The sequence below is a fragment of the Flavobacterium reichenbachii genome (assembly GCF_002217435.1).
Classification (GTDB): Bacteria; Bacteroidota; Bacteroidia; order Flavobacteriales; family Flavobacteriaceae; genus Flavobacterium; species Flavobacterium reichenbachii.
Genome location: NZ_MUHF01000009.1, coordinates 1 through 57,671, shown reverse-complemented (window position 1 = coordinate 57,671; position 57,671 = coordinate 1). Strand labels below are relative to the sequence as shown.

The following is a 57,671-nucleotide window of genomic DNA, read 5'->3' as shown; positions in this document are numbered from 1 at the left end:
GAACTTTTATCTGGACTGGATTTGATTATATCGGAGAACCAGATCCATATCCTTATCCGGCAAGAAGTTCGTATTTCGGAATTATAGATTTGGCTGGACTTCCAAAAGATGTGTATTATATGTACCAAAGCGAATGGTCGAAGAAAACAGTTTTGCATATTTTCCCGCATTGGAACTGGAAAAAAGATCAGGAAGTCGACGTTTGGGCGTATTACAATAATGCCGATGAAGTAGAATTATTCTTAAACGGAAAATCTCTCGGAAAAAAATCAAAACAAAATGATGAGCTGCATATTTCATGGAAAGTAAAGTTTGAACCAGGAACTTTAACAGCAGTTTCCAGAAAGAACGGAAAAGTAGTTTTAGAATCAGCAATTCATACGGCTGGCGAAGCGTCTAAAATAGCTTTAAAAGCAGATAAAACTACCGTCAAAAATGATACTTATGATTTGGTTTATATAACGGTTTCAATTGTTGATGCAGCCGGAAACTTATTGCCAAACGCCACAGATTTAATCAATTTTGAAGTTTCTGGCGGCGGAAAATTGGTTGGAGTTGATAATGGTTATCAGGCTAATTTAGATTCTTTTAAAGCGAATTCCTGTAAACTTTTCAGCGGAAAATGTGTTGCGATTATTCAGTCGAACGGGAACAAAGAAAATATTCAGTTTAAGGCTTCGACCGGAACTGGAATTTCGGCTGAAACTCTTACTATAAAAGTAAATTAATGGAATGAAATAGTTAACAATTTCAGGAATCTCGTTTATAACTGCTTTTGTTTTAGACAGAAAGAAAAATAATGTTATTTTAGCTGTGATAAAAAAATATATCCTCAGTTTCATAACTTAAAATAATAGATGAGAAAAATAATATATTGTCTGATCTGTATTACGGTTCTTATCAGCTGTAAAAAAGAAGAGAATAAAACGGTTGCACAAAATCCAAGAACTGAATTAATTCCAGAACCTGATCAAACAGAAAGGTTAAAATATGAAGCAATACTGAAACTGAAAAAATCGAATTGCCTTTTAGATGAGCCTGATATTTCTGTAAACGGAATAGAGATTCGAAATTTTGAAAGTGCAAAAAAAGTTATTGAAGATAAAGACAAAATAGATGAGTTGGGTCAGTATCATTTTTATTCAAATAGAGAAGATGAAACTTTAACTTTAATACAGCATCCGGGTGATTCGAAATATCAAATCTCAATTTTTAAAATAGAAAATTCCACTAAGGAAAGTCTTAATTATCGAAAAATTAAAGCGGATGCTTTTAAAACTGGTAAAGGGATCAAGCTGGGGATGAGCAAAAACGATATTGTCAAAATACTTGGAAAATGTTATGCGCCAATAGACAGTACTAAAGGTTATATCGAACTTTATTATACAATTGAATTACCCAATGATAGTAAATCAAAACTATTAGAAAAAAACAATATGCCATCTTATTATGCAAGTTATAAATTGTGGAATAATAAACTTCAAAAGTTCGAATTTGGATTTGAATATCCATAGATAAAGAATTAAAAATGCAAATTCCTCTTTCTATATTATTTATATATTTACGATATAAAAAAAGAGTAAAAAGATGACACTAACTTTTTTTGAAACACCGGCTGAATTTAGAAAATGGCTTGAGAAACACCATAAAGACCAGAAAGAACTTTTGGTAGGTTTTTACAAGGTCAACAGCGGAAAAGCTTCTATAAGCTGGCCGGAATCTGTAGATCAGGCACTTTGTTTTGGCTGGATCGATGGTGTCAGGAAATCGATAGACAAGGACAGTTATACAATTCGTTTTACTCCCAGAAAACCTTCCAGCATTTGGAGTGCCATCAATATCAAAAAAATGGAGGAGCTTACCAAAGCGGGAATTATGAAAGATGAAGGTCTAAAAGCGTTTAGTTTTAGAACCGAAAGCAAATCAAAAATTTATTCGCACGAGAAAGAGCCTGTTCCGCTGGATCCTGATTACGAAAAGCAGTTTAAGAACAATAAAACTGCCTGGGAATTTTTTGAAAAACAGGCACCTTCATACAAAAAAGTAATGATTCACTGGATAATGAGCGCGAAGCAGGAAAAAACGCAGCAGTCCAGATTGGAGAAGACAATTACTGAAAGCGAAAAATTGAAACGGGTTTTGTAATGCATTTATTTTCAACATAATTTGGAAGATTAATCCCAGCCAACTATTTTTGAACGAATTTCAATAATAACAATGTTTTTATGGATAAAACACTTTGGGAAAAAGTCCTGAATTTTGACTTTGATAATGCTGCTGATCAATACGGATTTTCAACACGTTTAGCACTTGAAAATCATTGGACGTTATATTTTACTCAAAGCGCTTTGTTAGAATATAAAAAATTTATGTTTTTGGCGGCAACCCATAATGAAATGGTTTCACCATCGGAAATTGTAGATATTGTCTGGCACCAGCATTTAATTTTTACCAATTCGTATTCTGATTTCTGTACTCTGCTGGAAAAGAGAATCGAGCATATTCCATCTACACATAACCGATCTGAGTTTGATAAATTTCAAATTGCAAAAGAGCGGACAAAAGAATTGTATGAAATTAATTTCGGAATACAGCCTTCTGAGGTTTGGAATTGTAAAAATGAATTAGATTCTTTGAATCTTAACAAAAGCAAATATGATGTTTCTAAGCTCAGTAAATATTTTTTGAGAAACTCTATACTGCTGTCTTTCCCTGTTTGTCTTCTTATTTTTTCTTTTTTAATAAAAATTAAAAATCCCCATTTCTTAATTGGCTATTTACTGTTATTTGTAGCTGCTTTTCTTTTTTTAGAATACTATTCCAGACGCAGCTTTATTGCTTTGTTTGAGAGCATCAAATCCAATCCAATTATACAAAACCTGAGTGCTCTCGAATTGGTTTATTTTAAGGAAAATAAACTGGAAGTAGTTGTTCACGGTGCTGTCAATAATTTAATTATGGATCACAAAATCAAGGTTCTAACAAACGAGAGATTACAATTGGTCGATGAGAATTTTGGACATAATCAATATGAAAATTGTATCATTGAGATCATGAAAGACTTTGAACCAATGCCTTACAGACAATTGTGCAGAACAGCGATGCAAAAACCAATTTTTGAACAATTGCAAAAAGGTACGTACAGAATCAGGCAGCGAATTATCGACTCAAAAGAATTTACTTTTGTTATACTCTTAACAATGATTGTTTTAGGAGTATTATTAAGTGTTATTTTTAGTCGTTTTATTACAGGGATTTGGAGAGGTAAACCGGTAACATTATTGTTATTTACGATTGTTCCTTTGGTTATCATTTCTAGTTATTATGTAAAGCGTATTATAGATTTAATGTTTACCCAAATTATACCTTCTTCTTTCCAAGAAAAAATCAACAGCAGTAATAAAAGCGAAACAAATTGGGAATGGAATTATTTTTTATACGGGAACATAGTCCTGGCGAGTTCATTTATTCCGTTAACAAATTATCATAACAATAATTCATTTTCGTCTAACAATTCTGGTTCTTCCTGTACTTCATCTGACTCTTCGTGCAGCAGTTCATGCGGTTCTTCCTGCGGAAGCTCTTGCGGTGGATGCGGAGGAGATTAAGAAAAGTATTGAAAGACGAAATAAACCTAATAATTAATTTTTCTAAATATAGTAATGAAAAATACCCTTTTGCTTGTAATGATGCTAATTTCAAATTGGAATTATGCTCAGACAAAGAGTAAGTACGAGAATCTCGATTTAAAAATAAAAGAGATCGAAATTTTATTCAACCAAAAAAATAACAACTTATTGGCAGATTATTTTTGTCCAAAAATGGTTAATTACGTTGGCGGTAAGGATAGTGTTGCAGTTGTTTTAAATGAGATTTCTGCAGTGATAGAAACCAATAAAATTACAAGATATAAATTTAGTTTTGGGAAGCATTCAAAAATTGTTCAGTCAGATGATGAACTCCAATGTACAATTCCATTAATTACAGAGCTGGAAAATAATGAATTTGTGGTTGTTACAGAAGCTGCATTATTATTGTTTTCTAATGATGATGGAAAAAGCTGGTGTTTGGCTTTTCCTCCAGACGATGAGGATTTGGAATATAATGAACTTTTAAATCTCAGTAAGAAAATTGTAATTCCGGAAATAAAGCAAAAAGTAACGGATAAGAAATAACATTTATTAAGTTAAGAGCAAGTTTGCTTTGACTTTTTCATTTCTTTAATATCACATTCCCGGCCAGTACAAAACATTAAATTTATGACCATCAGGATCTGAGAAGCAAAAAGTATATCCTTCTCCGTAATTTTGAGGTTCAGAAAAGATCTGACCGCCGCATTCCAGAACTTTATCACGCCATTTATCGACTTCTGCTCTAGTATTGGCAGAAAGCGAGAACAACACTTCACTTTGTTTCTCCCAATTTCCTATCGATCCGTTGGTATCATCTTTTAATTTGTTCTTTTTGAAGAAGTTGATGATAAATTTATTACCGCCAAACAGAAAACTTGCTGCATCATCTGAACTGTGTTTTCCATTAAATTCAAAACCTAGTTTGGTATAAAAATTACGTGTAGCGTCTAGATTATTCGAAGATAAATTCCCCCAGATCATTTTAGTTTCCATTTTTGCAGGTTTTTTAAATTGGGAAATAAAATTATGTATTTCAAATTCTGAACTTTTATATTTATTTGGTTAAATGTTACATTTTTATAATGTTAGCAAATCTTTAAAGATCATTTAAGAAATGGAAGTAAGTTTCTTTATTCCTTAATTATTGTATGATGACCTTTTATCTTAAAAAAAATAAATTCTTTTACAGAAACTCGTTCAAAATAGTTGTTGGTCGAAATTCTATTGATGAAATAATGATTTATTCTAAATTTATATCTTAGAGTCGAAAGAGCGGCTAACTAAATTCAAAACCGATGAAAAATATTTTTCTATACTTATGTCTTTTTGGTATAATTTCCAACAGCTTCAGTCAGGAATTTGCAAATGCTCCAAAACCTTTTGGACCGCTTCCTTCGCAAAAACAAATCGACTGGCAGGAAATGGAATTTTATGCTTTTGTACATTTTTCATTAAACACCTTTACCAATAAGGAGTGGGGTTACGGAGACGAATCACCAGCACTTTTTAATCCGTCGCAATTAGACGTTCGTCAGTGGGCACGCGTGGTTAAAAATGCCGGAATGAAAGGAATAATTCTGGTTGCCAAACATCATGATGGTTTTTGTTTATGGCCTTCTGCCTATACAGAACGCTCGGTAAAAAATTCGCCGTGGCAAAACGGAAAAGGCGATTTAGTAAAAGAATTAGCGGCAGCCTGTAAAGAATACAATTTAAAATTAGGATTGTATCTTTCGCCTTGGGACAGAAATCACCCTGAATATGGAAAACCTGAATATGTAACCTATTTTAGAAATCAGTTAAAAGAATTATTGACCAATTATGGCGATGTTTTCGAAATGTGGTTTGATGGTGCCAATGGCGGTGACGGGTATTATGGCGGTGCTGACGAAACCAGAAAAATCAATTCGCTTACGTATTACAATTGGGATGAAACGTATAAATTAATTTACAATATCGCTCCAAAAACATTGGTTTGGGGTGTTGGTCCGTCTGAAGCAAGATGGATTGGAAATGAAGAAGGACGTGCAGGAAAAACCAATTGGTCTTTGCTGCGCCAGAAAGATGAATTGGCTGGAAAAGTACATTACAGCGAATTTATGTCGGGACACGAAGATGGAGAAAAATGGGTGCCGGGAGAAGCCGATGTTTCGATTAGACCGGGATGGTTTTATCATTCGGTTGAAGATGACAAAGTTCGTCCGCTTGACGAAATGGTTGATATTTATTATGAATCGATTGGACGAAATGCAACTTTATTATTGAATCTTCCTGTAGACAGACGCGGATTGGTTCATGAAAATGACGAAGCGCGATTAAAAGAACTGGTAGCAACTATAAAAGCAGATTTTAAAAAGGAATTGCTGGCAGGTACAAAAGTCAACGCAGATAATGTTAGAGGAAATAATATTGAATTTAATGCTAAAAATGTAATCGACGGAAATAAAAATACCTATTGGGCAACCGATGATAATGTAAACAAGGCATCGATCTCTTTTGTTTTTAATAAACCTACAGCATTAAACAGAATCCTTCTTCAGGAGGATATTAAATTAGGGCAGCGCGTAAAGGCATTTACGGTTGAAGCTAAAGTAGAGGGTAAATGGCAGACTATTGCAAACGAAACTACAATTGGTTACAAAAGAATTTTGAGGCTGGAGAGAGTAAAGGCTTCAGAACTTCGCATTACGATTACAGATGCTAAATCGAGTATTGTAATTTCTAACATTCAGGCTTATAACGCACCAACATTTGTTCGTGCACCCGAAATTAAGCGTGATAAAAATGGTTTGGTTACGATAAAATCTGAAAATGGAGACAGTATTTATTATACGGTTGACGGAAGCAATCCATCAGCAAAAAGTTTGTTGTACAAAAATCCGTTTAAGTACGACAAAGCGGTACAGATAAAAGCGATTTCAAGAAATACTGCAGAAAAAATAAACAGTGCGGTAAAAATGGCAAAGTATGGAATTTCAAAAGAAAATTGGAAAATAACTGCCGTTTCAAGCGGTGATCTAAAAACTGCAGACCGAATAATAGACGGTAATCCCGATACAGATTGGGGTTTTGGAAGCGAAACCAATAAACTACCGCAGACCGTAACTATTGATATGGGAACTTCTCTAAAAATAAAGGGATTTACTTATACACCACAGCAGGTTGGTAATAATCTAAATCTGATTTCGAATTATGAATTCTATACCAGTATTGATAATGTAAATTGGACAAAACAGTCAGAAGGAGAATTCTCTAATATCAAACATAATCCGATAGAGCAGGTTAAGGTTTTTGTAGGAGTGCAAACCCGATATTTGCGTTTTACTGCGACGGCGGCAGTAAGTAAAGGCCAATCGGTTTCTATTGGTGAAATTGATGTAGTCGAAGAGTAAAAAAATAAAGATTTTAAAAATAGCTTTAAGTTTAGAATTATGTCTTTTGGCGATGATAATTTGTTATTAGTCGAAATTATAATAGCAGCTATTTAACAAAAACATAAATTTATCCTAAATTAATTAATCGAATAACCGAAACATGATTAAAGAAGATATAGGTTTTAGAGAAGCAGGTAAGTTTGAAGAAACACGTTTTGAAAAAATTCATAACGTTATTTTTGACTCCTCTCAAGAAGCTTCTTTATTAGTGGCGCAAGAAATTGCAAATTTAATTCAGAGAAAAAATGAGTTAAATGAGCCATGTGTTTTGGGTTTGGCAACAGGTTCTTCACCAATAAAAGTATATGAAGAACTTGTAAGAATGCATAAAGAAGAAGGACTGAGTTTTGCAAACGTAGTTACTTTTAATTTAGATGAATATTATCCAATGGATAAGAATAATATCCAGAGTTATTTTCATTTTATGCATGAACATCTTTTTAATCATGTAAACATTCCTGCTTCCAATATTAATATTCCTGACGGAAAGGTAAGCGCTGAGGAATTACAGCAGTATTGCATTGATTATGAAATGAAAATTAAGTCTTATGGAGGATTAGATTTTCAGCTCTTAGGAATAGGACGAACTGGGCATATTGGTTTTAATGAGCCGGGATCTCACGTAAATTCTGGTACAAGAAGCATTACATTAGATCACTTAACACGTATTGATGCAGCTTCTTCTTTTTTAGGAATCGATAATGTTCCCAGAAAAGCGATTACAATGGGAATTGGTACAGTACGTCATGCAAAAAGAATTGTACTTCTTGGATGGGGAATCAGCAAGGCTGGAATCATTCAGGAAACTATAGAGGGACAGATTTCGTCTAGAGTTCCAGCAACTTATCTGCAGGAACATAGTAATACAACTTTTGTTTTAGATACAGAAGCTTCGTCTGAGTTAACGCGTGTAAAAACGCCATGGTTAGTAAAATCGGTTGTTTGGACAGAAGAATTAAAATTAAAGGCGGTAGCGTGGTTGAGTGAATTGACCGGAAAGCCTTTCCTTAAATTAACAGATAAAGACTATAACGATAATGGCATGTCAAGCCTTCTGACTGAAGAAGGTACTGCATACAATTTAAATATTCAGATGTTTAATAAGATGCAGCAGACGATCACTGGATGGCCGGGCGGAAAGCCGAATGCTGATGATACTTACAGACCGGAGCGTTCCACACCGGAGAAAAAAAGAATTATTATTTTCAGCCCGCACCCAGATGATGATGTAATTTCTATGGGAGGTACTTTTGACCGCTTAGTAGAGCAGGGGCACGACGTGCATATTGCATATCAAACTTCTGGAAACATTGCAGTTTCAAACGAAGAGGCATTAAAATTTGCCGAAATTTCGAAAGCATTAAATGTGAATTCTACTGAATCTGAAGCTATTATTAACTTTTTGAAAAATAAAAAGAGTAATGATATAGATTCATTAGAAGTTAGAAAATTAAAAGGATTAATTAGAAGAAGCGAGTCTTTGGCAGCAACCCGATATTTAGGTCTGCCGGATTCTAATGTAAATTTCCTTGATCTTCCTTTTTATGAAACAGGAACCGTAAAGAAAAATAATCTTTCTGATGCAGATATAGAAATTATGTGTGATATCATCGAAAGAATAAAACCACATCAAATTTATGCAGCCGGAGATCTTGCAGATCCTCACGGTACGCACAAAGTTTGTCTGGATAGTTTGTTTGAAGCTTTGAAAAGGCTGAAACACAAAAGTTTTATGGACGAATGCTGGGTTTGGCTTTACAGAGGCGCTTGGCATGAGTGGGAATCGTACCAAATTGAAATGGCTGTACCAATGAGTCCGGATCAGGTTCTTAAGAAACGTCATGCTATTTTTTATCACCAGTCTCAAAAAGACGGAGTTATGTTTCAGGGTGATGACAGCAGAGAGTTTTGGGTTCGAGTTGAAGACAGAAATAGATTGACAGCAAAAAAATACCACGATTTAGGATTAGCAGATTACTCTGCAATTGAAGCTTTTAAACGTTATCATTTCTAAATTAGTTTTTGTTGTTCAATAAAGATAATAAGCTATTCATGGTTTATTTGGTTAGTTACCTATATTGAAGAAAATGCAGCTGTGGTGGCTGCATTTTCGTTTTTTATGCTTTTTTTTACTTCAAAGCAACAAAGGTTTACGCAAAGTCTGCTAAGTTTTTTTTTGATTGGATAAAGTAGAAATAAAAAAATTCGCAAAGCTTATTGGTTAAGCTTTGCGAATTTTTTTTATTGATTTCAGCGGTAAAATCTAAATAGAAGAATTTAAAATTTTCTGTTTTACTTCGTCAATGTAAGATCTTCCAATTACGTAGCGAAGTCCTTCAATTTCAATACTGTTTCCTTCTACGGCGTCAATTTTATCAATTGCAATTGTGTATGATCTGTGTATTCTTATAAAATCTCTTTCGGGCAGTAAATTGGTAAAGTCAGAAAGTGTGCTGTGTATAATAAATTTACCAGAAGTGGTGCTTATTTTTAAATAATCCTTTAGACTTTCTATCACTAAGATTTCATTGAGAAGAATTTTTTTCATTTTTTTCTTATCAATCTTAACAAAGATAAAAGGGTTCTCTTTGTTGCTTTCTACAGCTGCCTTTGGCGAATTACTCAGTCGTTTATTGATCTTGTTTACCGCTTTCATCAAACGCGGAAACTCGATTGGTTTTACGAGATAGTCTAAAACATCAAGCTCGTAGGTTTCTATTGCAAACTGGTCATAAGCACTTGTAATTATTAATAAAGGAGGATTTTCCAGACTTTTAATAAAATTAATACCATCCAGAACAGGCATGTTAATGTCTAGAAAAATTACATCGATAGTATTGTTTTTTAGGAAATTCAAACCTTCAATAGAATTACTAAAGGTGTTTATTAATTCTAAATCTTCAATCTGTTCAATATAATTTTTAATAACGTTAATAGCCAATGGCTCGTCGTCAATAATCAAACATTTTATTTTCATTTCTGTATACTTTTTTGGCCGGTAAGGTTTTGTAGGTATAGTTTTAAAAAAGCCAAAATTGGGGCTAAGTGACTTTTATGACTAGCTTTACGACAAAAATATTCTTTTTATTTTTAAATGAAAGCTTATAGTCGTTTTTATTATATCCTAATTCGAGTCTTTTTTTTACGTTCTCCAGACCTATACCACTTGACTTGTTAAAATTATCTTTATGTACGGTAATTTCTGGCGTAGGGTTTGAAAGTGTGAAGTGAAGATAGTCTCCTTTGACGTCAAAATCAATATCTATCGTAACATTTCCGGAATTTTTATTTACGCCGTGTTTAAAAGCATTTTCGATAAAAGTAAGCAGTAAAACCGGAGATATTTCTTTATCGTGAATATCTCCCGAGATAGACATATTTACTTCTAGACGTTCTCCGTTTCTTATGCGTTCCAGATCAAGATAATTTTGGATGCATAAAATTTCATTTTCTAAACTCTGTTTTTTGCCTTTGGTTTCATAAAGCATATAACGCATTAATTCAGAAAGTTTTAAAACAACCTTTGGAGTTTTATTTGATTTTTCTACAGATAAAGAATAAATATTATTAAGTGTATTGAAGAAAAAATGCGGAGAAATCTGCGATTTTAAAAACAGCAGTTCAGTTTCCAGTTGTGATTTTTCAAGATCTGTAACCCTTCTTTGTTCTTTCAGGAAATTCAATGTAATTTTTATAGCAGTTACAAAAGTGATTACATAGAGTTCTCCCATCATCATATCAATGGTGTAATTGAGTGTCAGTTTGTCGATAGTCTGAGGTCCTTCCGGCCACACGTCATGTGTAATCAATAAATAGGTAAGGTTAAATTTGATGATGACCATTACAAAAATTGCCGACAAGATCGCGATTACATACAGAAAGTATTTTTTGTGATAAACTAAATACGGCATTAAAACCAAAATGTTAAGATAACACAACGCCATGTGAATCGGAAAGCCTAATAAATTTGTTTTTAAAGAATAGAGATAATCATTAAAATAGCTTCCCCAGCGGAAAGTATTAAACAAAAAATAAGTCAGCCAAAAGTAAATATGAAAGCGTACTGGGAGTCTGTAAAGTTTGTCTGAGTTGATAATCATAATAAAATTTTAGGAGATCGTTTGTTACTGTTTTTTGGTGTTTAGAGCTGTTTAAATGTCATCCGTCTAAATTTATTTTAATAAAAGTCAAGTTTATCTAAATTTAAAGTTAAATTAATATTGTTTTGATATGAGGAAAATTACACTGCTTCTTCTCATTGTGATTTTTATTGCAAGTTGTAAAATAAATATAGACAAAAATACAACACAGCAAAGTTTTGTCGCAAATTATGTGGACCCATTTATCGGGACCGGTGGTCATGGGCATACTTATCCTGGTGCAACAGTTCCTTTTGGCATGCTGCAGGTGAGTCCGGACAATGGTGTTTCGAGCTGGGACTGGTGTTCTGGATATCATTATTCAGATTCAATCGTTGCCGGTTTTAGTCATTTACACTTAAGCGGCACCGGAATTGGAGATTTGGCAGACATCTTATTTATGCCAATTAATAAAAAAGTAGATTTAACTGTCAAAGCTGCATCAAGAGATTTACTTCCTTACAAATCAAAATACAGTCATGCTAACGAAAAAACAATACCGGGTTATTACCAGGTTTTTCTTGAAGATCCTAAAATCAATGTAGAGTTAACCTCTTCGCAGCGTACTGCTCTGCACAAATATACCTTTAATAATAAAGACATACAATCTGTAGTGGTAGATCTTGGTTTTGCCATAAATTGGGATAAAGCCTTAAAAACAGCTGTTACTATAGAAGACGACCACACTATTTCTGGTTATAGATACAGCACAGGCTGGGCAAAAAATCAGAAAGTATATTTTGTGGCTAAATTTTCTAAAGCTATTACAGAATCTGTGATAACGGCAGATAAAAAAACAGTTTCTGGGAATAAAGCCGAAGGAGAAAATACAGCGGTGCAATTGTTTTTTAATCCTGAAAACACAAACGAATTGTTTGTAAAAGTAGCTTTATCGTCTGTAAGTATTGCAAATGCAAAAGATAATTTTGATATCGGAAATAAAGATTTTGAAACTGTAAAATCTGATGCATCAGTAACTTGGAATTCGGTTTTAAGTAAAATTAAAGTAGAAACTCCGATAGATTCTCTTAAAACAATTTTTTATACCTCTTTGTATCATGCTCAGGTTGCACCTGTAACGTACAGTGATAAAAACGGACAATTTAGAAGAGAAGACGATCAGATTATTACAGCAAAAAATTACACAGCTTACTCTACTTTATCACTTTGGGATACGTTTAGAGCAGAAAATCCTTTGCTGACAATTTTAGATACAAAACGAGTTTCAGATATGGTAAATTCGATGCTGGCGTATTATGATACAAAAAAAATACTTCCGGTTTGGACTTTATATGCCAACGAAACCAATACGATGACAGGGTATCATTCGATTCCGGTAATTGCAGATGCTTATCTAAAAGGCATCAAAGGTTTTGACGGAGAAAAAGCGTTCGAAGCCATGAAAGCAACCATGATGCAAGACGAGCGCGGGTTAAATTTCTACAAAAAATACGGTTACATTCCATATAATTTATTAGACGAGTCGGTTACGATTACACTAGAATATGCTTACGATGACTGGTGCGTTGCGCAAATGGCAAAAGCATTGGGAAAACAAGCAGATTATGAATTTTTCTTCAACAGATCTAAAGCGTATCAGCATTTATTTGATCCGAAATCAGGATTTATGAGAGGAAAATCTGAAGACGGAAAATCATGGAACGAACCTTTTGATGCTAAGCATTCTAACCACAGAGAACACACAGATTATACAGAAGGAAATGCGTGGCAGCACAGTTGGTTTGTGCCTCAGAATGTAGAAGATTTTATTAGACTTCACGGAGGAAATCAAACCTTTACAAGTCGCTTAGAGCAGTTGTTTACAGAGAGTTCTGAGATTACAGGTAATAATGTTTCTGCCGATATTTCTGGTTTAATCGGGCAGTACGCACACGGAAATGAGCCAAGTCATCATATTTCGTATTTGTTCAATCATGCAGGACAGCCTTGGCGCACACAATATTGGGTTCGTCATATTTTAGACACACAATACAATACAACGGCAAACGGATTGAGCGGCAACGAAGACTGCGGCCAAATGTCGGCTTGGTATGTTTTCAGTTCGATGGGATTATACCCAATGAATCCGGCTTCTGGAGAATACGAAATTGGAAGTCCGATTTTTGAGAAATCAACTATAAATCTTGACGGAGGAAAAAGTTTTGTGATCGAAGCAGAAAATGTTTCAGATAAAAACTTCTATATACAATCGGCGACCTTAAACGGTGCTGAGTTCAATCAAACAACTATTACACATCAACAGCTCCTAAAAGGAGGAACGCTGCATTTTGTAATGGGAGCACAGCCAAATAAGAACTGGGGAATTAAAAAATAAACTAGCGTAACTAACTAACAAATAAATAAATTAATGGACATTATTGACGTATCAATTATCGTAGCTTATATTCTGCTCTCTGTAGGTATAGGAATATGGATTTCAAGAAAAGCATCAAAAGGATTAGATGATTATTTCCTGGGTGGAAAAACTATTAAATGGTATTTTCTGGGATTAAGCAACGGATCAGGAATGTTTGATGTTTCAGGGACGTCCTGGATGATTGGAGTATTATTTTTATACGGAGTAAAAAGTTTCATGTTTATGTGGCTTTGGCCGATCTGGAATCAGATTTTCGTGATGATGTTCCTCGCGGTGTGGATTAGAAGATCAAAAGTAATGACAGGATCTGAATGGATTTTGACTCGTTTTGGGAGTGACAGAGCCGGAAAAGCATCACATATTATTGTAGCGATTTTTGCAATCATTTCGACAATAGGTTTTATTGCTTACTTTTTTGAAGGAATTGGAAAATTTGTAACCATTATTCTTCCTTGGGATTTAACGCTTCATTATGGCGATTTAATTTTATTAACATCTGAGCGCTCTTATGCTTTGATCATTATATTGTTAACTACAATTTATACAGTAAAAGGCGGTATGTTTTCTGTAGTTGCGACAGAGGTTGTACAGTATTTAATTATGATTGTTGCTGGTGTTTTAATTGCAGGTTATGCCTTTATAAATTACACCGATATTCAGATTAATTCGGTTATTACAGAAGAATGGAAAAATGTTTTCTTTGGCTGGCAGTTTGAAACCCAGTGGAGTGATAAGTTTCAGACTTTTAATAATTTGATAGATTCTGAAGGTTACAAAATGTTTGGCGCTTTTATCGGAATGACTTTATTCAAAGGTTTTTTTGCGAGTATTGCAGGACCAACACCAAGTTATGATTTACAAAGAGTTCTTTCTACAAAATCTGTAAAAGAAGCGGCTTATATGAGTGGTTTTACAAACCTGATTTTATTTATTCCGAGATACTTATTAATTACCGGAATTGTGGTTATTGCTTTAGTAAATTTAGCACCAGAATTGAACGCAAATACAGGATTAACGGGAGCTGACTTAGAATTATTAATGCCAAAAGTGGTTAATTTATATATCCCGGTCGGAATCAAAGGAATTTTATTGGCTGGTTTATTAGCTGCTTTCATGTCTGGATTCTCTGCATTCGTAAACGCAGGTCCAGCCTATATTGTAAATGATATTTATAAAAAATACTTCAAACCAGTTGCCTCAAACGCTCATTATATTAAAGTAAGCCAGATTTCGTCTTTCTTAGTAGTGGGTTTAGGAGTTTTTATGGGATTCTTTGCAGACTCTATCAATTCGCTGACTTTATGGATCACAAGTGCTTTATACGGAGGTTATGTAGCAGCCAACTTTCTTAAATGGATTTGGTGGCGTTTTAATGGTTGGGGTTATTTCTGGGGAATGTTCGCCGGATTAATCGTAGCTTCTTTACAATTTGCTTTAGGTCAGGCCAAAGGAAGCTTAACCGAAGGATCATTTTTATATGAATTATCACAAGTACAGGCAATTTACCTTTTCCCATTAATATTTGGTTTCTCGATTTTAGGCTGTCTTTTAGGTACTTTCTTAAGTAAACCAACAGATATGGAAGTTTTAAAATCTTTCTATTCTAATGTGAGACCTTGGGGATTCTGGCATCCGGTTTATAAATTGTTAAAAAAAGAAGATCAGACTTTTGAAAAAAATAAAGATTTTGGACTGGATATGATGAATTGTGCTATCGGTATTGTATGGCAGTCAAGTATGATTCTGCTTCCGATATTCTTTATCATCAGAGATTATCCAAAAGCAATTGTTGCACTAATCGTGTTTTTGGTAACGACAACGATACTAAAATTCACCTGGTTGGATAAAGTTAGAAAAATAGAAGATTAATTTTAAAATAAAAATAAACAAGCAGAGGCATAGATTTTATGTTTAGAAAAGTAAAAAATACAAAAGAAACAAGTTCCACACATAGCTAATATCTTTTGAGCTAACTACAACCTTTTTTTCTTAAGTTTTAAAACTATGCCTCTATTTGTTTAAATATAAAGTCCGCTTTCAACAAAGCTTAAATAGAATAACAATAAACAAAAAACAAAAAAAATGAGCAGTATTCCTTGGCAAGACAGACCCGAAAACAGTAAAGATGTAATGTGGAGATATTCTGAGAATCCTATTATCGACAGATATGCGATTCCATCATCAAACAGTATTTTTAATAGTGCTGTTGTACCTTTTGGTGACGGATATGCGGGGGTTTTTAGATGTGATAACAAAGCAGTTCAAATGAATATTTTTGCTGGTTTCAGTAAAAACGGAATCGACTGGGATATTAACCACGAACCAATTGTAATGCAGTCTGGTAATACAGAAATGATCGAATCTGCTTATAAATATGATCCTCGTGTGGTTTGGATTGAAGATCGTTACTGGATTACATGGTGTAACGGTTACAACGGACCAACCATCGGAATTGGATATACTTTTGATTTTAAAGAATTTTTTCAATGTGAAAATGCGTTCCTTCCTTTCAACAGAAACGGAGTTTTATTTCCACAAAAAATAAATGGTAAATACGCTATGTTAAGCCGTCCAAGTGATAACGGACATACCCCTTTTGGTGATATCTGGATCAGCTACAGCCCTGACATGAAATATTGGGGAGAACACAGACTGGTAATGAAACCAAGTCCGTTTGAGCAAAGTGCCTGGCAGTGTACCAAAGTAGGAGCAGGACCAATCCCAATTTTAACAGAAGACGGATGGCTGATGATCTACCATGGTGTTATCAATACCTGCAACGGTTTCCGTTATGCAATGGGATCTGCATTATTAGAAACAGATGCGCCGGATCAGGTAAAATACAGAACACAGCCTTATTTATTAGGACCTGCAGAAATTTATGAAATGGTTGGAGATGTGCCAAATGTGGTTTTTCCATGTGCAGCTTTACACAATATTGAAGAAGATAAATTAGCCGTTTATTATGGTGCCGCAGATACTGCAGTAGCTATAGCATTTGGTAAACTGAGTGAAGTAATACAATTTACAAAAGATAATAGTTTATAAAAAATGATGCGAATTAAAAGTCAGTTTTTATCTGTAATTATAGGGTGTGTCTCTGTTGCTGGTTTTGCTCAATCAGTAAAAGAGATTACACCCAAAAATTACATTGCGTACAAAACTTCAAAAGAAATAATAATTGATGGAGATGAAGCCGATCCTTCTTGGGAAAAAGCAGAATGGACTACCTCATTTATTGATATAGAAGGCGTTGCAAAACCAAAGTACAATACACAAGTCAAAATGCTTTGGGACGATAAATACTATTATATACTCGCAAAAATGGAAGAACCTCACGTTTGGGCAAACCTAAAACAACGTGATACCATTATTTTTTATAATAATGATTTTGAAGTGTTCATTGATCCAGACGGAGATACTCAAAATTATTACGAATTAGAAATTAACGCGCTTAATACCGCTTGGGATTTATTTATAAATAAACCTTATCGCGAAAAAAATACTGTTTTAAACGATTGGAATATTTCAGGATTAAGATCTGCTGTAAAAGTAAACGGAACTTTGAATAATGCATCAGACACCGATAAAGGCTGGACATTAGAAATTGCAATTCCGTGGTCGGTTTACAAAACATCTTATTTTGATGATATTGTTCCAAAAGATAAATTCTGGAAAGTAAATTTTTCCAGAGTCAACTGGCAGCACGATATTGTAGACGGTAAATACGAGCGTAAAAAAGATAAAGAAGGAAAGTTTCTCCCAGAATACAATTGGGTTTGGTCGCCTATGGGAGTTATCAATATGCATGAGCCCGAAAAATGGGCTTATGTATACTTTTCTTCAAAAGAAATCGGCGGTAAAGATTCCTTTACGATTCCAGAAGATGATAAGGTAAAATGGGAATTATATGCCTTATACCGTGCTCAAAAGAAATATTTTGAAGAGCATAAAACCTGGGCAAAATCTCTTGAAAATCTAGCTAAAAAGAATATCAGTATTGATAATAAAGTTTTGAAACCAGTATTAGAAAACCATTTATCAGGATTTAATATTGCGATAAAAAGTCCTTTTTCAAACAAAACCTTAATAATAAAAGAAGATGGTGAAATTATTACAAAATAAAAGCTTTTTTAAGCTTTCAGCAATAGCTTTTCTAGCCTTAACATTAAGTTTTTTTTCCTGCGATCATAAAACTCAAATGGATGGTAAATTTGATTTTGGCGTTTGGATTACTGCAGATGCTAAAAGATCAAATGAGGACTACTCCAAAGAATTCAAAAAATACAAAGACGGCGGCATTGACGAAGTTTTAATAAACACACAAACAGATCCAAAACTTTTAGCAAGATTAGTGCCTTTGGCTAAAAAAGAAGGATTAAAAGTACATGCGTGGATTATGGCCATGAACCGCCCAAATGATTCAGTTGCATTAAAACATCCGGATTGGTATCAGGTAAGTAAAGAAGGTAAATCTTGTTTTGACAACCGACCTTATGTTGATTACTATCAATGGCTTTGCCCAACCAAAAAAGAATCGAGAGAACATGTTTTAGGTCTGGTTGAAGGATTAGCAAAAGTCGACGGAATAGAAAGTGTGCATTTAGATTACATTCGTTTTCCGGATATCTTTTTGCCAATCAGTTTATTACCAAAGTATAATTTAGTTCAGGATAAAGAATTACCACAATTTGACTTTTGTTATTGTGATGCGTGCGTAAGCAAATTCGAAAAAGAACATCATAAAAACCCAAAAACAAGCCACAACACTTCAATAGATATGGAGTGGAAAAACTTTAGATTAAATGCAGTAAAAGCTGTTGTTGATGATGCATATAAAATTGCTCACAAACACCACGTAAAACTTACCGCAGCGGTATTTCCTTATCCGGAAATGGCAGATCATATGGTGCGCCAGCGTTGGGATAAATGGAATATTGACGAAGTTTACCCAATGATTTATCATAGTTTTTATGATGAAGAAATTGACTGGGTTGGTTATGCAACAAAACAAGGTGCTGCAGATTTAGAAGGAAAAGATACTAAAATCAATACAGGAATTTATATTCCGGGATTAAAATCAGATGCAGAATTGAAAGAAGCGATTTTGCTGGCAAAGAAAAATGGTGCAAAAGGAGTTTCATTTTTTGACGGAAATGCTTTATCAGATAGTAATTTAAAGACCATAAAAGAAGTAAAAGCATCTTTATAGTCGATTTTACTTAGGTAAAAAAAATTATCTGATTAAATTAGCAAAGCCAATGGCTAATTATTTTAGGAAATGTTAAAACAAAAAAAGCAGCACATGTCAAACAGAAGAGATTTTATAAAAAAAACAACTTTAGGAACACTTGCCATAAGTTCAGTTGTGGGCGTTAGCAGTTTTGCTAATACCAAAGACGAGGAACAAGTTGTATTAACTGAAAAAAAGCAAAAAAAGCCTGTCATAATTTCAACATGGAATCATGGTTTGCCTGCTAATAAAGAATCCTGGAAACAATTAAAAGACGGTAAACCAGCTTTGGACGCTATCGAAGCCGGAATGAAAATTCCAGAAGCAGATCCAACAGTGCGCAGTGTTGGTTATGGAGGATATCCAGACCGCGAAGGAAAAGTTACGCTAGATGCCTGCATTATGGATCATAACAGCAATTGCGGTTCTGTTTGTTTTCTTCAAGGAATCATGCACCCAATTTCTGTGGCCAAAAAAGTACTTCAAAATACACCGCACGTAATGTTAGCCGGACAAGGCGCCTTGCAATTTGCCTTGTCAGAAGGATTTAAAGAAGAAAATCTTTTGACTCCGGAATCTGAAAAAGACTGGAAAAAATGGCTTGAAGATTCAAAATATAAGCCTGTAATAAATATAGAAAATCACGATACCATAAGCATGCTAATGTTGGATCAAGACGGTAACCTTTCGGGAGGGTGCACTACTAGTGGTGCTGCCTGGAAGATGCACGGCCGCGTCGGTGATTCCCCAATAATCGGCGCGGGTCTTTTTCTGGATAACGAAGTTGGAGCTGCGGCAGCAACTGGTTTAGGAGAAGCCGTTATTAGAACAGCAGGAAGCGCAATGGTTGTAGAATTAATGCGTCAGGGAAAATCTCCTTTTGATGCCTGCAAAGAAATCACAGAGCGTATCTACAACAAGCATAAAAGCCATAAAGATATGGAGTATCTGCAGGTTGGTTTTATTGCCTTGAATAAAAACGGAGAACATGCTGGTTACAGCTTAAGATCTGGTTTTAATTTTGCAGTTTCTGATGATGAAAAAGGGCATAGAATGGAAGATGCAAAATTTAAAATGTCCTGGGATAAATAATATGTAAGCTTTCAACTTTGTCAAAGTTTTAAACTTTGACAAAGTTTTGTCATTTCGCTATCGCTCGGGTCTCCTTTCAGTTGAAATGACAAACAAAAACTAAAAAACTACCTCTCTTGGGTTTTAACAACAAACCACAAAGAGAAACCAAAAAACAAAGAATGAAAAAATTATTATTCCTATTAACCTTAATCACTTCAATTTTCTCGGCTAACGCGCAGAAAGTTTATACGGAAAATGATATTCGTATCATTCCAAAACCGTCTCAGACTCTTATTAAAACAGGTGTTTTTCAATTTACAAAAGATACAAAGTTTGTAGTAAATGGAGATTTCCAAAAAGATCTTGCAAATGCTTTGGCTTCAAAATTTGAAGCAGCTGCAGGATGGAAACCAGAGGCGACGACAAAAGCGCCAGTAAGCAATTTTGTTCTGTTTAAAGTTGATCCGAACTTAAAAAATGAAGCTTACGTTTTGGATGTAAATCCGACGAGCATTGTTATTTCTGCCAAAGGAAATGTTGGTTTTATGTATGGTTTAGAAAGCGTGAGACAATTACTTCCAGAAGCGATTGAAAGTAAATTTGCGATTTCTACTGCAAAATGGGAAATTCCAAGTTTGACCATTACAGACGAACCTCGTTTTAAATGGAGAGGTTTAATGCTGGATTTATCACGTCATTTCTTCGATAAAAATTATATTCTGGCAACAATTGATCGTTTGGCAATGCATAAAATGAACGTTTTGCATTTGCATTTGGTTGATGATCAAGGCTGGAGAATCGAAATTAAAAAATATCCAAAACTAACAGAAGTTGGTGCTTGGAGAGTAGATCAGGAAAACACAAGCTGGAATGCCAGATTAACTACAAACCCTGACGAAAAAGGTACTTACGGTGGATTCTTCACGCAAGATGAATTAAGAGAAATAGTTAAATATGCATCGACAAAAGGAATCGAAATTATTCCTGAAATCGAAATGCCAGCGCACGTAAGCAGTGCAATTGCTGCGTATCCGGAATTGGCTTGTTTCAATCAGAGAATTGGTGTTCCGTCAGGCGGAGTTTGGCCTTTGACGGATATTTACTGTGCAGGAAAAGAATCGACTTTTGAATTTTTGCAAAATGTAATTGATGAAGTAATTACAATTTTCCCTTCAAAATATATTCACATTGGCGGCGATGAAGCGACTAAAACGAATTGGGCAAAATGTCCGAACTGCCAGAAAAGAATCAAGGACGAACATTTAAAAAGTGTTGACGAATTACAGAGCTATTTTGTAAAACGTATGGAAAAATACATCAACTCAAAAGGTAAAAGAGTTATCGGCTGGGATGAAATTTTAGAAGGCGGTTTGGCTCCAGATGCAACGGTTATGAGCTGGAGAGGAATGAAAGGCGGTATCGAAGCAGCAGATCAAGGTCATGATGTAATTATGAGTCCAGAATCTCCTTGTTATTTCAATTTTTACCAAGGACCGCAAAACGAAGAACCTTTAGCTTTTGATGCTTACAATCCGTTAAGTGAAGTATATAAATTTGATCCTGTAGTTTCGACAATGACGCCACAAGAAACAGCACATGTTTTAGGCGGTCAAGCCAATTTATGGGCAGAACATATTGCAGGACCTAAGGATTCTGAGTATATGATTTTTCCAAGATTGGCAGCATTATCAGAAACTTTATGGAGTCCAAAAGAGAAAAGGAACTGGAATGATTTCACTACGAGATTATTCTCTTTATTACAGCGTTACGATTATTTGGGAATCAATTATGCGAAAAGCGCGTATTTGGTAACCGCTTCTTCAACAGCTGATTTGGCTAATAAACAAATCAAAGTCGAATTAAAAAATGAATTTCCTAATCCAGATATTCGTTACGTTTTAGGAGATAAAAGTATCGATCATCATGCTGTAAAATATGCTGCTCCAATTGATATTAAGGAAACTACAGTTTTAAAAGCTTCTTTATTTCAGAATGAAAAACCGGTAGGAAAAACATATACAGATACGCTTGTTTTCCATAAAGGATTTGCTAAAAAAGTAAAATACTTAACACCTTACAATTCGAATTACAAAGGAGACGCCAATACAATGGTGAACACCATTCGCGGAAGCAAAAATTTCCACGACGGACAATGGCAGGCTTGGTTAGTAAACGATCTGGAATTGATAATCGATCTGGAAAAACAAGAAAGTATCGAGCAAGTAAGTGTTGGTACTTTAGAAAGTCAAGGAGCAGGAGTTAATTTCCCAATTGAAGTTAAAGTTTTCATTTCTGACGATGGATTTAAATACAGACAAGTTGGAAAAATAACGCGTCCGTATGCTGTAAATGCAGTTCCGGAATTGAAAGATTTTAAGATCAATTTCCAAAAACAAAATGCTCGTTTTATAAAAGTTATCGCTGGCAACTTAAAGAAAAGTCCAAAAGGAGAAAGTTCTTGGTTGTTTGTGGACGAGATTTTGGTGAATTAAATATTTTTAAACACATAGCCCCGATAGCTATCGGGGATAGATTCTTTTTCTTTTGAAACTTGGTAAAAGAATTTAGAAAGAAACTAGTTTCTAACACATAGCTTAACTTGAAATGCTTGTGACAGCTTTGTCAAAGTTTCAAACTTTGACAAAGCTTTAAAATCAAGTATGTCACTTCGATAAAATAGAATTATTAAAGAATAACTCTCTGTAGTATTTGATTATGTAAATCGTTTACTGCTTTAAGATTGCAATTTTTTAAGTTTATAAATGTATAATCTGAAAAAAAATGAATAAGATATTATTTAAGCTCGGGATATTATTGATTTGCTTGATGCCGTTTTTTACTAGTGCTCAAACAAAAGGATTTTCTATATCTAATGGAGAATTTCAAAAAGATGGGAAAATTATAAAAATACATTCAGGAGAAATGCACTATGAACGTATTCCTAAAGAATATTGGAGACATAGGTTGCAAATGATTAAAGCTATGGGATTGAATACCGTGGCAACCTACGTGTTTTGGAATTACCATGAAATTGAGCCGGGTGTATGGGATTTTAAAACAGGAAATAGAGATTTGGGAGAGTTTTTACGTATTGCTAAAAGTGAAGGATTGTATGTGATTCTTAGACCAGGTCCGTATGCATGTGGTGAATGGGAATTTGGAGGCTACCCTTGGTGGCTGCAAAATAATAAAGATTTGGTAATTCGTACCAATAACAAAGCATTTTTGGAAGCTTGCAAAACATATCTGGAACATTTGTATGCAGTGGTAAAAGGAAATTTTGCTAACCAGGGAGGACCTATTATTATGGTTCAGGCTGAAAATGAATTTGGTTCTTATGTTTCTCAAAGAACCGATATTAGTGCTGATGATCATAAAGCATATAAAACTGCAATTTACAATATGCTTAAAGAAACTGGATTCCCAGAGCCTTTTTTTACTTCTGATGGTACTTGGTTGTTTGAAGGTGGTGCTGTTGAAGGCGTGTTACCAACTGCAAATGGAGAATCAAATATAGAAAATTTAAAAAAACAGGTTGATAAATACCATAAAGGACAGGGGCCTTACATGGTTGCAGAGTTTTATTCTGGCTGGCTGGATCATTGGGCAGAACCATTTATTAAAATTGGATCTGAGGAGATTGCAAGTCAAACTAAAAAGTACCTTGATGCAGGTGTTTCTTTTAACTATTATATGGTACACGGCGGTACTAATTTTGGATTTACCTCTGGAGCAAATTATAATGAAGAAAGTGATATTCAGCCGGATATTACAAGCTATGATTATGATGCACCTATTAGCGAAGCTGGTTGGGCAACACCAAAATTTATGGCTATTCGTGAAGTAATGCAAAAGTATTCTAAAACAAAATTAGCACCGATTCCAGAGAAAATACCAGTTACAAAATATCCTAATCAGCTTATTAAATCTAGTATGGATGTTTTAAGTTGGATAAAAAAAGAAAAAGCTGTTGTTAATGATCAACCTTTAACATTTGAAAAGTTAGGTCAGGGAAATGGATATGTTTTATATCGTAAACGATTTACGCAGCCCATTTCAGGTAAATTAAAAATAGAGGGATTGAGAGACTTTGCTGCAGTTTATGTAAATGGAGTTAAAGCGGGTGAATTGAATAGAGTTTTCAAAAATTACGAGTTGACAGTTACTATTCCTTTTAACGGTATTTTAGAAATTCTAGTTGAAAATATGGGGCGTATTAATTACGGAGCCGAAATTGTACATAATACTAAAGGTATTATTTCTCCAGTATTCATTAATGAATATGAAATTAGTGGTGGATGGGAAATGTATAAAATGCCGATGAATGAAGTTCCGGTTGTTAAAAATGAAACGATAAAACCAGGGCGACCAGTTTTATATGAAGCTGCAGTAAACATAGAGAAACCTGCCGACACTTTTCTTGATATGACAAATTGGGGAAAGGGAATTGTATTTGTTAACGGACACAATCTTGGACGCTACTGGAAAGTGGGACCGCAGCAAACGCTTTATGTTCCAGGATGTTGGTTGAAAGCAGGTGCAAATAACTTTGTTGTATTCGAGCAGCTTAATGAAAACACCCAAAAAGAATTAATTTTTACAGATCAACCTATACTTGATAAAGTAAATTAAGATTACCTATTAAACCAGAAAAACAAAGAATAATAAATTATAAATTAGATTAAAGATGAAAAGAGGAATATTCATAATCGCCCTTTTATTTTCAGTTCAGATATTCGCGCAGGCGATATATGAAGATGAAAGATATGTACCAGAAACAGATCCGGCAGTATTAAAAAACTTAGACGAATGGCAAGGCAAAAAATTTGGTTTGTTAATGCACTGGGGAACTTACAGCCAATGGGGAATTGTAGAATCTTGGTCTATCTGTCCTGAAGATTACGGATGGTGTGAGCGTAAAAAAGGAAGTAATCCATCTAATTATAATGATTATATTAAAGATTACGAAGGATTAAGAAAAACGTTTAATCCTGTAAAATTCGATCCTGCAAAATGGGCTAAAGCAGCTAAATATGCCGGAATGAAATACATGGTTTTTACCACAAAACACCATGACGGATTTAATATGTATGATACTAAATATTCTGATTATAAGATTACTAGTAAAGATGTTCCTTTTCATACAAACCCAAAAGCAGACGTTTTAAAAGAGATTTTCAACTCATTTAGAGGTGAAGGTATTTCAACAGGAGCTTATTTCTCTAAACCAGACTGGCATAACGAAAACTACTGGGATCCTTACTTTCCTCCGTTCGACAGAAACGTAAATTACGATCCGTCGTTATATCCAGAAAAATGGCAGAAATATGTTGATTTCACGCACAATCAAATCTTAGAAATCTTATCAAACTACGGTAAAGTTGACATTTTATGGTTAGATGGAGGATGGGTTAGAAAGAGAGATCAGGTTAACATCACAGAAAATTACGCTGAGAAATTTACTGAAAACGAATCTAAAAACGGTTTCATCAAACACAGAGTCGTAGATCAGGATCCTAAAATGGACGAATTGGTTGTAAAAGCACGTGCAAAACAACCAGGTTTGATCGTTGTAGACAGAGCAGTTCACGGTAAAAATCAAAACTATTTAACTCCAGAAGGTCGTGTTCCTGAAAAAACACTTCCTTATCCTTGGGAATCTTGTATTCCAGCAGGAGGTGGATGGTCTTATTCTCCAGGTGCTACTTACATGACTGGAAGACAAGGAATTCATATGTTGATTGATATTGTGGCAAAAGGCGGAAACTTATTGTTGAATGTGGCTCCAAGTCCAGAAGGAGAATGGGATAAAGGGGCTTACGATTTATTGCAAGCTTACGGAGACTGGATGAAAGTGAACAGCACAGCGATTTACAACACAAAACCAATTGAACCTTTTAAAGAAGACAATATTTGTCTGACGCAAAATAAAGCTGGAAATGTATTTGCATTTTATTTAGCTAAAGAAGGAGAAGATAAAATTCCTGCTGCAGTTACAGTGAAATCGATCAGTCCTAAAAAAGGAACAAAAATTACCATGTTAGGTTCTAAAACTTCTTTAAAATGGACAAAAGAAGGAAACGGATTTAAAGTAATAATTCCAGAAAGCTTAAGAAATAACCTTCCTGCAAAAGAAGCTTGGACTTTAAAAATCGAAGCTATAAATCGATAAGAATTAAGCCTATGCTTTTAAATAAAAGAAATAAAATTAAGACAGCATGTATTTTTTACATGCTGTTTTTTAGCATAACCATTTTTGCGCAGCAACCTGCAGATTATGTAAATCCGTTTATTGGAACTTCCAATTTTGGAGCGGCATTTCCAGGTCCAATTGCACCGCGCGGTATGGCAAGTATCAGTCCGTTTAATGTTGCAGGGGTAAAGAATACTCCAATGGAAAAAGACAGTCAATGGCTTTCGAATCCGTATGTGAATGAAAATACTTTTTTAACAGGCTTTAGTCAGGTAAATTTAAGTGGTGTCGGCTGTCCGGAATTAGGTGTTATTTTATTAATGCCGACAACTGGCGATGTAGAAATAGATCATTTAAAATACGGTTCAACGTATTCGAATGAAGTGGCTAAAGCAGCATATTACAGCGTAAACATCGACAAGTACAAAGTAAAAGGAGAATTTACGGCTTCAAAACGAGTAGGAGTGAGCAGATTCACTTTCCCGAAAGGGCAGTCCAATGTATTATTAAATCTAGGAGTTGGTTTAACCAATGAAGAAGGCGCAATGGTAAAGGTAGTGTCGCCGACAGAAATTGAAGGAATGCGTTCTGTGGGTTCTTTTTGTTACAACAGTCCAGAAGATGCTTATCCCGTTTATTTTGTTGCTAAATTTTCTAAACCTGGATCCAAATTTGGTGTTTGGAAAAAGCCAGCGAAATACAACGGAGTAGAAGCACAATGGATGGGCTATAACGGAAAAGCCAGAATGATGGAAAACACCATTAAAACCGTTGTTGGCGATAGTATTGGAAGTTATTTTACTTATAAATTCGACAAAGAAGAAACAGTCGAAGTTAAGATTGGAATTTCGTATGTAAGTATCGAAAACGCTCGTGAAAATTTAGAAAAAGAAGTGGGAAACAAATCGTTTGATGCGGTTTACAAAGAAACATACAACGAATGGAACGAAGAATTGTCTAAAATTTCGGTCGAAGGCGGTTCTAAAGATGATAAAACTATTTTTTACACGGCTTTGTACCACACTTTAATTCACCCAAATACTTTAAATGATTTTAATGGAGAATATCCAGAAATCAAAAGAAGTAAAATTGGTAAAACCGAAGGTACACGTTATACCGTATTTTCATTATGGGATACGTACAGAAATTTGCATCAGTTAATGTCTTTGGTCTATCCAAAACAACAGTCTAATATGGTAAAAAGCATGTTGGAAATGTATGATGAAAACGGCTGGTTACCAAAATGGGAATTGAATTCGACAGAAACTTTTACCATGGTTGGAGATCCTGCAAGTATTGTTATTGCTGATACTTACCTAAAAGGAATTCGTGATTTTGATGTAGAGAAAGCCTACAAAGCGATGCTGAAAGGCGCCGATCAGATTGAGAATAATCCGCTTCGTCCGGGACTAAAAGATTATATCGAAAAAGGATTTTTAACGACTGATAATAAAGGACCTGTTTCGACTACTCAGGAATATAATGTTTCAGATTATTCGATTTCACTTTTAGCGAAAGCGTTAGGAAAAAAAGCAGATGCAGAACGTTTTAAAAATCGTTCGTTATCATACAGAAAGTTATTCGATAAAAACCTAAAATTACTTCGCCCAAGAATTGCAAACGGAAATTGGTACGAACCTTTTGATCCTGCATCTGGAGCTAATTTTGAAGAAAATGTTGGTTTTATAGAAGGAAATGCTTGGCAGTATGCTTTTATGGTTCCTCATGACATTAACGGATTGAAAAAATTAATGGGTGGTGATAAAGCATTTTCGGCACAATTGCAGAAGATTTTCGACATCAAACAATTTGATATGGCAAATGAGCCGGACATCGCAAATCCTTATTTGTTTAATTATGTGAAAGGCGAAGAATGGAAAGCTCAGGAAAATGTGAAAAGGCTGGTAAAAGAATATTTCCAAAATAAACCAAAAGGATTACCAGGAAATGATGATACCGGAACAATGTCGGCTTGGTTAGTATATTCGATGATAGGAATTTACCCAATTTCTCCAGGAGATCCAGTTTATACGATTACAACGCCAATGTTTGATAAAGTGACCATTAAATTAGATCCAAAATATTATAAAAATGAAAGTATTGTAATTGAAAAAGAAGTCAACAAAGACGGAAAAATCAAAGCAATACAAGTAGACGGAAAAACACTGAACAGTTATTTTATTTCGCACGACGATTTTGTGAATGGAAAAACTTTGAAAGTGATTCAAAACTAAACACACACAACTATGTTACAATTAAGAATGAGGAAAACAGCCATTATTTTTGTAATGGCTGTTGGTTTTTTAAACCAGACCCATGCCCAGAAAAAGTATCCGTATCAGGATGCGAAATTACCAGTAGAAGAAAGAGTTCAAGATTTGCTAGGCCGTATGACGCTTGAAGAAAAAGTGCGCCAGATGGATATGTACAGAGGAGATTTTTTTAAAGATAAAGAAGATTTCGCTAAATCTAAATCGGCAGAAAAAATCGGAAAATTAGGAATTGGAGCTATTCATGATCTTTATCCGCGTTCTGCGAAAATGATTAATGACCTTCAAACCAATGTAATGAAAGGAAACCGCTGGGGAATTCCTGCACTTATTATGTGCGAGATGCTTCACGGTTATTTAGACGAAGGAAGCACTGCTTTCCCAATGAATATCGGCCTTGGTGCCACTTGGGATACGGCAGTTATGGATAAAGTTGGAAAAGTTATTGGTATGGAAGCCAGAGCTCATGGAGTACATTTCGGTTTTGGACCAAACTTAGATTTAGGACGCGAACCAAGATGGGGACGTGTTGCTGAAACTTTTGGCGAAGATGCTTTCTTGAATAGTGAAATTGGTTTGGCATTCATTAAAGGAATGCAGGGAGACGATTTAAAATCAGATCGTTCGATTATTGCAGAGCCAAAACACTTCGCCGTTCATGGTATTCCGCAAGCGGGAGGAAATTCTTCTCCTATTTTGGTTGGAGAACGTTCTGCAAGAGAAGATCATTTGCCTTCTTTCCAAAAAGCATTTACAAAAGGCGGTGCGTTGGGAACAATGTGCGCTTATTCTGAATTAGACGGAATACCTTGTGCAGCCAATCATTGGTTGTTAACAGATGTTTTAAGAAAAGAATGGGGCTTTAAAGGAATTGTAGTTTCAGATTTGGGAGCTATTAAATACATTCAGACTACTCATAAAGTTGCTGATTCTCCAAAAGATGCTATTAGAGAAGCAGTTTCTGCTGGTGTTGATATGCAGTTTTATGATTTTAGTAATGAATTCTGGCAGAATACTATTATTGAATTAGTAAATGAAAAGAAATTGACAGTGGAAAATATCGACCGTGCTGCGGGAGGAATTTTACGTTTGAAATTTTTATTGGGATTATTTGAAAATCCGTATACAGATAAAAATCTGATTAAAGAACGTTTTCATACCAAAGAAAATCAAGCTGTTGCTTTAGAAGCGGCTCATAAATCTATGGTTTTATTGAAAAATGAAAACAACATTTTACCTTTAAGTAAATCGTTAAAAAATATTGCTGTTATCGGACCAAACGCAAATGCTTCTCGATTGGGAGGTTATGCTCCTAAAAATAGTGTTGGTGTGACGGTTTACGAAGGAGTTAAGGAATTGGTTGGAAAGACTGCAAATGTGGTTTATGAAGAAGGTGTGCCGTTAATTGTAAAAGGACAAATTATTCCATCTAAATATTTATTTACTCCAGACGAATCTCAAAACGGATTAAAAGGAGAATATTTCAATAATAGAGAATTAGAAGGAACTCCAGCATTGACTCGTATTGACAGTCAGTTGGAGTTTGACTGGCCTTGGGCACCTGGAGATGGTGTTAATGTGGATGATTTTTCTATTAGATGGACAGGATTCTTAAAATCAGATCAAGCGCTTGACGGCTGGTTAGGTTTAAGTTCTGATGATGGAATCAGAATGTATATCGATGACCAATTGGTAATCGACAACTGGACAAAAGGAGCAACAAGCATGGTAACGGTTCCAAAAAACATCGAAAAAGGTAAAAAATACAAAGTCCGCATTGAAATGTGGGAAGGAGGCTGGGGAGCCAGAGCTCATTTCCGTTGGAATTTAGAAAAAGTAAACCTACAACCGGCAATCGAAGCGGCTAAAAAAGCAGATGTTGCAATTGTTGTATTAGGAGAATCTAACGAATTAGTAGAAGAAAATAGAGATGTAGCTTCTTTAGACTTATTTGGTATCCAACAGCAATTAATAGAAGAAATTCAAAAAACAGGAACTCCGGTAGTTTGTGTGTTATTAAACGGTCGTCCGCTTTCTACCAATTGGATTGCTGAAAATATTCCAGCAGTATTAGAAGGATGGTTTCCAGGAGAATTTGGAGGAAGAGCTGTAGCTGATGTTTTATTTGGCGATTACAACCCAGGAGGAAGACTTCCTATAACAGTGCCAAAATCGGTTGGACAGTTACCTATATATTATAACCAAAAACCATCTGCTATACATAAATATGTAGCAGAAAGCGAACATCCATTATATACGTTTGGTTATGGATTAAGCTATACTCAATTTGAATATTCAGACTTAACTCTAAATGTTAAAGAAATCAAAAAAGATGGTGAGGTTAAAGTAAGCGTAAATGTTAAAAATATTGGGAATTTTGATGGTGATGAAGTAGTGCAGCTGTACATAAACGATATTTACAGCAGTGTTACGACTCCGGAGAAAACACTTAGAGGATTTAAAAGAGTATTTATTAAGAAAGGCGAAACTAAACGTGTCGAATTTACACTTACTTCTGAAGAGCTATCTCTTTGGAACAGAGAAATGAAGTCTGTTGTAGAGCCGGGAGACTTTGAAGTAATGGTGGGCGGAAATTCGTTTGATTTACTTAAATCTAAATTCAAGGTTTCGAACTAAAATGCGTTAAAACCCGAATTATTTTAAACGTTTTTTAAATAAAAAAAAGAATATTTTAAAAAAGGCCAAAATCTATTAAATAAATAGAGTTTTGGCCTTTTAAATAAGGAAGAGTTGGATTACAAATGAAAACGTTTTCTTTCAAATAAACGTAAAACTTACACCAACACCTTTTCAAAATTGTCATTTGTCGAAATAATATTTCGTTAACAAAATGTATTCTTAAGTTTAACATGTTATTAACTCTAAAAAAACAACTAATATGATTAAAGACGTACTAAAATTACTGTTTGTCATATGCTTATTTGGCTTTCAAAGTCTAGAAGCTCAGACTACAGTAAAAGGAACGATAACAGAGACAGGAAGCGGCAGCCCGATTCCTGGCGCCAATGTTGTTGTTAAAGGAACAAAAACTAGCGTATCGACAGATTTTGATGGTAAGTTCAGTATCAATGTTCCAAATTCATCAGCAGTTTTAGTTTTTTCTTATGTAGGATCTGCTACAAAAGAAGTTGCTGTTGCAGGACAAACTACTATTAATGTAGCATTAGGTCCAGACACGCAGCAGTTAGGTGAGGTTGTGGTTACAGCTCTTGGTTTAAAGAGAGAGAAAAAAGCCATTACTTATTCTGCTCAAAACATTGCAGTAGGAGAACTTTCTGAAGCAAGATCATTAAACGTTGCCAATTCACTTTCTGGTAAAGTTGCAGGTCTTAACTTCTCTACTACATCAAATGGTGTAGGTTCTTCTTCAAGAATTACATTAAGAGGGAATAGATCATTAAACGGTAACAACCAGCCAATGTATGTGGTAGATGGTGTGCCAATTAGTAACGGAACAACAAACACAAATCCTGATATTGATACAGGAGGAACAACACAACCTGATGGTATTTCTAACATCAACCCAGAAGATATCGCTTCTATGACAGTTCTTAAAGGACCATCTGCAGCGGCACTTTATGGTACTAGAGCTAGTAATGGTGTTATCGTAATTACTACTAAATCTGGTCAGGCTGGAAAAACTTCTATCTCGTTATCTTCTAATTTCATGGCTTCTACAGCTTATGATTTAACAAATTTCCAAAATGAGTACGGTCAAGGTACACAAGGAAATTATGTTGCAAACTCAAGCTCAAGCTGGGGTGCAAAATTAGACGGACGTCAGGTATCTGCTTGGCAGTTAGTTCGTAATCCTAATTATTCTGGTCCTGCGACTACAAGTTATACACCGCAGCCAAACAATTCTATGGATTTCTTTAAAACAGGATATAACTTAGCGAATACAATTACTGTAACTACAGGAAACGAAAAAGCACAAGGTTATTTCTCTTACACAAACACTCGTGCAGAAGGTATTGTTGGAGGAAATCAATTAGACAGACATAATCTTAACTTAAGATTGACAAGCAAACTTTCTGATAAATTATCATTAGATGTAAAAACAAATTATATTGTTCAGGACATTGATAACTTATTGAGAACAGGTGAAGAATCTATCGGTACAGCAGTATATTTATTACCGCGTAGTATTAAATTTGATGATTACAGAAATTTTGAGTACACAGATGCTGCTGGTCAATTGCAAAAAAATTACTTCTTAGACGAATCAGGAGCTCCTGGAGGTAACCCTTATTGGGCTGCATTACGTGATGATTCTCGTAAAGACAAAAGAAGCAGATTTATCGGACTTGCATCTCTTAAGTATCAATTTACAAATACATTAAGTTTACAAGTTAGAGCTGGTTTAGACCAGATGACAAATAAATCTGAAAGAAACAGATATGCTTCTGCTCAATTTAACAACAATCTTGGTTCATACAGCGAGTCTTATGAAACAGTAAGCGAATTTAATACAGATGCTTTACTTGCTTACAACGAAAAATTTGGAGATTTTTCTGTGAGTCTTAATGCTGGAGCAAATACATTACAACAAAGCAGTTCTTCTTTAGGTTCTGGAGGAGTTTTGAGTAAAAGAAATTATTTTGCCCTATCTAATGTTGCTACAATTTCATCTACATCTACTGCGTCAGAAAAACAAATTAACTCTGTTTACGGATTCGGACAACTTGGTTTCAGAAACTACTTGTTCTTGGATGTAACAGGAAGAAATGACTGGTCATCTACATTACCAGCAGACAATAGATCATTCTTTTATCCTTCTGTAGGTATTTCTGGAGTTATTTCAGATATGGCAACATTACCAGAAGTAATCAGTTTTGCAAAAGTAAGAGCTTCTTACGCAAAAGTTGGTAACGATACAGATCCTTACCAAACATTAAATAGATATTCATACATTGGTGGTAACGGAGGTATGTTATACGGACAAACAACACTTGCTAATCCAAACCTTAGACCAGAGATGTCTAACTCATTAGAGTTTGGTGCAGATGTAAGATTCTTAAGAAACCGTATCGGATTAGATTTTACATATTTCAAAACAAATACAGAAGATCAAATTTTCTACATCAATACTCCAGAATCTTCTAGTTACTCTAGAAAAGTAGTAAACGGTGGTGAAATAGAAAACAAAGGTTACGAGATTGTACTTACAGCAACTCCAATCGAAACAGAAAACTTTACTTGGGATATTACTGCAAACTACGCAGCTTACAAATCTAAAGTAAAATCTATCTTAGACGACAGAGAAGAATTAGTTCTTGGTGAAGGTCGTTTGGTAAGAAGTAAAATTGTACAAGGCGGTGAATATGGAGATTTATATGTAAAAGGTTTTCAAAGAACAGCTGACGGACAAATTATCTTAAATGCTGCTGGTTTACCACTTGCAACAAATAGTTTTGACGTTCTTGCAGGAAACTTTAATCCAGATTGGACTGCAGGTTTGAAAAACAACTTTAAATACAAAAATTTCTCTTTAAGTTTCTTAGTTGATTTCAGAATTGGCGGTGAAGTTATTTCATACACTCAGGCTAGACAAGCTGGTTTAGGGGTAAACGAAATTACATTAGCAGGAAGAGACGGAGGTATTATTGTTGATGGTGTTATTTCTAACGGAGATGGAACTTACAGACAAAATACTACAAGCGTTACAGCAGAACAATACTGGACTTCTGTAGGACAAAGAACACCAATCGCAGAGCCTTTTATCTATGATGCTACAAACATCAGATTAAGAGAACTTGTTTTTGGATATTCTTTACCAAAACGTTTGTTAACTAATACCGGTTTTACTAATATTGATTTTTCATTGGTGGGAAGAAACTTATTCTTTTTCGTTAATAAAGCAAAATATTTTGATCCAGAACAAGGAGCAGGTACAGGTAACTTGCAAGGTATAGAATCATTCAACATTCCGTCTACGAGAGATTATGGTGTTAATGTGAAATTTGGATTTTAATTAAATAAAAAGATATCATGAAAAATAGTTTAAAAATAAAAACTTTAGGAGTTGCTTTGATGATTTCTGTCTTTTCCAGCTGTACAAGCGATTTTGACGAAATAAACAAAGATCCAAACGCTCTTACTGAAGACCAGTTAGATGCAACTCTTGCAGGACCTTCATTTGCAACGGCATTATATGCTGGTATACACAACGGATCATATTCTTCACCTGGTGTAGATGATCAAGGTACTTGGGGTATTGCAACAGGAATTCTATCTTCTACTTTTATTCACTACTTAAACAGTGGATATGGTACAGAAAGAAATGACTTTAGCGGTTTTGAATCTCGCGGATGGACTAGATTCTATACTGTTGCTGTTCCTGCTTTAAACAATGCTTTAAAAGCATCACAGAGTAATGAGCAGGCAACTGCTATATTAAAAATCTGGAAAGTATACATGTACAACCAAATGACAGATGCTTACGGACCAATTCCGTATACTGAAGCTGGAAATGGTCAGGAAAAAGTAGCGTACGACAGTGTTGAATTCATTTATGATGATTTCTTCAAATTGTTAGACGAAGCTAATGCTACATTAACATCTACATCTTTAACTAATGTTGCAACTTTTAAAGGTTCTGACAGAATTTATGATGGAAATGTTGACCAATGGAGAAGATTTGGAAACAGTCTTAGATTACGTCTTGCCTTAAGAATTTCTGATGTACAATCAGACAAAGCAAAAACACAGGCTGAAACAGCAGTAGCTGCAGGTGTTTTAGAGAATAATACTCATAATGCTTATTTTAAAGCGAGTAATATTACTCCAAACAATTTAAACATGATCGTTAACGGATGGGGTTATACAATGACCGCTTCTATGGAAAGTCTTCTTAAAGGATACAACGATCCACGTTTAGCTCTTTGGTTCTCTCCAATTGATACTGGTGTTTATCAAGGACAACCGGTTGGAGGACAACAAGATCAGTTTGGTACTACTAAGTTCTCTGCATTTAATGATGATGTTTTAGGAAATGGTTCTAATCCAAGTCAAAGTTTAAGCGAAACAAAAAACATCGAGGTTTTTATGGCTTCAGAGTGTTATTTGTCTAGAGCTGAAGGTGCTTTAAATGGATGGAACATGGGTGCTTCTGCTCAATCTTTATATGAAGAAGGTATCAGATTGTCATTGGCACAATGGGGAGTTACAAATGCAGCAACTGTAAATGCTTATATTACTGGAAGTACATTGCCTAGCGTACCTCAAATCGTAACATCTTATCCTGCTTTGACAGAATTATTAGATGTACCGGTAAAACTTCCTGTTGCTTGGTCTGCTAATGCTGCAAATCAGCGTACACAAATCGCAGTTCAAAAGTATTTAGCTTTATTTCCAGAATCTTGGGAGTCTTGGGCTGATTTAAGAAGAAGTGATGCTAAAGTAATTTATCCGATACTTAACACAGATAACCTTGATGCTGGTGTTGGAAAAAGCTTAATGAAAAGAGTTATTTACGTAACAAACGAATACTCTGCAAACAGAGCGGCAGTAAACGATGGAATCGTAAAATTAAAAGGTCCTGACACTGGAGGAACAAAACTTTGGTGGGACACAAAATAAGACATAAAGTAAGAATCTAAAATCCTTACTTGAAAGACAAAAAGGAGAGGAAACTCTCCTTTTGTTTTATACAAAAGTCAGCATTCAATAATTATCAAAAAACAAAACAAAAAACCACCATAAATGAAATGTCGGGCGGCGTTTTTAGCTAAATGATAATTTAGGTCTCAACCGCATTCTGCATTCATTTAAATTAAAAGAAAAGTTATGATTACCAGTACATCATCTTCTTCTGAAAAGAAAACAACCTTAATTCCAATTCTAATAATAGCCAGCTTATTTTTTGTTTTTGGATTTGTAACATGGATCAACGGAGCCTTAATTCCGTTCATGAAAACCATAAACGAACTTACATCAGCACAGTCCCTTTTGGTGGCATCAGCCTCTTATATTTCTTTTGTTGTAATGGCACTTCCGGCATCTTATATCCTCACAAAGATTGGATACAAAAAAGGAATGTCTCTGGGATTATTTATTATGGGTTTTGGAGCATTGATATTTATTCCTGCTGCAGAAGCCAGAACATATTGGATGTTCTTAACAGGTATTTTTATTCAGGGTGCAGGAATGACATTACTGCAGACCGCATCAAATCCTTATATTACGATTTTGGGTCCGATGGAAAGTGCGGCAAAAAGAATTTCTATAATGGGAATCTGCAATAAATGTGCAGGAGCTTTAGGATCTCTTATTTTTGGTTCTATTTTATTATCTGGGATAGATGAAATACAAGCAAAACTAAGTGTAGTAAGCCAAGCCGAAAAAACTACCTTATTAAATACTATGGCAGACAGTGTTGTTGTGCCTTATATTACAATGGCTGTAGTTTTATTTCTGCTGGGAATTTTAATTCTTAAAGCACCTCTGCCAAATGTAGAAGCAGAACCTATTCAGGAAGCAAAAGAAGGAGAGACAACCAAAACCAGTATTTTTCAGTTTCCTCATTTATGGCTCGGAGTTTTAACTCTTTTCATGTATGTTGGAGTAGAAGTTATTGCCGGAGATACGATTATTGCATATGGTATTGCACTGGGTTTTCCTGCAGCCGATGCTAAATTTTTTACAACCTTTACGCTTTTGGCTATGGTTGTGACTTACGGACTAGGCGTATTTTTAATTCCCAAATATATTACTCAGGCGCTTGCGTTACGATTAAGTGCATTATTGGGAATCGTTTTATCTTTTTGTATTGTTTTTACTTCCGGCTTTGCATCAGTTGTATTTGTTGCCGCTTTAGGAATTGCAAATGCATTGGTTTGGCCTGCAATCTGGCCTCTGACTCTAAAAGGTTTAGGGAAATTTACCAAAACAGCTTCCGCATTATTAGTAATGGCAATCTCTGGAGGAGCAGTGATTCCTCCATTATACGGAAAATTTGTAGACGTTACAAAAGCAGAATTAGCAGCCAATGGAGTTAGTGAAGCTTTAGCCGCTGCAGAAGCTTCTACAAAAGGATATTGGATTTTATTACCCTGCTACATTATCATTTTGTATTACGCTCTTGCAGGACATAAATTAGGATTAAAAAAGGATTAAGCAGATTTTAAACATGAAATGAAAATAAGTTCTTTTTCATTGGTGTTTACATTCTAAAAAAATAAAAGAGAATGATTTTAAAGTTAAAATATTTAGGAGTTTTATTAATCGCGTGTGTTTTTTGTGTTTCGCTTAAAGCGCAGACCAAAGCAGTTAATATTACCAAGAATTATATCGTAGATAAGCCGCTGACCACAAACAGCCACGCCTCCACATTAGTAGAATATAAGCCAAATGAAATAATGGCTGCGTGGTTTGGCGGTAAATACGAAGGAGCTAAAGATGTCGGAATTTATATTGTCGATTACAAAGATCAAAAGTGGTCGCAGCCAAAAGAACTTATTAAACCTCTAATACAAAAAGGAGATACGCTGCCTTGCTGGAATCCGGTGCTTTTTAAAAGTAAAAGCCAGAATCTTTATTTGTTTTATAAAGTCGGAAAAAACCCGAGAGAATGGTTTGGAGCTATGATTGTATCAAAAGATAACGGAACAACCTGGAGTGAACCAAAATACCTGCCGGATGGAATTCTAGGCCCAATTAGAAACAAGCCGATTGAAGCTGAGCCAGGCATTATTTTATGCGGCAGCAGCACAGAAACTGTAGAAAAAAATATTTGGAGCGTACATGTAGAAACCTACACAGAGGCAACAGATTCCTGGAAAAAAATTGAAATTGATAACCCAAAAAACTTAGAAATTATTCAGCCGACATTTTTACTGCATGGTAAAAACGAAATCCAGATGCTGTCCAGAAGTAAACACAATAAAGTAGTGTCAAGCTGGTCTGTAGATAATGGAAAAAGCTGGATAAAAACAGATACAATAAATGTTGTTAATTCTAATTCCGGAATTGATGCATTGACGATTAATAAAAAGTTATTTCTATTGGTTAATAATCCGCTGCCACAAGGAAAAGACTGGTTCTACGGACGTAATATTCTCGATGTAGAATATTCTAATGATGGTATATCATGGAAAAAATTATTCGATTTAGAAAAAGAAGAAAAAGGAGAATTTAGTTATCCGGCAATTATTCAGACCACAGACAAAAAAGTGCATGTTTTGTATACTTACGACAGAAAGTTTATCAAACATACAGCATTTGATTTAAGTCTGTAATTAGTACAAATTATTTATTATGATTTCTAAAACCCTAAAATTTGCAATCCTTTCTATCTCCATATTTTGTTGTGGTATAAATGTGCGTGCCCAGAATATTATGGCACAAACTTTTTACAAACATGACAAATATCTTTCTTCGGATAAATTGCAAGGTCGTTTTCCGGGTACAAAAGGGAATAATGATGCTGCAGCATACGTAAAGAAATATTTTAAGCAATATGGTTTAAAAAAGTTTGGTGATTCGTATTATCAGCCTTTTAAACTCTTTGTAAAAGAAGGAATCAATAAAATGAAATCAGATACGGTTGTTACACAAAATGTTGTGGGATACCTGGAAGGATCTGATCAAAACCTAAAAAATGAATACATCGTAATTGGCGCACATTACGATCATTGGGGCTGGGGCGGCAAACAATCAGGAAGCAAAAAGAAAGATACAATAGCGATTCATAATGGTGCAGATGATAATGCTTCTGGCGTGGCTGCCCTATTATGCATTTTAGAGAAATTTTCGAAGCCAGAAAATAAACCCAAAAGAAGCATCATTTTTATTTCGTTTAGCGGAGAAGAAGAAGGCTTACTCGGATCTAAATATTTTGTCAGCAACCTTCCGGTAAAAAAAGAAGCAGTAAAAGTAATGCTGAACATGGATATGGTAGGAAGACTTAATGCAGAAAAACAGCTCTATATGGGCGGAGCAGGAACCTTTCCTAACGGCGTTGAGCTAATGAAAAAACTCGGAGAAAACAGCGGATTAAATCCAGTTGTATTTGCAGGAGATGTTGGCGGTTCAGATCACGTTTCTTTTTATAAAGAATCAATCGCAGCTGTTGGGTTTCATACCGGCGGACATCCGCAGTATCACACGCCCGAAGATGATATTGAGCTAATTAATTTTGATGGCGGCGCTTTGGTGTCAGAATATATTTTTAAAGCTCTTCGTGAAATTGCTAATTACGACCAATCCTTATATTTTATTAAGCAGAATTAAATGAAATTTTTTAAATAATTGATAGATGATATTGAAAATCATTGAGCACGATTTTCGATTAATAATAGTTGAATTAGTTATTTGTTGTTTTGAAGAGAGGCGGTGTCTATTAAATATTATAGATGCCGTCTTTTACTTTAAAAGCCCATGCTGCCATAGCATCAATTATGGGTAATAAACCGTTTCCGGCTGTACTGAGTCTATAAGTTACAAATGGAGGCACCACAGGTTTTGCTTCGCGAATCACCAGACCATCAGCCTCTAATTGTTTTAAATGCTGAATCAGCATTTTTTCTGTTACAGCTGGAATCGCCCTTTTCAGTTCGCTGTAGCGCTTATCTCCTGTCGATAAATGATACAAAATAATGGGTTTCCAATAACCGCCTATTTTTTCCATAACAAAAGTTACAGGACATTTTTCTAATGCATACTGCTTGTTTTCCTGAATGGTAGAAGATTCTTTAATTGCTGTCATGTTACATACTTTAGGGTAAGTACTTGTATAAAAGTAAGTACAAAGATACCTTTGTAATTGTAAATAAAAAATATTTTAATATGAAAATTATAATTTCAGGTTCTTTAGGAAATGTAGGAAAGCCTTTGGCACAGCAACTTGTAAATGCGGGTCACAATGTGGTCGTAATAAGCAGTAATGAAAACAGAATAGAAGCGATAGAAAATCTTGGTGCAAAAGCAGCAATTGGTTCTGTCAGCGATGCTTCTTTTCTAACGCAGACATTTGCAGGTGCAGATGCACTTTTTGCTATGACGCCGCCAAATATGGGAGGTTCTAACGTAATTTTAAACACAGTGGCAGCCGGAAAAGCATTCGCAGAAGCGATAGAAACTTCGGGTATTAAACGTGTAGTATTGTTAAGCAGTATTGGAGCAGATCTGCCAGCAGGAAATGGACCAATTGCAGGTTTACATCAGATCGAAAAGTTATATGAAAAACTCAACACATCAATTACATTTTTGCGTGCAGGATACTTCTATATCAATTTTTTTAATGATATCCCGATGATTAAAGGTGCCGGAATTATGGGAGGCAATTTTTCTGCTTCATCAACAATTCCTTTAGTACATCCCGAAGATATTGCTTTTGCTGCTGCCCAAGAACTTCAAAAAACAACTTCAGATATCAATGTTCGTTACATTATAAGCGATGTTCAGACACCGTCTGAGATTGCAAAAGCATTTGGAAATGCAATAGATAAACCAGAACTTCCATGGATTGAGTTTACAGACGAACAGTCTTTAGACGGAATGAAACAAGCCGGACTGCCAGAAGAAATTGCAGGTTTATATACCGAAATGGGAGCATGCATTAGAAGTGGAAAGATTGCAGAAGATTTCTTGAAAAGTAAATCTGCTGTAGAGGGAAAAATTAAATTGAAAGATTTTGCCAAAGAATTTGCTGCAAAATTCTAATTCTTTATAAGAAAACAATCCGCTCTTGTACAAAGTACGGAGCGGATTGTACTAATTAAAAAAAACTCAAGTCAACAGACTGCAAAGTACAGCTGCTAAATTTTAATATGTTCCGAGTAATGTTTTATAACGTATCGTTGAAAACGCCCTAAAAGTAACTGCAGAAATATATTGGAATCTTTATTTTATCTTAAAAGAAAGAAATAAAATAATCTAATGTTTGGTTTCGAAAGATGTATAAACACAAACTTATGCTTTTAATTGAATTTAATCTAAATGAAGCAATTAGAAGATTATTAGATTTGCATTAGAGATTTTAATGTGAAGACTAATTATGAATTTAGAATCCATAATTTATTTATCAATTCTAATATAGGAGAATTAATTATAGGGAAAGAATAAGATTTTAGAAATTTAGAATTTAGCTTTGAACTTTTTAATTTTAAAGTTATCAGATTTAACAACCTTTCCGTTATCTGTGATCATAATACAGCTGTAATCAGGAAATTTCTTAAGCAGAAGCAGTCCTTCTGTTTTACCTAAAACCATCAAAGAAGTACTTAAGCCATTGGCCGTTTCAGCATTTGGTCCAAATACCGTAACACTGCACAAACCTGTGGCAGGATATCCGGTTGCGGGATTTATAATGTGAGAATAACGTTTCCCGTCAAAAACTACAAATTTTTCATAACTGCCAGAAGTTGTTACAGCTTCTTGTTCAAGAGGTACAACAGCCAGTAGTTTTTCAGGATTAAAAGGATTTGTTATGCCTATTTTCCACGGAGATCCATTTGGTTGTTTGCCCCAGGTACTCATATCGCCGGAACCGTTTATGATTCCTGCTTCAATCCCTTTTGCGATCATCATATCGCGGCATTTATCGGCTGCGTATCCTTCGCCCAAAGCACCAAAACCTATTTTCATTCCCTTAAGTTTAAGAAAAATAGTAGATTGTACACTGTCTAAAATAATGTTTTGGTATCCAACTTTTTCAACCGATTTTTTTATGGCTTCCGCCGAAGGCATCTCGGTCATCGATCCGTCAAATTTCCAGATTCTGTCCATTGCGGCAAAACTCACATCAAAACCGCCATTTGTAATTTTAGATAATTGAATGGCTCTTTGTGTCAATTCAAAAACTTCACGATCTACTTTTACAGGACGTATTCCGGAATTCTGGTTCACCTCAGAAACCTGCGAATCTGATTTCCAATCTGAAATTAAATTCTCGATTCTGGTAATTTCGGCAATCACTTCTTCAATTTTCTGACTTGCTGTCGCAGAATCTTTAGCTACAATAGAAATATCAAAACGACCGCCCATTAAAAGCGTTGTTTTTTTTCGCAATACCTGAGAATTTGCTGAAAAGCAGCAGACAAGGATAAATAGATATAAGAATTTATAAGATAGTAATTTAGCCATAAGAATCTTTTTAAAGAATACAATTAAGTGCTAGTGGAGCAGTAATATAATTTCTAAAAATAATTAAAAAAAAACAGATGAAATTTATTCCCTATCGCGAAAACACGATTATAGAGATTAAAAAAAATCCGTTTTTTTCAGCGTCTTCGAGATAGCGATCCGTAGAATCAGCGTCTTAAATTACAGAATTAACCCCGTTAGTTGTAATTATTTTTAACTCATAGTCCCGAAGCTTCAGGATAGATTTTGCATACTTATAAAAGGCGTTTTACTTGTTTTAACAAACAGAGCTATGTGTGAAAATCTAGATTTTTTAAAATTACCTTTTTCTAAATATTTAAAAACCTATGATTCTATGTGTTAAAATACTTTTTTTAAAATACACTCAACGGTTTATACAATTAGTATCTTAATAACAATCCGTCAAAATCTGGCCATTACGTTTATATTCCGTTATGTTTTTAGAATTAGAAGTCAGGCAGAGTTCCTCCAGAATATTTTCTACATCATTTTGCATTTGCAGCGAACCGCAGATCATGATAACACCACCTTGCTGTAATAAATCAATAAAAAACACAGCATCACGTTTGATGAGATCCATTACATAAATATGCTGTGCTTCTCGTGATAAGGCTACATGAAAATTTTCCAGATGATGTTTATGAATCATAACTCCGGCAAACTTATTATACGCCAAAAGTGTGGGAGTTTCCATTCTAAAACCGCTGTATAAATGTATTTCTGTTTTAGCTTTATTCTGCTCGATCATTCCGAGGAAAGGCGCAATACCAGTTCCGTTTGAGATAAAAGCTGCTTTTGGAGTTTTTTTAGGAAAATGAAAAGCAGGATTTTTAAGAATTCTTGCTTTTATAGTATCTCCAGGTTCCAGATTATACAAATATCCAGACCCTAAACCCGGCTGATGCAGTTTGACAACCAATTGTATATTTCCAGAATGATTACCAATAGAGTAGAGGCGTTCCCGATTGTCATTTGCAGGATAAACTGCCAGTAAATCTCCAGAAGCAAACTTAGTTCTGCTGCCTGCGCGAAGCGTCAATATATAAGTGTGTTCTGTGTCTGTAACAGCGGTTTTGTCTAAAACCATTAATTTCTCTAATCCTTTTGGGATTTCATTGTATAAAGAAGGTGTCGGTGATAACGGTATTCCTGTTTTATCGCTCCATAATCTAACCCATTTTACAAATTCTTCTGCAGATTTATCATTTACGGTTTGTACTTCCAACAAACGTTCGGCCCAATTTTGATTTTCAAGTAAAGAATCAATTTCAAAAGAAAACTTGCAGAAATCCGGATAAGATCTTGAACCAAACCCCACCACAGAAAATTGTACTTTATGATCCTGGCTATGTTTTTTTATCAACGAAACAAACTTATTTCCGTTAGAAGGTGCATCTCCCAATCCGTGTGTCGAAGTAAAAATAATAATATGTTCCGCTTTCGGGAAAGTTTTAAAACTATTCAATTCGGTTAAGAAAACCTTTTCACCGTGCGCCATCAATTGTTTTCCAATTGCATTGGCAAATCGCAGAGAGCTTCCGTTTTCAGAACCGGCCAGCAATATAAATTTACTCTCGTCGGCTTTAAATTTATTTTTAATACGGCTAGATCTTCTTTTTAAAGTAATAGCAAAACCAGAATAGATAAAAAACAAGATATTTAAGGAAGCAAACCCTAAAATTACAGCCCAAAATGCATTAATTCTCCCAGTATGAAGATCAAGGCTTAATGCGGCTATTTGTGCTCTTAACGGCGAAATTTTTTCTGTAATTACTGCTCCGGTAACCTGATTGACTTCGACCTCGCGATCGGTCAATTCAATAATATAGTATTCCTCCGGGTCATCTGTAAAAGGAAATTCAATTTTCTTTACCTGAGACAAATAGGTTTTTTTGAATAGTGAAACAGGATTTTTTGGCACCGAAACAGCAGCTGATTTTTCCTGTTTTTCCTTTTCTTTAGCCATAAAAAAATTAAACCTTTCCAGAGACAAATACGTTCCGGTAAGCGCAATAACGAGAATCGGAATTAAAGCAAGGCGTCCTAAAACAACGTGGTAATATTGAGCGAAATACTCTTTTATGACTTTTGAAAAGAAATTACGAATTCCCTGCTGTCTTTTTAGAACCAAAACAAAGCCCGAAATAGAAATCAGCAGTAATAAAAAAGAAATTACACCAACGGTAAAACGTCCTGCTTCTTTTAAAAACAGCGAACGATGAAAACTCGTAACCCACTGTATAAATTCATTTTTTTTAATCGGTTTTCCTAGCTTTTTGCCTGTCAGCGGATCAATGTACGCATTGACATCATTGCCCTCTTTATCTATGGCCTGCAGTGTTACAAATTGATTGTGATCTACACTCAGCTCTGTAATTTCAGGATATGCCTTTTTTAAAATCGGCAGAGTTTGTTCCAGAGTTATCTGATCAAAATTTGCAGCACGATACGGCAGTGTTTTTTCCTGAACGGCATCAACAGCCAAAATAGTTCCGGTTATAGATGCTAATAATAGAAATGCAGAAGAAAACAAAGCCAGAGCCAAGTGAGAGTAACGCCAAAAAGAAAGAGTCATTATGTAATCCTGTTATATTTTATTTAATCTTACGTAACGAATATAACCTTTTCCTTCTGTTTTATCAGCAAGGCCTTCGGTAGTAAGCGGAATTTCTAAGTCGGTTACATAATATTTTTGATCTTCTACAGCACTTTCAAATCTTAATTTATATCCGGCATTAATTTTAGAATCGTCAATTTCTATAGTGGTCATACTTCTGTCACCGCCCGTTACAGAAGCACCGGTTTTTGCGCTGATATCGTCAGAAGGTTTTTTAGAATGAAATTTATGCCATTCTTTTAGAGAAGTGTACCATTTTTTGTCATCGCCCATTACATAAAGTGTTTTTTCGTATTCTCCTTTAGCATTAAGCAGAGAAACAACAATGTACGCACCTTCGCCCATGTAATTAGACATTTGAAGCATACATTTGTATTTACTTGCCTGTGCAGAGGCCTGAAAAGAAATTAGGCATATAAGTGCGCCCGTAAGAGCAATTTTAAATATTGATTTCATATTAGATTTCATTTGTTTTTATTGGAATATGATACTGCCAATGATCGTTTTATTTATGATTTAAAATCACGGCAAGTTCAAACTATTATTTTAAAAATTCAACAGATATATTATTTTTTGTCAACGTTTCATTTTCTTTTGCTAAAGCATAAGCACTCTCGTCAAATTCGGTTTTTATTTCTTTTTTTGCACCAATTGATAATAAGTATTTTAAAATAGAATCGTCTTTAGAAATCATTGCCGCTTTATGAAGTGCAGTCATGCCATCTTTGTTTTTGGCATTCACATCAATATTTAAAGAAGCCAGTTTTTTTAATAACTCTAAATCATTTTTAGTAATAGCAATAAGGTAAAGCGTGCTTCCGTCTTTTTGCGAAGCAGCTAAATTTAAACCTTTATCCTGAAGTAGTTTGGCTTTAGTTTCAAAAGGATCTTTTGCTCCAGCACCCGGGCGATACGATTGTACTAAATATACACCCAAATTGTTTCCGTCTTTGTCTTTTACATTAACATCTGCACCTTTTTCTAAAAGAACAGCCACCGCTTCCGGAGTTCCGGATCTCACTGCAAAACTCAAAGCCGATTCTCCTTTAAGGTTTTGCATTTTAATGTTTTTTACTGTTGGGAGCAACTGCTCAAGCGCAGTATTTTCTCTTGAAGCTGCAATCATTACAGGAGTCGTTCCTTCTTTTGAAGCTTTATTTGCATCAACACCTTTAGAAAGAAAATATTTGATTATTTCTGTTTGATTTGGTTTTCCAGCTAAGATATGAAGTACATTTTCTCCCGATTTGTTTACAACTGCCGGTTTTAATTTTAAATCTTCAACTAAATATTTATAAGTTTCAAGAGGTGCACTTTCTCTGCGGCTTCCCTGTGCAGCAATAAGAATCGCATTATCGTTATATTTTATTCCTTTTTCTATAAGTTTCTTTAACAGCGAAATATTTCCTGATCTTGCAGCATAATTAAATACTGTATTTCCGTCATTATCTACATCTTTTAGCGACATTCCTTTAGTTGCAAAATATTCAGAAAGCTTTAAATCTTTATCAGAAGGCGCCGCCATAAGCAATAAGTTTGCTCCATCTTTGTACTTTTTCTTAGGATCGATTCCTGCTTTAAAAAACGCTTCGTACAATGCTGTATTCACAGCGCCGTTACTTGCAGCAAATGCAATTGGTGTAGTCGCGTGACTGTCTTCTAAATTAATATCAGATCCCTTAGCTATTAAATATTCAGCAAGTTCTGTATTTCCTTTATATGCAGCCCAGTGCAGATAAATACGATTATCGTGTGTCATTTTACCAACCGTATTTCCCGGCTGTTCCAGAAGAAATTTGATCGTTGCAATCGGAGCTTCATTATTAATTGCCAGAACTACAGGATCAAAAGCATTTTGATTGGCCTGAGAAGGATCGTTTCCTTTTGCAATTTCGGCTTTAACAGCATTTATATCTGGAGAAGCTTTCCAAAAGGACTGCTCTAATAACGAGTTTTTTTGCTGGGCACTAACAAATAAAGTAGCGGCTAATGCAAAAGAAAGAAAAACATTCTTTTTCATATTGAGATATTTATTGTTTATTAAGTTGTTTTAGGTTTGAATTGAATTCTATTATTTAGAATAAATAAAAATAACGCAAATGTAAATATTAATATCATTAAATCAATCTTAATTTTTGCTTAAAAAAACTTTTGGGATCATTTTTTTCAAGCGTTATCCATTAGTTTATTCGTTTTTTGAACTTTTAAGCGATTCACCGCCAAGCATCATATCTGTTTTCTTAAACAAAGCTTAATTTCAATCAAAAAGCATCGATTTATAACCCTAATAAAATTTTTATTTTTCTTATCTATTTGTTTAATAAATGTTTATGTGTTAAAACGAATGTTTGTACTCTGATTTTTTAATTAGAATAATTATAAATAAAGCACATTTTTTACTCATTTATTTGGCGATTAAAATTCAAAAAATCTAAATCATTGTTGATAACTGTTTTTAGATTCAAGAAGATTACGTCTATTTTTCCTGTTGATAACTTACCTTAATTTATATTGAAAGTACTAGCTGAATGATAATTACGAACTACTCAGGAGCTGTTCATAAATTGTCAGTTTTTCGCCTTCGCGAAAGTTTTCCAACTGTTGATAATTGCTTGGATTTTTAACATCAAAAAATAGACAAAAGCAGATTAGCAGGTTAAATTTGTAGTAATAGAAAAGCGTTCAATACCACCCCCGGATCTTATATATTTCTATTCTTTTTTTAGTCACTTAAAATTCTATATATATGTCCATTTTTGATAAAAGAATCAATTATAAACCTTTCGAATATCCGGAAGTTCTCCAATTTACAGAAGCTATAAACAAAGCGTACTGGGTTCATAGTGAGGTAGATTTTACCGCAGATACACAAGATTTTCATGCACACTTAAATCCTGCCGAAAAAACAGCAATCAAAAACAGCCTGCTGGCAATCGCGCAGATTGAAGTTGCAGTAAAAAGCTTTTGGGGAAATATTTATGATCATTTTCCAAAACCGGAATTCAACGGATTAGGGTCAACTTTTGCCGAATGTGAGTTCAGACATTCAGAAGCCTATTCGCGCCTTCTGGAAGTTTTGGGTTATAACGATGAGTTCGAAAAATTGTTAGATATTCCTGTAGTCCGCAAACGTGTCGATTATTTGACGAATGTTCTAAAAGACACCAAATCGCAGGACAACAAAAAATATGTAGTTTCCTTAATATTGTTTAGTATTCTAATCGAAAATGTTTCCTTATTCAGTCAATTTGCCATTTTATTATCTTTTACAAGATTTAAAGGTTATATGAAAAATGTGAGCAACATTATCGCCTGGACTTCTATAGATGAGCAGATTCACGCAAATGGAGGGATTTACATTATCAATAAAATCCGTGAAGAATTTCCAGATTATTTTGATGCCGAAACTTTAGACTTAGTTCGAAATACAGTAAGAGAATCAATTGCTGTAGAAGCAGATATTTTGGATTGGATCTTTGAAGACGGTGAAATCGAAAGCATTAAAAAAGCAGATTTGGTCAATTTTATGAAATTTAGAATCGACGAAAGTCTGAAACAAATTAATATAGACACAATTTTTAATGTTTCTCCGGAAGATTATAAAGCAATGGCATGGTTTGAAGAAGAAGTTTTTGCCAATAGTCTTGATGATTTCTTTGCAAAACGTCCCGTAGAATATACCAAACACGATAAAAGCATAACAGCCAACGACCTTTTTTAATACAAGCACAAAAGAATTATGAATACAATCGATACAAACCAGCATAATAGTATTGCACCAGGACAGCCTGATACAAAAATGTGGTGGAAAAACTCTGAAAGCGAACAAATTTTAAATCGTGGTTATCTCCTTAAAGGTGAAACTGTAGAAGGTGCAATTGATAGAATTTGTACCGCTGCTGCAAAAAGACTTTACAAACCAGAATTAAAAGAATCTTTTGTAGAGATGATAGAAAGAGGATGGATGAGCATTAGTTCTCCTGTGTGGGCAAATATGGGAACAGAACGTGGTCTGCCGATTTCTTGTTTTAATGTGCACGTGCCGGATAAAATTGAAGGTATTACCCATAAATTGGGCGAAGTTATCATGCAGACCAAAATTGGCGGCGGAACTTCGGGTTATTTTGGTGAGCTTCGCGAAAGAGGAAGCGCTGTAACCGATAACGGAAAAAGCAGCGGGGCAGTAAGTTTTATGAAACTTTTTGACACAGCAATGGATACCATTTCACAAGGTGGTGTGCGTCGTGGTGCATTTGCCGCTTACTTAGATGTGGATCATCCGGATATCGAAGAATTTTTAAAGATTAAAAGTATCGGAAATCCTATTCAGAATTTGTTTACAGGAATCTGTGTACCAGATTATTGGATGCAGGAAATGATAGATGGAGATGCAGAAAAAAGACAAATTTGGGCAAAAGTATTAGAAAGCCGTCAGCAAAAAGGACTTCCTTATATTTTCTTTAGTGACAACGTAAACAAAAATAAACCTCAGGTATATAAAGATCAGAATCTGCGAATTAATGCAAGTAATTTATGCAGCGAAATTATGCTTCCGTCAACGAGTGACGAATCATTTATCTGCTGTCTTTCTTCTATGAATTTAGAATTGTATGAAGAATGGAAAGATACTGAAGCTGTAAAATTGGCGATATTTTTCTTAGATGCAGTTTTGCAGGAATTTATAGAAAAAACAGAAGGAAACTACTATTTAGCAGCTGCAAATAAATTTGCCAAAAGACACCGTGCATTAGGCTTAGGCGTTTTAGGATGGCATTCGTATCTTCAAAAAAATATGATTCCGTTTGAAGGTTTAGAAGCTAAAATGAAAACAACAGAAATTTTTAAACATATAAGCGACAAAGCTGACAAAGCAACGCAGGATCTTGCAAGAATCTACGGTGAGCCGGAATTGTTAAAAGGTTACGGAAGACGTAACACGACCACAATGGCAATTGCACCTACAACTTCATCTTCGGCTATTTTAGGACAGACTTCGCCGGGTATCGAACCTTTTAGCAGTAATTACTACAAAGCCGGATTGAGCAAAGGTAATTTTATGCGTAAAAACAAATATCTTAAAACCTTATTAGAACAAAAAGGTTTGGATAACGAAGAAGTTTGGAGAGGAATTATGCTGAACGGCGGAAGCGTGCAGCATATGAGTGAACTTTCTCAGGAAGAAAAAGATGTTTTTAAAACATTCAAAGAAATAAGTCAGTTAGAGATTGTACAGCAAGCTTCTATTAGACAAAAATATGTAGATCAAGGGCAAAGTATCAATCTTAATATTCCTTCAGATCTGCCAATTAAAGAAGTAAATCGTCTTTTGATTGAAGCATGGCAGCTCGGAATAAAAAGTTTGTATTACCAAAGAAGTCAAAGTGTTTCTAAAGAATTGGTTACAAGTCTTGTCTCTTGCAGCAGTTGTGAGTCTTAAATAAAATTATATTTTTTTTAAAAGCCGGAATTATTTTCCGGCTTTTTATGTTTAAAAGACATTTTGATTTTTTCTTTAAAAAAGAAAAAAACGCAGTATAAATTATTGTAAAATGTTAATTTAGCAGTCGTAGAAATTACAATTTACCATCCCAAAAACAACCCAAAATGGAGAATGTCTCAGTAATAATAATGCTGCTTTTTGGCGTAGCATTTTTAAGCCTTATTAGTAAAAAATATAATTTTCCAATTCCTATTGTACTTGTTCTTTGTGGTGTAATTATAAGTGTTATACCAGGTCTTCCGGTCATTGCGCTAAGTCCAGAAGTAGTATTTATTGTGTTTTTACCACCGCTTTTGTATCATTCTGCGTGGTACACGAGCTGGTCCGATTTTAAGCATGCGATTCGTCCTATCACGCTGGCTGCTGTAGGATTGGTATTCTTTACGACCTTTGCCGTGGCTGTTGTGGCACATGAACTTATAGATGATATTTCATGGCCGCTGGCATTTTTACTTGGAGCAATTGTATCGCCTCCAGATGCAGTTTCTGCCGCATCTATAACCAAAGGATTAGGATTAAACCCAAGACTGATTGCTATTCTTGAAGGCGAAAGTCTGGTAAACGATGCAAGCGGACTTGTGGCTTACAAATATGCGCTTACTGCAATTACTGCGGGTAATTTTGTGCTTTGGGAGGCCGGAATAAATTTTGTTTTAATGTCTCTTATCGGAATTGCTATTGGTGTCGCCATAGGTTTTGTAATGAGCTATATTCATAAGAAATTTGTTAATGACGATGTAATAGAAGTTACCCTGACCTTATTGACGCCTTTTGCATCTTATCTGCTTGCAGAACATTTTGAAGGTTCTGGAGTTTTGGCTGTTGTAGCTACTGGTTTGTTCCTTTCAGCACGCACCGGAACTATTTTTACACATGAAAGCCGTATCATGACAGGAACTATATGGAACGTTTTGACTAATATCTTAAACGGATTAATTTTTATTTTAATTGGTCTGCAATTGCGTCAGATCATTACGGGAATCAGCACCTATTCTGGAATGTCACTATTTATCTGGGGTGCCGTGGTGAGTATGGTGGTTATTTTAGTTCGTTTTTTATGGGTAATTCCTGCGACTATGCTGCCGAGGTTTTTGAGTTCTAAAATAAGAGAAAAAGAAGAATTTGATTATAGAAATATGATCATCTTTGGCTGGTCCGGAATGCGTGGTGTAGTTTCTATGGCTGCAGCATTGGCACTGCCGCTAACTATAAATAATACAGAGGAGTTCCCTTTTAGAGATCTAATAATCTACTTAGTTTTCTGCGTTATACTATCTACATTGGTTATTCAGGGATTAACACTTCCGTGGATAATTAAAAAATTAAAATTACAGCCTTACTCGATAATTGCAGAAGAATATGATATAAGGAATATAATTGTTTCTGAAACGATTACGCATATCGAAGATAATTTTTCATTATTAAATGATGATTTGCTGCATAATATTAAAAGCAAATATGAGGTAAAATTTAATCGACTTCAAAAAACAGAACTTCCGGCTAATTTTTTTGGAAAAGGCAATGTAATGGGAGGTGAGATTTTTAATGATTTTACCAAATTGCAAATCGATTTATTAAATGTTGAAAGAAGTAAACTAGAAGCCATGCATAAATCTGGTTCTGTCAATGAAGAGATTTTTCGCAAAATAGAAAAAGAACTTGATCTGGAAGAAACACGTCTTTGGATGGAAATGTATGAAGATTAATACTCAAAAGAAGTAAAAAACTAAAGAGATTTTTATTGAGATAATCTCTTTAGTTGAATCTATTTATGTTATTGATTTATATGATATTAATCAGGTATTTTAATTTCACTGACAGCTAGATTGGCAGTTGCCTGCGCCACAATTTTGGACGTAGTCTCATTAAAAACTTCTGCTTTTATATTGATGATGGTTTTGCCTAATTTTTCTATTCTGGTTTTTACTAAAACCGTCTGACCTTCTACTGCTGGATTAAAATAATCAACGTAAAGATTTATGGTTGGATAAAATTTCTCTAAACCCAAAACCATAAAATTTACGCCCATGCAATCGTCAATCATTCCTGCAGTTACACCGCCGTGAAGTATTCCGATTGGGTTGGTCATTTCCTTTCTAATTTCAAATTGAAATTCAACACCGCTTTCTTCAACAGAAATTACTTTTCCGTTTAACCAATTAGCAAAAGGCGAGGGGCTGTTGCTAAAGTGCCTGCCTACAAAGCTTTGCAGGTACGCTAGTCTTTTATTTTCCATATATTATTGTTTTGCTCTTTTACAATATTCTAAATAACTCCCATTTTCTGCATTAAGAAAGTGGCGCTTTTATTTTTGCAGATGCCATTACGCAGTTTATAATCAAAGTGTAATTCATTATTCTGAATTTCAACCTCAAAACATTGATTGGTTAAAATTTCAGGATATTCGTTCGTTGTGAGACAAACTTCTATATCATGAGTTGCAATTGCTCCAATTGCTTTTTTGCCAATGATTTTTTTGACAACTTCAATTGTTCCGTTGCGTTTATCATCAGAGTTTGTTCCTCTTAATATTTCATCCAGCAAAACAAAAGCAGGACGCTCTTCGAGTGCATCCATAATCTGCTTTAAACGCTTGATTTCTGCAAAAAAGTAAGATTCACTATCAGATAAAGAATCCGATAATCGCATTGAAACCAATACAGGAAGTGGATGAATATTAGCACTTGAAGCACAAACAACTGACCCAATTCCGCCCAATACCATATTGATGCCTAAACTTCTTAAAAAAGTACTCTTTCCTGACATATTTGATCCTGTTAAAATCATAAAAGATTCGGGATAAAAATGAGTGTCATTTCCAACGCGTGTTTCAGGATTTAAAAGAGGATGACTTAGATTTGAAAATCTGATTTTGTATTCTGAATTAATTTCAGGAAAAACAAAATCAGGATTATTATACGCTAAATTGGCAAGACTGCTTAAGGCTTCAAATTCACCAATAACCAAAATCCATCTTTCCAGATCTTTAGAATGACTATCTTTCCATTTTAAAAGAGCCTTAAGAACATGAAGATTAAATAAAAATGTTCCATTAAATAAAACTGCTGTTACAAGATTATTTATGGTGTCCATTCTTGAAAATAACTCAGACAATTGTTTTAAATGAGTACTGGCATTTGTATTTTTCGAACTAAGTTCTTTTTGTAAATCAGTTAGCTTTTTGGACTGAAAGTTTTCTTTTTCAATTTTTTGAACTAATAAACTGTAGTGTTTAATGATTTTATCTATGTGGTCGGCTTTGGCAATTTCGGATTGAATTCTTTTAAATGATTTTCCTAAGACTATTAAATTGGCAATGAAAACGTAAGTCAGGTACGAAAGTAAAATAGTTTTTGATGTTATGAAATACGCTGTTAATACACCTAGAAATAAAGACGGCAGTATAATTGAAAGTGCAATTATAACTTTAGGTAATTCATTGTTTTTAGAAGAATTCCAATAGATTATAGAATCAAAAGAAGCTTTAGAATCATTGCTTATTTTTGCAAGTGCGTGAAATTCCTGTCTCCAGTCGATTTTGCTTTTAAGTTCGTTTACGGCTTCCTGATTTTCTAAAATAACATCATTTGAATTTGTTATCAAAAGCTGGTCGGCAAGTGTTTTCTTTCCGATAAAGGTAGCCGTTCTGTTTAGATTTTGAAATAAAGAATGTTCTCCAAAAATATCCAAATCGTAAGCGTAAGGATGATGAAAATCATTGAATTCACTACCATTTTCAAAAGAATTTTTTTCTCTTTTAAGAAAAGAAATTTCATCTTTATTAATTTGAAGAAGGGCATTTGTAATTAGTTTTCGAAACGACAAACGCGAATGAATTTTCATTAAAAAAATAAAACCAACAAAGGATAAAAAAGCAAAAATTACGTTTAAGATTTCATTTGTTTTAATGTAATAAAACATAAAAAACAAAACTAAAAAAATGCTTAAAAGACGTAAAAGACTTATGCTGTTGTATCGTTTGTTGATCTTATTAAATTGTTCTGTATATTGTAATGTCTTTTCCTGATATGCTTTCATTGTGTAAATTTGATGAAATACAAATATAGGTTTTAAGACAGAAAATTATCATTCAAAAGCAGATTAATCTTCATGCATTACCAAAACAGGGATTTCTACTTCTTTTGAGATTTTTTGCGAAAAACTAGACTCAAAAATGCTGGCAAAAAAGGATCTTTTGTGCGTTATAGTTGTCAGTACATCAATATCTTTATATAAGACAAAATCAAGAATTGTTTCTTTTACTTCATCGCTTGGTAATACTAAAAAGTCTACATCTTCTGCTGCAAATTCGTTTTCCCATTCTTTTATGGTTTGAGCAGAAACATCAGAATCAGATGTTTTTACATATAGGCTTTTAACTCTGGCATTGGTTTTTTTAGCAATTTTAAGAACTTTTTTCAATTCTTTTTTATCTTTATCGCGGTAACGTGTAGTAAAACCGATTGTTTTAATCTTTTTGTATTTTGCATAAACGGGAACACATAAAACAGGAACGTCAACATCTGCAATTACCGAGTTGCTGTTAGATCCGGTAAAGAATTTAGTCCAGTCAGAGACACCGCTTGTTCCCATAATAACAAAATCTATTTGGTCTTCTTTAACCGCATTTTTCAGGTTGTAAATTAAATCACCATCCATCAGACGGTGTTTAATGACAATATCTTCCAGATTTCTTTCTAAAGCAATCGTTCTTAATTTTGGAATCTCATCTTTAAAAGTTTCAAATTTAGCTAACTCAATCGAGCTGTATATTGAAGCGTAGTTTTCCGGGAAAAACTGACTGTCGTAAACTGGAATTTCAAAGGTGTGAAGCAAAATAAGTTCGGCATTGACAACTTTCGCAAATTCAAGCGCATGAACAAAAGCATTTGTTGCAGCGTCAGAGAAATCGGTTGGGAATAATATCTTTTTCATTTTACTGAGAATTTAAGTTTGTTTCTCAAATTTACTGATTACTTATAAGAAACAAGCTGATAATTATCAGTTATTTAACACTTAATGAATTGTTAATCTAATAGCAAATTGGTGCTTAATCTGCATTTTCTATTCGCTTTCTGTTTGTCAACTTTATCGCTTTTTTAATACCTTTGCATTATGATAAATCACGATTCTATAGTTGCGCTGGCTACTCCGTCTGGAGCAGGAGCAATTGCCATTATTCGAATTTCTGGAGCAGAAGCTATTTCTATTGGAAATTCGGTTTTTAAATCCATTAAAGGAAAAGATTTAACCAAACAAAAAACACATACACTCCATTTAGGTCATATTGTTGATGATGCTAAAACCCTGGATGAAGTTTTGGTATCATTGTTTAAAGGGCCAAACTCGTATACAGGCGAAGATACCATAGAAATTTCGTGCCATGGTTCAACCTATATTCAGCAGCAAATTATTCAGTTATTGCTGCGCAAAGGCTGTCGTATGGCAGATGCAGGAGAATTTACCCTGAGAGCATTCCTGAACGGAAAACTAGATTTATCTCAGGCAGAAGCTGTTGCTGATTTAATTTCTTCTGATAATGAAGCTTCTCATCAAATAGCAATGCAGCAAATGCGCGGCGGTTTTAGTAATGAAATTGCCAAACTGCGTGAAGAATTATTAAATTTTGCTTCTCTAATAGAGTTAGAATTGGATTTTGCAGAAGAAGATGTGGAATTTGCAGACCGATCTCAGTTTAATGATTTGTTAAACCGTATAGAATTTGTTTTGAAACGATTAATCGACTCATTTTCTGTTGGAAATGTTATTAAAAATGGAATTCCGGTTGCTATTGTCGGAGAGCCGAATGTTGGAAAATCGACATTATTAAATGCTTTATTGAATGAAGAACGCGCCATCGTTTCTGACATTGCTGGAACAACACGCGACACAATTGAAGATGAACTGGTAATTGGCGGCATTGGTTTTAGATTTATAGATACTGCAGGAATTCGCGAAACAAAGGATGTTGTAGAAAGTATCGGAATCAAAAAAACTTTTGAAAAAATAGAACAGGCACAGCTTGTAATTTACTTAATGGACAGCTTGAAATTTCAGGTTTCAAGCGAATCTTTTATTGTTGAAATTGAGAAAATAAAAAACAAATATCCTTTAAAGCAAATTTTGATTGTTTGTAATAAAATTGATCAGTTGAATCAAACAGAACTTCAAAATATTCAAACAGAACTTGAAATATTAAATTTAAAACAAATCTTTTTGAGTGCTAAAAATAAAGAAGGTGTTGAAGATCTAAAAAATCAATTACTATCTTTTGTAAATACGGGGGCACTTCGTAATAATGAAACAATTGTTACGAATACCAGGCATTATGATTCTCTGTTAAAAGCCTTAGATGAAATTCAGAAAGTAAAATTTGGTTTAGAATCTAATCTTTCCAGCGATCTTATGGCATTAGATATTCGCGAGGCTTTGTACCAATTTGGCCTTATTACGGGACAAGTTACAAACGACGAATTACTTGGAAATATCTTTGCTAATTTCTGCATTGGTAAATAGGAACGTCAATACATTGCAAATTGATAATAAGCTATGCGTTAAAAACGTCGGCTTCTGTAACGCTGTTTAGAAGAAGTAATTATTATTCTTGCTTCTTCTATTCTTGCTTCTTCCTTTAGCGTCATTCTTATTTTTGTTTTTCAAAAACCAATTATATAGTTCCATTTTCGCAGGTTCTCACGTTAACATCCAGAATATTGCGCATCAGATATTTTCCTAAACCAGAAAACTCCCTTCTCTTATATATTATATAGTTATTTCAAATAACTTTGATTGCTGTATTTTAGAATTTTTATACATTGACATTGATTTAATGGAATATTTCGCAAAAACATTACTTTTTTTAATGTTAAACTTACTGAAAACATACCTATAAAGGAAAATTCTTACCATTTGATTTTAAAACTTCAACATCTAAATTTTTTATTATCAGAAAGTTAAGAATAAATTCAAAAAAACTTTCAAAATAGTTAAAAAAAAAGCTTGGAGAAGTCAATAAAGGTTGTACTTTTGCACCCGCTTTGAAACACAAGCGAAACAAAATTGAAACACGTTCGTA

The 57,671-nt window shown here is 34.5% G+C and carries 40 protein-coding genes (1 of these 40 running past the window's edge); 28 read left to right on the top strand and 12 right to left on the bottom strand.

The genetic code is table 11. From position 1 onward, the window contains the following. From B0A68_RS09630 to B0A68_RS09610, 5 genes are all read left to right on the top strand, one after another. Positions 1–728 carry the 3' portion of a sugar-binding domain-containing protein gene (locus B0A68_RS09630; protein WP_035689328.1) on the top strand. The gene continues 1,678 nt to the left of window position 1, outside the view, so only the last 728 of its 2,406 coding nucleotides appear in the window; the start codon falls outside the window, past its left edge; it ends in the stop codon at positions 726–728. Positions 729–857: 129 nt separating this feature from the next. Continuing rightward, positions 858–1,514 (top strand): hypothetical protein, encoded by a 657-nt coding sequence (locus B0A68_RS09625; RefSeq protein WP_035689331.1) that lies wholly within the window; start codon positions 858–860, stop codon positions 1,512–1,514. A 73-nt stretch (positions 1,515–1,587) separates the two neighbouring features. After that, positions 1,588–2,145 carry a YdeI/OmpD-associated family protein gene (locus B0A68_RS09620; protein ID WP_035689333.1) on the top strand — a complete coding sequence of 186 codons (558 nt, stop codon included), beginning with the start codon at positions 1,588–1,590 and terminating at the stop codon, positions 2,143–2,145. Between the two features lie 80 nt (positions 2,146–2,225). After that, positions 2,226–3,608 carry a glycine-rich domain-containing protein gene (locus tag B0A68_RS09615; RefSeq protein ID WP_035689335.1) on the top strand — a complete coding sequence of 461 codons (1,383 nt, stop codon included), beginning with the start codon at positions 2,226–2,228 and terminating at the stop codon, positions 3,606–3,608. Positions 3,609–3,662: 54 nt separating this feature from the next. Next, complete coding sequence (locus tag B0A68_RS09610) at positions 3,663–4,175, top strand: hypothetical protein (protein WP_035689338.1); 513 nt, start codon at positions 3,663–3,665, stop codon at positions 4,173–4,175. 51 nt (positions 4,176–4,226) lie between these two features. Here the strand turns inward: B0A68_RS09610 and B0A68_RS09605 are convergent, their stop codons facing one another. Next, positions 4,227–4,625 (bottom strand): VOC family protein, encoded by a 399-nt coding sequence (locus B0A68_RS09605; RefSeq protein WP_035689341.1) that lies wholly within the window; start codon positions 4,623–4,625, stop codon positions 4,227–4,229. Between the two features lie 302 nt (positions 4,626–4,927). Here B0A68_RS09605 and B0A68_RS09600 point away from each other — a divergent pair, with 302 nt between their 5' ends. Further along, positions 4,928–7,024, top strand: a complete 2,097-nt coding sequence (locus tag B0A68_RS09600; RefSeq protein WP_084679183.1) for an alpha-L-fucosidase — start codon at positions 4,928–4,930, stop codon at positions 7,022–7,024. 142 nt (positions 7,025–7,166) lie between these two features. Beyond that, complete coding sequence (nagB, locus tag B0A68_RS09595; RefSeq protein WP_035689344.1) at positions 7,167–9,080, top strand: glucosamine-6-phosphate deaminase; 1,914 nt, start codon at positions 7,167–7,169, stop codon at positions 9,078–9,080. A 249-nt stretch (positions 9,081–9,329) separates the two neighbouring features. Here nagB and B0A68_RS09590 read toward each other — a convergent pair whose 3' ends face one another. Both B0A68_RS09590 and B0A68_RS09585 read right to left on the bottom strand, forming a co-directional pair. Next, complete coding sequence (locus B0A68_RS09590; RefSeq protein WP_035689347.1) at positions 9,330–10,043, bottom strand: LytR/AlgR family response regulator transcription factor; 714 nt, start codon at positions 10,041–10,043, stop codon at positions 9,330–9,332. A 64-nt stretch (positions 10,044–10,107) separates the two neighbouring features. Continuing rightward, positions 10,108–11,166 (bottom strand): sensor histidine kinase, encoded by a 1,059-nt coding sequence (locus tag B0A68_RS09585; protein WP_035689350.1) that lies wholly within the window; start codon positions 11,164–11,166, stop codon positions 10,108–10,110. Between the two features lie 130 nt (positions 11,167–11,296). On the opposite strand from B0A68_RS09585, the gene B0A68_RS09580 reads away from it, so the two are divergent. From B0A68_RS09580 to B0A68_RS09505, 16 genes are all read left to right on the top strand, one after another. Further along, positions 11,297–13,540 (top strand): GH92 family glycosyl hydrolase, encoded by a 2,244-nt coding sequence (locus B0A68_RS09580; protein ID WP_035689351.1) that lies wholly within the window; start codon positions 11,297–11,299, stop codon positions 13,538–13,540. Between the two features lie 33 nt (positions 13,541–13,573). Next, on the top strand, positions 13,574–15,451 hold the full coding sequence (locus B0A68_RS09575) for a sodium:solute symporter family protein (RefSeq protein WP_035689352.1): 1,878 nt from the start codon (positions 13,574–13,576) through the stop codon (positions 15,449–15,451). A gap of 213 nt (positions 15,452–15,664) precedes the next feature. Next, positions 15,665–16,630 (top strand): glycoside hydrolase family 130 protein, encoded by a 966-nt coding sequence (locus B0A68_RS09570; RefSeq protein WP_035689353.1) that lies wholly within the window; start codon positions 15,665–15,667, stop codon positions 16,628–16,630. A gap of 6 nt (positions 16,631–16,636) precedes the next feature. Next, positions 16,637–17,707, top strand: coding sequence for a carbohydrate-binding family 9-like protein (locus B0A68_RS09565; protein WP_035689517.1), 1,071 nt, complete (start codon positions 16,637–16,639; stop codon positions 17,705–17,707). Next, the gene (locus B0A68_RS09560; protein ID WP_035689354.1) at positions 17,685–18,794 is read left to right on the top strand and encodes a putative glycoside hydrolase; all 1,110 of its coding nucleotides are present in this window, start codon (positions 17,685–17,687) and stop codon (positions 18,792–18,794) included. The genes B0A68_RS09565 and B0A68_RS09560 overlap by 23 nt, the downstream gene beginning before the upstream one ends. 93 nt (positions 18,795–18,887) lie before the next feature. Beyond that, positions 18,888–19,907 (top strand): isoaspartyl peptidase/L-asparaginase family protein, encoded by a 1,020-nt coding sequence (locus B0A68_RS09555; RefSeq protein ID WP_035689519.1) that lies wholly within the window; start codon positions 18,888–18,890, stop codon positions 19,905–19,907. Positions 19,908–20,068: 161 nt separating this feature from the next. Further along, entirely contained in the window at positions 20,069–22,381 is a 2,313-nt protein-coding gene (locus B0A68_RS09550) for a beta-N-acetylhexosaminidase (RefSeq protein ID WP_035689524.1), read from the top strand. A gap of 289 nt (positions 22,382–22,670) precedes the next feature. Continuing rightward, positions 22,671–24,521, top strand: coding sequence for a beta-galactosidase (locus B0A68_RS09545; RefSeq protein WP_035689355.1), 1,851 nt, complete (start codon positions 22,671–22,673; stop codon positions 24,519–24,521). Between the two features lie 55 nt (positions 24,522–24,576). Further along, positions 24,577–26,061, top strand: a complete 1,485-nt coding sequence (locus B0A68_RS09540) for an alpha-L-fucosidase (RefSeq protein ID WP_035689356.1) — start codon at positions 24,577–24,579, stop codon at positions 26,059–26,061. An 11-nt stretch (positions 26,062–26,072) separates the two neighbouring features. Beyond that, positions 26,073–28,316, top strand: coding sequence for a GH92 family glycosyl hydrolase (locus B0A68_RS09535; protein ID WP_035689357.1), 2,244 nt, complete (start codon positions 26,073–26,075; stop codon positions 28,314–28,316). A 12-nt stretch (positions 28,317–28,328) separates the two neighbouring features. After that, positions 28,329–30,989 carry a glycoside hydrolase family 3 protein gene (locus tag B0A68_RS09530; protein WP_035689363.1) on the top strand — a complete coding sequence of 887 codons (2,661 nt, stop codon included), beginning with the start codon at positions 28,329–28,331 and terminating at the stop codon, positions 30,987–30,989. Between the two features lie 262 nt (positions 30,990–31,251). Further along, positions 31,252–34,347 carry a SusC/RagA family TonB-linked outer membrane protein gene (locus B0A68_RS09525; protein WP_035689364.1) on the top strand — a complete coding sequence of 1,032 codons (3,096 nt, stop codon included), beginning with the start codon at positions 31,252–31,254 and terminating at the stop codon, positions 34,345–34,347. A gap of 17 nt (positions 34,348–34,364) precedes the next feature. Then, positions 34,365–35,954, top strand: a complete 1,590-nt coding sequence (locus B0A68_RS09520) for a SusD/RagB family nutrient-binding outer membrane lipoprotein (RefSeq protein ID WP_035689365.1) — start codon at positions 34,365–34,367, stop codon at positions 35,952–35,954. 207 nt (positions 35,955–36,161) lie between these two features. After that, the gene (locus B0A68_RS09515) at positions 36,162–37,490 is read left to right on the top strand and encodes a sugar MFS transporter (protein ID WP_035689366.1); all 1,329 of its coding nucleotides are present in this window, start codon (positions 36,162–36,164) and stop codon (positions 37,488–37,490) included. A gap of 71 nt (positions 37,491–37,561) precedes the next feature. After that, positions 37,562–38,611 (top strand): sialidase family protein, encoded by a 1,050-nt coding sequence (locus B0A68_RS09510; protein ID WP_035689368.1) that lies wholly within the window; start codon positions 37,562–37,564, stop codon positions 38,609–38,611. 19 nt (positions 38,612–38,630) lie between these two features. Then, on the top strand, positions 38,631–39,605 hold the full coding sequence (locus B0A68_RS09505) for a M20/M25/M40 family metallo-hydrolase (protein ID WP_240475328.1): 975 nt from the start codon (positions 38,631–38,633) through the stop codon (positions 39,603–39,605). Positions 39,606–39,714: 109 nt separating this feature from the next. Here the strand turns inward: B0A68_RS09505 and B0A68_RS09500 are convergent, their stop codons facing one another. Beyond that, positions 39,715–40,080, bottom strand: coding sequence for a winged helix-turn-helix transcriptional regulator (locus B0A68_RS09500; RefSeq protein ID WP_035689373.1), 366 nt, complete (start codon positions 40,078–40,080; stop codon positions 39,715–39,717). A gap of 80 nt (positions 40,081–40,160) precedes the next feature. Between B0A68_RS09500 and B0A68_RS09495 the strand changes: the two genes are divergently transcribed. Next, positions 40,161–41,036: an NAD(P)H-binding protein gene (locus B0A68_RS09495; RefSeq protein WP_035689375.1), complete on the top strand. Its 876-nt coding sequence runs from the start codon at positions 40,161–40,163 to the stop codon at positions 41,034–41,036. Between the two features lie 414 nt (positions 41,037–41,450). On the opposite strand, the gene B0A68_RS09490 is transcribed toward B0A68_RS09495, so the two are convergent. From B0A68_RS09490 to B0A68_RS09475, 4 genes are all read right to left on the bottom strand, one after another. Beyond that, the gene (locus B0A68_RS09490) at positions 41,451–42,458 is read right to left on the bottom strand and encodes an FAD:protein FMN transferase (RefSeq protein ID WP_035689377.1); all 1,008 of its coding nucleotides are present in this window, start codon (positions 42,456–42,458) and stop codon (positions 41,451–41,453) included. A 409-nt stretch (positions 42,459–42,867) separates the two neighbouring features. Then, complete coding sequence (locus B0A68_RS09485; protein ID WP_035689379.1) at positions 42,868–45,054, bottom strand: PepSY domain-containing protein; 2,187 nt, start codon at positions 45,052–45,054, stop codon at positions 42,868–42,870. A gap of 12 nt (positions 45,055–45,066) precedes the next feature. Next, the gene (locus tag B0A68_RS09480; protein WP_035689526.1) at positions 45,067–45,552 is read right to left on the bottom strand and encodes a DUF2271 domain-containing protein; all 486 of its coding nucleotides are present in this window, start codon (positions 45,550–45,552) and stop codon (positions 45,067–45,069) included. Positions 45,553–45,637: 85 nt separating this feature from the next. Then, positions 45,638–47,116: an ankyrin repeat domain-containing protein gene (locus B0A68_RS09475; protein WP_035689381.1), complete on the bottom strand. Its 1,479-nt coding sequence runs from the start codon at positions 47,114–47,116 to the stop codon at positions 45,638–45,640. A 726-nt stretch (positions 47,117–47,842) separates the two neighbouring features. Between B0A68_RS09475 and B0A68_RS09470 the strand changes: the two genes are divergently transcribed. From B0A68_RS09470 to B0A68_RS09460, 3 genes are all read left to right on the top strand, one after another. Further along, complete coding sequence (locus B0A68_RS09470) at positions 47,843–48,817, top strand: ribonucleotide-diphosphate reductase subunit beta (RefSeq protein WP_035689384.1); 975 nt, start codon at positions 47,843–47,845, stop codon at positions 48,815–48,817. An 18-nt stretch (positions 48,818–48,835) separates the two neighbouring features. Then, positions 48,836–50,533, top strand: a complete 1,698-nt coding sequence (locus tag B0A68_RS09465) for a ribonucleoside-diphosphate reductase subunit alpha (RefSeq protein WP_051892878.1) — start codon at positions 48,836–48,838, stop codon at positions 50,531–50,533. A gap of 167 nt (positions 50,534–50,700) precedes the next feature. After that, a complete protein-coding gene (locus tag B0A68_RS09460) occupies positions 50,701–52,302 on the top strand; it encodes a Na+/H+ antiporter (protein ID WP_035689387.1) in 1,602 nt (533 codons plus the stop codon). A gap of 86 nt (positions 52,303–52,388) precedes the next feature. Here B0A68_RS09460 and B0A68_RS09455 read toward each other — a convergent pair whose 3' ends face one another. From B0A68_RS09455 to B0A68_RS09445, 3 genes are all read right to left on the bottom strand, one after another. Beyond that, positions 52,389–52,832, bottom strand: coding sequence for a PaaI family thioesterase (locus B0A68_RS09455; RefSeq protein WP_035689388.1), 444 nt, complete (start codon positions 52,830–52,832; stop codon positions 52,389–52,391). A 29-nt stretch (positions 52,833–52,861) separates the two neighbouring features. Then, positions 52,862–54,634 carry a MutS-related protein gene (locus tag B0A68_RS09450; protein ID WP_035689397.1) on the bottom strand — a complete coding sequence of 591 codons (1,773 nt, stop codon included), beginning with the start codon at positions 54,632–54,634 and terminating at the stop codon, positions 52,862–52,864. 63 nt (positions 54,635–54,697) lie between these two features. Next, positions 54,698–55,531 carry a universal stress protein gene (locus B0A68_RS09445; protein ID WP_035689399.1) on the bottom strand — a complete coding sequence of 278 codons (834 nt, stop codon included), beginning with the start codon at positions 55,529–55,531 and terminating at the stop codon, positions 54,698–54,700. Between the two features lie 180 nt (positions 55,532–55,711). Between B0A68_RS09445 and mnmE the strand changes: the two genes are divergently transcribed. Next, positions 55,712–57,112 (top strand): tRNA uridine-5-carboxymethylaminomethyl(34) synthesis GTPase MnmE, encoded by a 1,401-nt coding sequence (mnmE, locus tag B0A68_RS09440; RefSeq protein WP_035689403.1) that lies wholly within the window; start codon positions 55,712–55,714, stop codon positions 57,110–57,112. A gap of 370 nt (positions 57,113–57,482) precedes the next feature. Here mnmE and B0A68_RS24630 read toward each other — a convergent pair. Further along, the coding region (locus B0A68_RS24630; RefSeq protein ID WP_207763277.1) for a hypothetical protein at positions 57,483–57,671 on the bottom strand (189 nt) is incomplete at its 5' end.

What these genes read in the sequence shown, in the direction of transcription:
- B0A68_RS09625 (WP_035689331.1), top strand. Translation starts at nt 858, where the DNA reads ATGAGAAAAATAATATATTGTCTGATCTGTATTACGGTTCTTATCAGC.
- B0A68_RS09620 (WP_035689333.1), top strand. Translation starts at nt 1,588, where the DNA reads ATGACACTAACTTTTTTTGAAACACCGGCTGAATTTAGAAAATGGCTT.
- B0A68_RS09615 (WP_035689335.1), top strand. Translation starts at nt 2,226, where the DNA reads ATGGATAAAACACTTTGGGAAAAAGTCCTGAATTTTGACTTTGATAAT.
- B0A68_RS09610 (WP_035689338.1), top strand. Translation starts at nt 3,663, where the DNA reads ATGAAAAATACCCTTTTGCTTGTAATGATGCTAATTTCAAATTGGAAT.
- B0A68_RS09605 (WP_035689341.1), bottom strand. Translation starts at nt 4,625, where the DNA reads ATGGAAACTAAAATGATCTGGGGGAATTTATCTTCGAATAATCTAGAC.
- B0A68_RS09600 (WP_084679183.1), top strand. Translation starts at nt 4,928, where the DNA reads ATGAAAAATATTTTTCTATACTTATGTCTTTTTGGTATAATTTCCAAC.
- nagB (WP_035689344.1), top strand. Translation starts at nt 7,167, where the DNA reads ATGATTAAAGAAGATATAGGTTTTAGAGAAGCAGGTAAGTTTGAAGAA.
- B0A68_RS09590 (WP_035689347.1), bottom strand. Translation starts at nt 10,043, where the DNA reads ATGAAAATAAAATGTTTGATTATTGACGACGAGCCATTGGCTATTAAC.
- B0A68_RS09585 (WP_035689350.1), bottom strand. Translation starts at nt 11,166, where the DNA reads ATGATTATCAACTCAGACAAACTTTACAGACTCCCAGTACGCTTTCAT.
- B0A68_RS09580 (WP_035689351.1), top strand. Translation starts at nt 11,297, where the DNA reads ATGAGGAAAATTACACTGCTTCTTCTCATTGTGATTTTTATTGCAAGT.
- B0A68_RS09575 (WP_035689352.1), top strand. Translation starts at nt 13,574, where the DNA reads ATGGACATTATTGACGTATCAATTATCGTAGCTTATATTCTGCTCTCT.
- B0A68_RS09570 (WP_035689353.1), top strand. Translation starts at nt 15,665, where the DNA reads ATGAGCAGTATTCCTTGGCAAGACAGACCCGAAAACAGTAAAGATGTA.
- B0A68_RS09565 (WP_035689517.1), top strand. Translation starts at nt 16,637, where the DNA reads ATGCGAATTAAAAGTCAGTTTTTATCTGTAATTATAGGGTGTGTCTCT.
- B0A68_RS09560 (WP_035689354.1), top strand. Translation starts at nt 17,685, where the DNA reads ATGGTGAAATTATTACAAAATAAAAGCTTTTTTAAGCTTTCAGCAATA.
- B0A68_RS09555 (WP_035689519.1), top strand. Translation starts at nt 18,888, where the DNA reads ATGTCAAACAGAAGAGATTTTATAAAAAAAACAACTTTAGGAACACTT.
- B0A68_RS09550 (WP_035689524.1), top strand. Translation starts at nt 20,069, where the DNA reads ATGAAAAAATTATTATTCCTATTAACCTTAATCACTTCAATTTTCTCG.
- B0A68_RS09545 (WP_035689355.1), top strand. Translation starts at nt 22,671, where the DNA reads ATGAATAAGATATTATTTAAGCTCGGGATATTATTGATTTGCTTGATG.
- B0A68_RS09540 (WP_035689356.1), top strand. Translation starts at nt 24,577, where the DNA reads ATGAAAAGAGGAATATTCATAATCGCCCTTTTATTTTCAGTTCAGATA.
- B0A68_RS09535 (WP_035689357.1), top strand. Translation starts at nt 26,073, where the DNA reads ATGCTTTTAAATAAAAGAAATAAAATTAAGACAGCATGTATTTTTTAC.
- B0A68_RS09530 (WP_035689363.1), top strand. Translation starts at nt 28,329, where the DNA reads ATGTTACAATTAAGAATGAGGAAAACAGCCATTATTTTTGTAATGGCT.
- B0A68_RS09525 (WP_035689364.1), top strand. Translation starts at nt 31,252, where the DNA reads ATGATTAAAGACGTACTAAAATTACTGTTTGTCATATGCTTATTTGGC.
- B0A68_RS09520 (WP_035689365.1), top strand. Translation starts at nt 34,365, where the DNA reads ATGAAAAATAGTTTAAAAATAAAAACTTTAGGAGTTGCTTTGATGATT.
- B0A68_RS09515 (WP_035689366.1), top strand. Translation starts at nt 36,162, where the DNA reads ATGATTACCAGTACATCATCTTCTTCTGAAAAGAAAACAACCTTAATT.
- B0A68_RS09510 (WP_035689368.1), top strand. Translation starts at nt 37,562, where the DNA reads ATGATTTTAAAGTTAAAATATTTAGGAGTTTTATTAATCGCGTGTGTT.
- B0A68_RS09505 (WP_240475328.1), top strand. Translation starts at nt 38,631, where the DNA reads ATGATTTCTAAAACCCTAAAATTTGCAATCCTTTCTATCTCCATATTT.
- B0A68_RS09500 (WP_035689373.1), bottom strand. Translation starts at nt 40,080, where the DNA reads ATGACAGCAATTAAAGAATCTTCTACCATTCAGGAAAACAAGCAGTAT.
- B0A68_RS09495 (WP_035689375.1), top strand. Translation starts at nt 40,161, where the DNA reads ATGAAAATTATAATTTCAGGTTCTTTAGGAAATGTAGGAAAGCCTTTG.
- B0A68_RS09490 (WP_035689377.1), bottom strand. Translation starts at nt 42,458, where the DNA reads ATGGCTAAATTACTATCTTATAAATTCTTATATCTATTTATCCTTGTC.
- B0A68_RS09485 (WP_035689379.1), bottom strand. Translation starts at nt 45,054, where the DNA reads ATGACTCTTTCTTTTTGGCGTTACTCTCACTTGGCTCTGGCTTTGTTT.
- B0A68_RS09480 (WP_035689526.1), bottom strand. Translation starts at nt 45,552, where the DNA reads ATGAAATCAATATTTAAAATTGCTCTTACGGGCGCACTTATATGCCTA.
- B0A68_RS09475 (WP_035689381.1), bottom strand. Translation starts at nt 47,116, where the DNA reads ATGAAAAAGAATGTTTTTCTTTCTTTTGCATTAGCCGCTACTTTATTT.
- B0A68_RS09470 (WP_035689384.1), top strand. Translation starts at nt 47,843, where the DNA reads ATGTCCATTTTTGATAAAAGAATCAATTATAAACCTTTCGAATATCCG.
- B0A68_RS09465 (WP_051892878.1), top strand. Translation starts at nt 48,836, where the DNA reads ATGAATACAATCGATACAAACCAGCATAATAGTATTGCACCAGGACAG.
- B0A68_RS09460 (WP_035689387.1), top strand. Translation starts at nt 50,701, where the DNA reads ATGGAGAATGTCTCAGTAATAATAATGCTGCTTTTTGGCGTAGCATTT.
- B0A68_RS09455 (WP_035689388.1), bottom strand. Translation starts at nt 52,832, where the DNA reads ATGGAAAATAAAAGACTAGCGTACCTGCAAAGCTTTGTAGGCAGGCAC.
- B0A68_RS09450 (WP_035689397.1), bottom strand. Translation starts at nt 54,634, where the DNA reads ATGAAAGCATATCAGGAAAAGACATTACAATATACAGAACAATTTAAT.
- B0A68_RS09445 (WP_035689399.1), bottom strand. Translation starts at nt 55,531, where the DNA reads ATGAAAAAGATATTATTCCCAACCGATTTCTCTGACGCTGCAACAAAT.
- mnmE (WP_035689403.1), top strand. Translation starts at nt 55,712, where the DNA reads ATGATAAATCACGATTCTATAGTTGCGCTGGCTACTCCGTCTGGAGCA.